Annotated in this window: 23 protein-coding genes (1 of these 23 only partly in view); 16 read left to right on the top strand and 7 right to left on the bottom strand. The window is 57.3% G+C overall.

The features are described from left to right. Positions 1-77: 77 nt before the first annotated feature. Complete coding sequence (locus tag HMPREF1207_RS08945; protein ID WP_231392028.1) at positions 78-6,740, top strand: non-ribosomal peptide synthetase; 6,663 nt, start codon at positions 78-80, stop codon at positions 6,738-6,740. 220 nt (positions 6,741-6,960) lie between these two features. Here HMPREF1207_RS08945 and HMPREF1207_RS08940 read toward each other — a convergent pair whose 3' ends face one another. Further along, positions 6,961-8,049: a polysaccharide deacetylase family protein gene (locus HMPREF1207_RS08940; protein WP_016423596.1), complete on the bottom strand. Its 1,089-nt coding sequence runs from the start codon at positions 8,047-8,049 to the stop codon at positions 6,961-6,963. Positions 8,050-8,339: 290 nt separating this feature from the next. Between HMPREF1207_RS08940 and HMPREF1207_RS08935 the strand changes: the two genes are divergently transcribed. Further along, complete coding sequence (locus HMPREF1207_RS08935) at positions 8,340-11,501, top strand: FG-GAP-like repeat-containing protein (protein WP_009675078.1); 3,162 nt, start codon at positions 8,340-8,342, stop codon at positions 11,499-11,501. 229 nt (positions 11,502-11,730) lie between these two features. Here HMPREF1207_RS08935 and HMPREF1207_RS08930 read toward each other — a convergent pair whose 3' ends face one another. Then, positions 11,731-12,531: an endonuclease/exonuclease/phosphatase family protein gene (locus HMPREF1207_RS08930; protein ID WP_009675122.1), complete on the bottom strand. Its 801-nt coding sequence runs from the start codon at positions 12,529-12,531 to the stop codon at positions 11,731-11,733. Between the two features lie 830 nt (positions 12,532-13,361). Between HMPREF1207_RS08930 and HMPREF1207_RS08920 the strand changes: the two genes are divergently transcribed. Further along, positions 13,362-13,814, top strand: a complete 453-nt coding sequence (locus tag HMPREF1207_RS08920; protein ID WP_009675123.1) for a hypothetical protein — start codon at positions 13,362-13,364, stop codon at positions 13,812-13,814. Between the two features lie 572 nt (positions 13,815-14,386). On the opposite strand, the gene HMPREF1207_RS08915 is transcribed toward HMPREF1207_RS08920, so the two are convergent. Then, positions 14,387-15,649 (bottom strand): hypothetical protein, encoded by a 1,263-nt coding sequence (locus tag HMPREF1207_RS08915; protein WP_009675081.1) that lies wholly within the window; start codon positions 15,647-15,649, stop codon positions 14,387-14,389. A gap of 434 nt (positions 15,650-16,083) precedes the next feature. Further along, positions 16,084-22,284, bottom strand: a complete 6,201-nt coding sequence (locus HMPREF1207_RS08910) for an OmpL47-type beta-barrel domain-containing protein (protein ID WP_009675084.1) — start codon at positions 22,282-22,284, stop codon at positions 16,084-16,086. A gap of 461 nt (positions 22,285-22,745) precedes the next feature. On the opposite strand from HMPREF1207_RS08910, the gene HMPREF1207_RS08905 reads away from it, so the two are divergent. After that, positions 22,746-23,561 carry a GNAT family N-acetyltransferase gene (locus tag HMPREF1207_RS08905; protein ID WP_009675129.1) on the top strand — a complete coding sequence of 272 codons (816 nt, stop codon included), beginning with the start codon at positions 22,746-22,748 and terminating at the stop codon, positions 23,559-23,561. Positions 23,562-23,796: 235 nt separating this feature from the next. Then, the gene (locus HMPREF1207_RS08900) at positions 23,797-24,180 is read left to right on the top strand and encodes a response regulator (protein WP_009675073.1); all 384 of its coding nucleotides are present in this window, start codon (positions 23,797-23,799) and stop codon (positions 24,178-24,180) included. A gap of 156 nt (positions 24,181-24,336) precedes the next feature. Here the strand turns inward: HMPREF1207_RS08900 and HMPREF1207_RS08895 are convergent, their stop codons facing one another. After that, the gene (locus HMPREF1207_RS08895; protein ID WP_009675105.1) at positions 24,337-25,221 is read right to left on the bottom strand and encodes a LysR family transcriptional regulator; all 885 of its coding nucleotides are present in this window, start codon (positions 25,219-25,221) and stop codon (positions 24,337-24,339) included. Positions 25,222-25,431: 210 nt separating this feature from the next. Between HMPREF1207_RS08895 and HMPREF1207_RS08890 the strand changes: the two genes are divergently transcribed. From HMPREF1207_RS08890 to htpG, 9 genes are all read left to right on the top strand, one after another. Beyond that, positions 25,432-26,811, top strand: a complete 1,380-nt coding sequence (locus HMPREF1207_RS08890; protein ID WP_036739873.1) for a GntP family permease — start codon at positions 25,432-25,434, stop codon at positions 26,809-26,811. 142 nt (positions 26,812-26,953) lie between these two features. After that, positions 26,954-27,739 carry a 3-hydroxybutyrate dehydrogenase gene (locus tag HMPREF1207_RS08885; RefSeq protein WP_009675136.1) on the top strand — a complete coding sequence of 262 codons (786 nt, stop codon included), beginning with the start codon at positions 26,954-26,956 and terminating at the stop codon, positions 27,737-27,739. 37 nt (positions 27,740-27,776) lie between these two features. Continuing rightward, the gene (locus HMPREF1207_RS08880; RefSeq protein ID WP_009675121.1) at positions 27,777-28,487 is read left to right on the top strand and encodes a CoA transferase subunit A; all 711 of its coding nucleotides are present in this window, start codon (positions 27,777-27,779) and stop codon (positions 28,485-28,487) included. Further along, entirely contained in the window at positions 28,484-29,158 is a 675-nt protein-coding gene (locus HMPREF1207_RS08875; RefSeq protein WP_009675076.1) for a 3-oxoacid CoA-transferase subunit B, read from the top strand. Before HMPREF1207_RS08880 ends, HMPREF1207_RS08875 begins: the two co-directional genes overlap by 4 nt. 6 nt (positions 29,159-29,164) lie before the next feature. Further along, entirely contained in the window at positions 29,165-30,349 is a 1,185-nt protein-coding gene (locus HMPREF1207_RS08870) for an acetyl-CoA C-acetyltransferase (RefSeq protein ID WP_009675090.1), read from the top strand. A gap of 397 nt (positions 30,350-30,746) precedes the next feature. Continuing rightward, positions 30,747-33,869: a hybrid sensor histidine kinase/response regulator gene (locus tag HMPREF1207_RS08865; RefSeq protein ID WP_009675124.1), complete on the top strand. Its 3,123-nt coding sequence runs from the start codon at positions 30,747-30,749 to the stop codon at positions 33,867-33,869. Further along, positions 33,866-34,999 carry a response regulator gene (locus HMPREF1207_RS08860; protein ID WP_009675098.1) on the top strand — a complete coding sequence of 378 codons (1,134 nt, stop codon included), beginning with the start codon at positions 33,866-33,868 and terminating at the stop codon, positions 34,997-34,999. The genes HMPREF1207_RS08865 and HMPREF1207_RS08860 overlap by 4 nt, the downstream gene beginning before the upstream one ends. A 298-nt stretch (positions 35,000-35,297) precedes the next feature. Next, entirely contained in the window at positions 35,298-39,200 is a 3,903-nt protein-coding gene (locus HMPREF1207_RS08855; protein WP_009675091.1) for an S-layer homology domain-containing protein, read from the top strand. 198 nt (positions 39,201-39,398) lie between these two features. Next, positions 39,399-41,279 (top strand): molecular chaperone HtpG, encoded by a 1,881-nt coding sequence (htpG, locus tag HMPREF1207_RS08850; RefSeq protein ID WP_009675109.1) that lies wholly within the window; start codon positions 39,399-39,401, stop codon positions 41,277-41,279. Between the two features lie 78 nt (positions 41,280-41,357). Here the strand turns inward: htpG and HMPREF1207_RS08845 are convergent, their stop codons facing one another. Next, positions 41,358-41,891, bottom strand: coding sequence for a hypothetical protein (locus tag HMPREF1207_RS08845; RefSeq protein WP_009675117.1), 534 nt, complete (start codon positions 41,889-41,891; stop codon positions 41,358-41,360). A gap of 212 nt (positions 41,892-42,103) precedes the next feature. Here HMPREF1207_RS08845 and HMPREF1207_RS08840 point away from each other — a divergent pair, with 212 nt between their 5' ends. Next, a complete protein-coding gene (locus HMPREF1207_RS08840; RefSeq protein ID WP_009675102.1) occupies positions 42,104-50,869 on the top strand; it encodes a GH36-type glycosyl hydrolase domain-containing protein in 8,766 nt (2,921 codons plus the stop codon). A 96-nt stretch (positions 50,870-50,965) separates the two neighbouring features. After that, the gene (locus HMPREF1207_RS08835; RefSeq protein ID WP_009675100.1) at positions 50,966-51,622 is read left to right on the top strand and encodes a spore coat protein; all 657 of its coding nucleotides are present in this window, start codon (positions 50,966-50,968) and stop codon (positions 51,620-51,622) included. 55 nt (positions 51,623-51,677) lie between these two features. On the opposite strand, the gene HMPREF1207_RS08830 is transcribed toward HMPREF1207_RS08835, so the two are convergent. Then, positions 51,678-51,942, bottom strand: the 3' end of a protein-coding gene (locus tag HMPREF1207_RS08830) for a YqcI/YcgG family protein (protein WP_009675085.1). Its footprint extends 506 nt past the window's final position; the window shows 265 of its 771 coding nt (coding positions 507-771); its start codon lies off the right edge, out of view; its stop codon occupies positions 51,678-51,680.

Raw genomic sequence — 51,942 nt, 5'->3', positions numbered from 1 at the left:
TGATCGATGCGGCGCTGGCTGATCCGCAGGCCAAGCTATCGGCGTTAAGCATGCTGACGCCGGAGGAGAGGACGCAGGTGCTGGAATCGTTTAACGACACGACCCGCGCCTATTCATCGGATGACATGCTGACAATTCATGGGCTCCTTGAACGTCAGGCGGCGCGCACGCCGGACCGCCCGGCCGTGGTGTCGGGAAAGCGGCAATGGAGCTACCGCGAACTGAATGAACGGGCGAACCGGCTGGCGCGCACGCTTCAGGCCAAAGGTGTGGGCCGGGAGTCCCTGGTTGGCATATTGGCCGAGCGTTCACCGGAGATGATTGCCGCGGCGCTGGCAGTCATGAAGGCTGGGGGCGCCTATGTGCCGATTGATCCCGATTACCCGGAAGCGCGTATCCGCTATATGTTGGAGGACGCCGGTGTTTCGCTGCTTCTCGCACAGTCGCGGCTTCGGAACCGTGTGGCGTTTGGCGGCGAATGGCTGCTGCTGGATGATCCGCAAAGCTTCAGCGGCGACGGGTCAAATCTCGCGGACTCCGTAAAAGCCGGCGACTTGGCTTACGTCATTTATACGTCGGGTACGACGGGGCAGCCCAAAGGGGTGCTGGTTGAACATGCGGGGGTATGCAATTACAAATTGTTTTACGATGAAGCGCTTAAGGTGTGCGAACAGGACCGCGTGCTGCAGTTTGCCAGTTTTTCATTCGATGCGGCCTGCTCGGAAATGACAATGAGTTTATTTGGCGGGGCGGCACTTTATGTGCCGGACGCTTCGGTGATCGCCGATTACCGGCTGCTGGAACAATACGTGCGGGACAACGGCATTACGGTCGCCACACTTCCGCCGACTTATGCCGCTTACTTGAATCCGGCGCACATGCCGAGCCTGACGCGGCTCATTACCGCAGGCTCCGCGTCTTCCCCCGAGCTGGCGCGCCGTTGGAGCGGGTTTGTGCGCTATTTTAACAATTACGGACCGACGGAGGATTCCATCTGCTCGACGGCATGGCCGTACTCGACTTTGGACGATACAGCTAAAACGGTGCCGATCGGGCGTCCCATCGCCAATCATCAAGTATATATTTTGGGCGCGGATCAATCCATCATGCCGGTCGGCATACCCGGCGAATTGTGTGTCAGCGGAATCGGCTTGGCCCGGGGGTATTTAAACCGTCCCGAACTGACTGCGGAAAAATTCGTTCCCGTTCCGTTTGCGCCCGAACGCCGGATGTACCGGACCGGGGACTTGGCCCGGTGGCTGCCCGACGGCAATTTGGAATATATGGGGCGCATCGACGACCAAGTTAAAATCCGCGGCTACCGCATCGAGCTTGGCGATGTTTTGACGCAGTTGAACCGGCTCCCTTCCGTGCGGGAGGCGCTGATCGTTGCCCATGCGGACAAGGCTGGCGCTGTGGAACTGTGCGCCTATTTCACTGCCGAAAAGACATGGAGCGTAGGTGAACTGCGCCAAGCGCTGCTGCAAGAGCTGCCGGCCTACATGGTGCCGACTTATGCCGTGCAGCTCGCCGCGTTTCCGCTGACGCCGAACGGAAAAATCGACCGGAGCGCGCTGCCCGCGCCGGACGTTGATCTCGCGGAGCGGTCGGGCGAAGGAACGGAAGCGCCGCGCACGGCGCTGGAGGCGAGGCTGACGGAGCTGTGGCGGGAAGTGCTTGGCGCGGAAGCCGTCGGTATCCGCGATCATTTCTTCGAAATCGGCGGGCATTCGCTGCGGGCGGCGGCGCTGACGGCGCGTATTCACCAAGCGCTGCAGGTGGAAGTGCCGATGCGGATGGTGTTCGAGCATCCGACCGTCGAATCGCTGGCGCAGGCGATGGAAGGGCTGCAGCCCAATCCGTACGCGGGCATTCCGGCTGCCGGCGAGCAGGAAAGCTACCCCGTTTCGTCGGCGCAGAAACGGCTGTATGTGCTCAGCCAATTGGAGACGGACGGCTTCGGGTACAACATGCCGGGCGTCCTGCGGCTGGACGGCGAGCCGGATGTGGCGCGGCTGGAGCAGGCGTTCCGCGCGCTGATCCGGCGTCATGAAGCGCTGCGGACGGCTTTTACGCTGCGTGATGGCGTGCCGGTGCAGCGGATTGCCCCGAAGGAAGCGCCGCCGGAGTTTACGCTGCCGCGCATCCGTGTCCGAGGCGAAGCGGAAGCGCGGCAGGCGGCCCGGGCGTTTATCCGCCCGTTTGATCTGGAGCAGGCGCCGCTGCTGCGCGCCGCGCTGGTGGATGAAGGCGCTAATCGCCACCGGTTGCTGGTCGACATGCATCACATCGTATCCGATGGGGTATCGACGGCGATTTTGCTGGAGGAGCTGTCCCGGCTGTACAACGGCGAAGGCGAAAGCGAAGTGCTGCCGGAGCTGCGCATCCAGTACAAGGACTATGCGGTGTGGCAGCAGTCGGAGGCGGGAAACGAGCGTGTCCGAGCGCAGGAAGCTTACTGGCTGGAGCGGCTGAAGGGTGAGCTGCCGGTGCTGGATTTGCCGGCGGACCGGACCCGGCCGGCCGTGTTCTCCTACACGGGAGGCGTTGTCCGCTTCACCCTGGGAGCGGAACGGACAAGCGGGCTGAAGCGGCTGGCTTTGCGCACGGGAGCGACGCTGTACATGGTGCTGCTGGCGGCCTATTCCACGCTGCTGTCGAAGTACAGCGGACAAGAAGAAGTGATCGTGGGGACGCCGGTAGCGGGAAGGCCGCACGCGGAGCTGGAGCGGGTGATGGGCATGTTTGTGAACACGCTGGCGCTGCGCACGTATCCGTCGGCGGACAAGCCGTTTGAAGCGTACGTGAGGGAAGTGAAGGAGCTGGCGCTGGAAGCGTACGCGCATCAGGATTACCCGTTCGAAGAACTGGTGGAGAAGCTGAACGTGCGGCGGGATATGAGCCGCAATCCGCTGTTTGACACGATGTTCGCGTGGCAGGGCGAAGGCGGAGCCGTGCCGGAGCTGGCGGGGCTGAAGGCGAGCGCGGAGGAAGCGGATTACCGCTCGGCGAAATTCGATCTGACGCTGGATGCAGAGGAGCAGGGGGATGAACTCCTATTCCGACTGGAATACTGCGACGCGCTGTACGAGCGGGAGACGGCCGAACGGATGGCCGGCCATTTCGTGCAGTTGATCGATGCGGCGCTGGCTGATCCGCAGGCCAAGCTATCGGCGTTAAGCATGCTGACGCCGGAGGAACGCAGCGGGTTGTTGGATCATTTTGCTAATGCAGGGCTTGAGGCAGGACGAGGAATGGCGGGAGTTTTCCATGAGGCGTTTACTGCGCAGGCGGCACGTATTCCTGCCCAGACAGCCGTTGTTTACCGGGATGAACGGCTAAGTTACCGCGAGCTGGACGAACGGTCCAACCGGCTTGCCCGTAAACTGCAAGCATGCGGTGTAGGCCGAGAGACGCTTGTCGGTATTTTGGCGGGGCGATCGCCGCTGCTGCTTGTCGCCGTGCTGGCGGTCTGGAAGGCCGGGGGCGCGTATGTGCCGCTTGACCCCGATTACCCGCCGGAACGTATCCGTTTTATGCTGGAGGATAGCGGAGCATCCGTCCTGCTGACGGAAGCGGCGCTTGAACCGCGGCTGGAAGTGATTTTGGCTGATAACGAAGCCGGAACCGCGGTGCTCGCATTGGATGATGAAGCGATTTACGACGACCAGGGTTCGGCCGTTGCTGTCATCAATCGGCCCGGTGATCTTGCTTACCTGATCTACACATCGGGAACGACAGGGCGTCCGAAGGGTGTGATGATCGAGCACCAAAGCTTGATGAATACGGCGGAAGGCTACCGCCGGGAGTACCGGCTTGACCAATTTCCGGTGCGGCTTTTGCAGTTGGCCAGCTTTTCGTTCGACGTTTTTGTCGGTGATCTCGCGAGGACACTGTATAACGGCGGCATGATGGTCATTTGTCCCAAGGACGACCGACTGGACCCAACTCGCTTGCATCACTGGATTCAAGCTTACGATGTGAACGTGTTCGAATCGACGCCTGCGCTAATCGTGCCTTTTATGCAATATGTGACGGACAGGGGGCTGGACATAGGCGCGATGAAGCTGCTGATCACCAGCTCGGACAGTTGCAATGTTGCGGATTATCGCGCGCTGCAGGAACGATTCGGCGCACAAATCCGCATCATCAATGCGTATGGCGTGACAGAGGCGGCTATCGATTCCAGCTACTATGACCAGCCGCTGAAACGGCTGCCGGACGCAGGGCATGTTCCTATCGGACGACCGCTGCTGAATGCGCGATTTTATATTTTGGATTCGCAGCTTCGGCCGGTTCCCGTCGGTGTGCTGGGCGAGCTTTGCATCGGCGGAGCGGGCGTCGCGCGCGGATATTGGAACCGTCCTGACCTGACGGGCGAAAAGTTTGTGCCCAATCCCTTTGTTCCCGGAGAAAGGCTGTACCGTACGGGAGATTCGGCCCGCTGGCTGCCGGACGGCGATGTGGATTTTATAGGACGTTTGGATGACCAGGTGAAAATTAGAGGACACCGGATCGAACTTGGCGAAGTGGAGGCGCGCCTCATGAAACAGAGTTTCATTCTGGAAGCTGTTGTTGCGGGGAAGGAAAGCATCCACGGGCAAAAACAGCTTTGCGCCTATATTGTCGCCAACCGGATCATCTCCCCGGGCGAGCTTCGGAAAGAGCTCGCCGAAGAGCTGCCGGATTATATGATTCCGTCGGCTTGGGTGCAATTGGACCGTCTGCCGCTCACCCCGAACGGAAAAGTCGACCGCAAGGCGCTGCCTGCGCCAAATCGGGAGGAGAACCCGGACGCGGCCTACGCCGCTCCGCATACAAAACTGCAGCAAACGTTGACGGAGCTCTGGCAAAAGCTGCTGGGCGCCGAAACGATCGGGATAGATGATAATTTCTTTGAACGGGGCGGTCATTCGTTAACCGCCATTCAATTGATCGCTCAAGCGCAAACGGCAGGAATACCGATAGGTATTCATCATATTTTCCAAGGGCAGACGATTCGCAAGCTGTCGGCCCTGCTGGAGCAGCCTGCCGAAGTAAACATTCAGCCTGCCGAAACGGTTCAAGAAAGCGAACGGCGATTGAAGAAGGCATTTGGCCTTCGCTCCCGGTTTGTGACGGAGGAAAGCGAAGACGGTCTTCGCGTGACGCTGAATATGGAGCCGTGCCACGGAGTAAAGGTGAGTGAACTGCTCGCTTTTATTCGTGCCGAGCTTGCTTCGAATCTGCACCCGCACTATTTGACGACAGGCGAGTCTGCAGCCGATTCGGTTGCGGAGGGGAGGGACGCCGCAATAGAGCAGCTCGTGCCGCTTGCTATCTCCGAAAAATCCCCAGCCGAAATAAAACGGCGTGTTAAAAGGGAGCTTTCGCGGATACAGGTTCTCCATGAAGCTTTGCAGTCCGATATCATTGTGGGAGCAGTGGAATGCCGGTATGCGCTTGCTCCGGCTCAGGAGTACCACCTGGAGCGGCCGCAGTGCTCGGGCACCGTGATAAGGCTTGATGTGCTTGGTCTCGACGCCGATCTGTTATCCGAAGCTGTCCGCAGCCTGCTTGCTCGCCATAGCCTGCTGCGGAGTGTGCTGGTGCGCGACGGGCAGGACTGGGTGTGGGAACAGCGCGCGGTCCCGGAACAGTTGACGCTGCCTGCCGTAGACCTATCCGATTACAGCAAAGCCGATCAACAGGAACTACTCGTCCGTCTGCTGCCCAAGCTGTTTACTGAGCCCTACAGGTTAAGCGGTCGTCTGCTATATCGCATGGCGCTTGTCCGTCTGAATTGGCGGGAGCATCGGCTGCTGCTTCCCTGCTCGCATTTGATCTATGATGAGACAAGCGGGTCAATTCTCGAAAGCGAGCTGCTTGAAGCTTATCGCCGTTTGGCTAGCCGCTCGGAGGAGGACCTTACAGCTTGGCCTCAGCTTAGAACGTCGGGCGCAGAGGCCGGTACAGCCGGCATGCCGGCGGACGGTTACCCGGCTTATGTAGCGCAAGTGAGGAAGGGCCCGCAGCATATCGGGGACCATGAATTGGTTCGGCTTTTTCACCTTGAAGATTTTGACGCCGGATTGGAATTGGTGAACGAGTCAATCCAAGCTCTGCTTGGTCAAGGTTACACCAAGGCCGAGTTACGCTTCGATATGTCGGGATTCAAGGAACTTGCGTCGGTTAACTGGGGAGTGTGGTCGCTGCAGCTTGCCGGACGTTTTTTCCGCCGTTATTTGCAAGTGGCCGCGGTTCCCGTGTGGATGACGCATTACGGCAGACATTACGAAAATAATGCGTTTTTCAAAACCGTCGGCGAGTGTATCGATCAGATCCCGCTGCTGTTGACCGGCACGGAGGCCGACTCCGAATCCGTTCGGGACAAGCTCCAAACGGCCGCAGCGCGCAATATCAACTTTTTGAATCTCGTTTATAATGAACAGACCGCCTCAAACTATCCAAAGTCCCGGCGTTTGCTGCAAAAAGGATTAGACAGCACAGCGATCGTATACAACTATTTGGGCGAGTCGGAGGATGCGGCCTACTTATTTGAAGAAGCGGAAGCGGCCGGCGGCGAATCCCATGCTCAGCAACCGCCCGTACTCCATTTTACGTCACAGCATCAAGGCAGCGTATGGCAAATTTCTGTGACACTGCCTTACCGTGAAGAGAAGGAGACGATCATGGAGATGCTGGAAAAAGAGCTTCAAACTTTGGCAGCCTCCTTGCGCAGCGTTAAGGCGCACGTATAAAGTGAGCGGTCTGCAAGCCAGCTTAGGGGACAATCGAATCGACCTGGGTGTCAGCACGCCGAGTGTGGGGGTGTCTGCAGTGCGGATTAACCAACCAAAGTCTGCCCGGTAGGGTAGTAGACAACTTTATCAGGAACCTAAAGAACCCGCGTTATCTTGTGTAACGCGGGTTTCCGTTTGTTTTGGGCAGATTCGGACGCTTATCCGTCCATTTAGCCGCCTATCCTTCTTGCCAAACAATCTCCGCTTCGAAGCCCAGCTGTTCACACAGCTTGTGAATACGGCGCATGTCCTGTGTGCTGGTAATCCACTCGCAACCTAAGGTTGATGCCTCGTGAGCGGCCCATTGCAGGACATATACCAAGGCATCCGCATGGGCTTCCTTCGTGGCGAAGTCCTCCAGCACCAGCGCGCCGCCGCGGACCGAAGCACGCGCGTATGCCCAGTGCTGGCCGGCAAAGCTGCGGACGACAAAACGCGTTTCGTCATCCGACTGGACCTGCATGGAGAGCGTTTGCAGCCATTTGCTATAGGCGCCGGGCCCTGTCGGGGCTTTCGGATTCCCCCATTCAAGTGAATCGGCGGCCAGCTTCCGCAATTCATCTTCCCCAGCTACGCGCTTCCACTGCTCACTATGGAAAGAACCTTGAAGAGTCGGTTTGAAGCGGACTTGCCAACTGCGCTCGCCAGCCCTGATGCCGTCCGCATGAAGCAGTTCGGATACGGGAACCACGGCAAGACCTTTGGCGTGAGTATGGTGTACGAGCGACTTAACGGCCTGTGGCGTCTCTTTGGCGATTTCATTGGCATGAAACATAAAAATCGACCCATTGACCAGCTTAGGTATCACTCGCTCCACAAGCTGCGCGCTTGGCGGTCCCGACCAGTCGACGGTATCCTCCCCCTCGACGACCAGATAGTTCCACTCCCGGAGCCATTCCAAATTCTCCTCCCGATAAGAGGCGTAAGGAAAACGCATGAAGGTCGGAACCGGCCTTCCCGTTGCTTCTTGATAAGAAAGCTCAGCCAGCTTCAGCTCTTCGAAGAATACGGCTTTGGTCACATCCGCCATTCTGCGGTGATGGTAGGTATGCGTTGTGAGCTCATGGCCCCTTGCCAGCATTTCTCTTGCTTTCGCCGGATACCGATCAAACCACTCGCCCGTTAAAAAAAACGTCCCGCGCGCGCCTCCCTGCTCCAAGGCATCCAGCCATGCGTCAACAGGAATCCGCATCGGACCGTCATCGAACGTAAAGGCACAGTGAGAAACCGCTGGGTTGCCGCGAGTAATTACCGAGTTTGTCATCATAAATCCCCCTTCTGTGGTATCCTTCCACCAACCACTAACCACTTGACCCTATTGTAAAATTTGGGGAATATTTTGTAAAATTGAATAATATGAATAAATGATTCATTTAACTTAAACAAAGGTGAGAATTATAACCCATAAAATAACCCGGTTTAAAGGGATGAGAATCACAGGGTACTGACGACAATGTAGGCGGTGCCGTCAACCGATTTCACCCGCAAGGGTGATTTTTTTATGCCAGAAATCCGATATAATTAGTTAGTTAGTAGTTACGAGGGAGCGTGAGAGAGTTGGTTCGATCTGTAAAAAAAGGTCAAGCGCAGAAATGGCTGGCGCTGGTATTGGGCGCGTCGTTAGTCGCTGTACCGGTTGGGCCGGTAAAAGCGAATGCGGCGAATCCGGTTTTTGAAAATGCGGTCGCTTATGAGGTGGGCGGCTGGGCTTACGACGTGACGACCGGAGATGTGAACGGGGACGGACTGGATGATCTGGTGTCGCTGAATTTTCAGAACGACCAGGTAGCCGTGCTTCTCGGCAGGGGGGACGGAACGTTTGGAGCGCCGGCAAGTTTTGCGGTAGGAAGCAATCCGCGAGCGGTTGCTATTGCGGATTTGGATGGGGATCATCGCCCGGATTTGGCGGTTGCCAATTTTATGGACAACACGGTAAGTATCCTGAAAGGCAACGGGGACGGGACGTTCCGGACATGGGGTAGCGTTGCGGGTGTCGGCCCGGAAGCCTCCGGGATTGCGGCGGCGGATTTGAACGGAGACGGTTTTCCGGATTTGGCCGTAGTCAATAATGTATCCGGCTCGGTTTCGATTCTGTTTAACATCGGTGGGAGCGGGAATTTTGTGCCCGGAGCTTCCATTCCTGTCGGTGCATACCCGAGAAGTCTTGCGGCTTGGGATATGGATGGCGATGGGAAAACGGACCTTGCCGTCGCGAATTCCGGAAGCAACACGGTCAGTATTTTGAAAAATGACGGAACCGGCACTCAATTCAGCCGGGTTGATTATGCGGCGGGCTCGTCCCCCAACAGAATGAAAGCAGCCGATCTCAATGGAGACGGCCTGAAGGATCTGGTTTTTGCCGCCAACGGAGATCATGGGATTGCGGTGCTGCTCGGTTCGGCAGGCGGAGGATTCGGACAAGCGGTTGTGTATCCGGCGGGGAACTACCCGCTCAAAGTCGCGCTTGGGGATTTCGACGGCGACGGACACCTAGATATTCTTGGCCAAACGCAAGCCCAAGATTTTGCCGTATTAATGGGCAACGGAGACGGAACGTTTCGATCACCGATAAGTTATCCGTATCCGCCTTATGCTTTTTACCTGGAGACGGGAGAGTTTAACGGGGACGGCCGGTCGGATATTGTTCTGGCGAGCAGCACTTCTTCGCATACGTCGATATACGTTATGAATAGTAAAGCAGAAGGGACTTTCTCTCTGGCTTCGGACACGTCCGAAACGGCTGAGAACGGCGGAACGGCCAACGTGACGATAAAACGGGCAGGTTCCTCGACGGGCCAAACTTCAGTCCGAATCCGGACGACGGATGGAACAGCCGTGGCGGGTAAAGATTATGCGGTGGTTGATGAGGTTGTTGTGCTGCAGGACGGTGAAACGAGCCGGAACTACCCGATCACGGTTATGGACAACCAGGTCTACGAAGGGGACAAAACCTTCACCGTCAAGCTGAGCAATCCGGCGAACGGCTACGTAATCGGGTCACCGGACGAAGCGGTCGTGACGATCCGGGAGGACGAGGCGGTGCCGGATACGACGCCACCTGTGGTGGATGTAGCTAAATTCGGCGTCATGGATAACTATGCGGGAACGCCGGATCGCCTGTATGGAGCGGCCGGGGCTGTAGGTGAAGCGGGAGCGATTGTAAAAGCGTATCCGTGGACAGATACCGATAAGGACGGCATCGTGGGCGCGGGTGAGCTGGGGACTGCCGTGGCCCTGGGGACCAGCAGCGCGGACGGTTCCGTGCCTGCAGCCGATATCGGGGACCTTGCCCCGGGAAGCTACGTTTACGTGATTACGGCGACGGATGCGGCAGGGAACGAATCGGCGAAAGATGCCGGTGCCGCCCTGACGGTGACGCTGACGAAGGGAGTGTCGCCGGATGCGGAAGCGCCGGTCTGGCCTGCGGGCGGAGTGCTGGCTCTCTCGAGCGTTACGTCTTCCAGCGTGAACGTAGGCTGGCCGGAGGCGGCGGACAACAGAGCCGTTACGGGATATGAGCTGTATAGGAACGGTGCGCTGCTGACGACGGTCAGCGCGGATACGTACAGCTACCGGGCGACCGGTTTGACGGGCGACACGCTGTACTCATTTGCCGTGAAGGCCAAGGACGAAGCGGGGAACGGCAGCACCGAGCTTGCCGGAACGGTCCGAACTCTCGCTGTGCCTGCTTCGGGAGGTTCGTCGGGGTCTTCACCGTCGCTGTCGGCGGAGAGCAGGCTGCAGGAGCTGCGTTTTACGGCGGGAGAGAAGGAAGCTGCGCTGACGCCGGGCTTCCAGCCGGGAGTGAGTGATTATGCAGCCGAGTCGGAGACGGACCGTGGCGTTATCCGGTATAAGACGATGGATTCCGCAGCTAGAGCCGCCGTCAACGGACAGAATGTGGGATCGGCCAGCGGGGAATATGCGGCTTCTTTGAGTGAGGGCGTCAACGTATTTAAAATTGCCGTTCAGGCGGAAGACGGCTCCACCCGGGAGTATAAGCTGAAGGTTACACGGAAGGCTGCCGGGCAGGGCGGAGCCGGTCCCGGAACGAAGCCGGATTCCGGGTCCGGGACTGGCACGGGCACACCACCGGATCCGGGTACCAAACCGGATCCGGGCGCCGAGCCTGGAGCGGGCGGCGGGAGCCGGTTTGCCGATATTTCCGGGCACTGGGCGGAAGCGGATATCGGCCGGGCCGTTGTTCTCGGTCTCGTAGACGGCTACGAGGACGGTACGTTTCATCCGGACGCGACAATCAACCGGGCCGAATGGATCGTGATGCTGGAGCGGCTGTTGAAGGATGCGGAGACGGCGGGTAAGACGTCAACAGATGCGGCGGCAAAAACGCCGCTCCCCTTCGCCGATGGAGGCGCCATCCCCGCCTGGGCTGTCCGGGCGGTAGCGGATGCAGCCGCCAACGGCATCGTGAGCGGCTACGACGACGGAACGTTCCGTCCTGGAGCGTCCGTCACGCGTGCGGAGCTGGCCGTGATGCTGGCCAAAGCCGTGAACGGCTCTGCGGCCGGAGGTGGAAAAGCCGCTGCTTTCGCGGATGAGGCCGATATCCCGGCATGGGCCCGGCCTTACGTGCAGATGTCTGCAGAACGCGGCCTGATCGACGGCCGGAGCGGGAACCGCTTCGCTCCGAACGAGAAGGCGACACGGGCCGAAGCGGCCGTTCTGCTGGTACGCCTGGCGAAGCTGCTGAGCTCATAGGCGGGCTGATGCAGCAGCTTGGCGCGTAGGCAGTCCGTCTAGCTGATGAGGCTGCCAGACATGCAGCCAAGTCGTTCAACAAAGGAAAAAATGCTAAAGCTAAAATGAACACAACAAACACAAAAAAAGCAGCCTGTCCGATTACCGGATAGGCTGCTTTTTTAACGATCATGCCCATAGTATTCCCTGCACACGAGAACCAAGATACCAACCTTCCAGCCGCAACGGCCTAGCCCTCAACTCCCAAAATGAGCGCAACCGGATAATGGTCGGAAGGATAAGCTCCGCCACGCTGTTCGCGATCCACAGTGGTCCGGATCCTCTCTATATCCTGCGTGGCGAAAATATAATCGATAGGCTCGCCATCGGTACCGCCCTCAAAATCATGGAAGGTCCGGCCGACCGGCTCTTCCAGAAGCGTGTAGGCATCCTGCAACTGCTCTCGCAGCAGCCCGATAGCGCGATTGTCCGGTTCGGCGTTGAGATCGCCCATAAGCAGCGCCGGGGCGTTCTCTTCCTCACGGCATGCCCGGATACGCTCTAGAAGGAGCTTTGCGCTTTCTTCCCGCGCCATTTGTCCCAAATGATCGAAATGCGTGTTAAACGCATAAAACCGAGAGCCCGGATGCTCCTTGCTCTCAAAGCAGCCCCACGTGCAGATACGCGGATAGCTGCTGTCCCAGCCCAGGCTTCCCTGTTCATCAGGCGTCTCCGACAGCCAAAATTGTCCGTGCTTAATCAGCGTCAGCGCTTCGTGTTGGTAATAGATCGCGCAGTATTCGTCATTGTGCAGTTTGGCTTCCGCTTCTCCAAGGCGTCCGTTCCCGATCCGGCTGTAGCCGGGCAGGCGCACATCCAAATCCTCCAGCATAGCGGCCGTCCCTTCCTGGGTCCCGACCAGATGAGCATTGGAACGAAGAATCGCGTCCGCTGCGAGATGTTCGCGGTGTGGCCAGGCGTTGCTGCCGTCGGAGAGCACATTTACGCGTAAATTGAATGTCATGGCAGTCAAGTTTTTGCTATTCGTCATCTATTCAGGTAACAACTCCTTTCGTCAATCCACCCATAATATACCTTTGGGCAAACTATACACAAGGACGTTTAAAGTATGGACAATGTAAAAAAGCGGCGTAAGGCAGATTGAAGGCGAAGCTGACGATGATCTAACAAAGAAATGAACTGCTAAATTGAAAGAGGCCGTTCTCGATGAGACCGCATGTAGTTGATTTATTAATCCGGCTTGGACCTTAAAAATCCAATTAAACATAAAATGGCCGCGAGGGCGAATACATGAGAATAAATAGAAGCATTTGATAAACTGAGACCCCAAAAAGTAGTCTCATCTTTTACATATAGCATCATCAAGGTAATCTCTTCACGAAGGAGCATAAATATAACGGTTAATGTTAGAAATAGTTTTCTAATTATCTTCACCTCCTGCAAAACTAATAGAAAAGGGGCACACATGGATTTACTGGATCCTTGCGCCCCCGTTTAGCAAAATTCTTAATTATAAGAATACCACAAATCGTAATAAATTGATTTTTGTGTAAGCTTAGTATTATAGGCACCAAAGCCATTCCTTGAATTTCAATTGTATAAGTATTACCAACCGAACCCATACGAAGTTCATCAAGTCTTGCAGAAGAGGCTTTGTTATCGTCAAAAGATCCATCATAGATAACTGTTTGTTTTACAAATAAAGTAAATAGTATCTATTTACTCGAAATGATTTGATAGCTTTAAAATGTATTCTGTGTTCATAATATTTTTCGAATAATTATGGGACTATTAATTTAACCTGATTTTAAACAAAGATTGTCCGAATGTGCCTATTTCATATAGGGGAGAGGGAAAATAATGAAAAGAATACTTCTAATTTTCATGTGTTTTTCGTTAACAGGTCTCAATCTGATAGGATGTTCTAGCGGCAAAGACCCTATTGATGTCGGCGAAATATTATTTTTATCAACCGTAGCCACAATCGAGCAAGACGCCAACTATAACAACCAATTTACCGGTGTGAGCTATAGCAAAGAAACTTTAGAAGCAATAAGTGAAACAGAAAGGAAAAAATTGTTCGAGCGTGTGGCTCAAAGGTACAATGCGTCGGTTCAGCAACTCCCCGAAGATTTTATCTATGGGAGAAACGATCTGGCACTTGGCATTCGCCTTAGTAAAACAACCTCAGATAAAGTTACCGTGAATTCGACCAAAAGGATGGGTACCGGTATTTCGTACACGATTGAGCTAGTAAAAAATGAAGATACTTGGAAAGTAGAGAAAGTGACAAAAACAAGTACAGGCAAGTAAAACAGGGTGCCGAATTATGTTAATCTTATGTTCCTACCATTATTAAAAAAGGAGCTCTACAATCCCAGACAAATTGAAACTCCGGAGCCCTTCCTTCCTTTTTATGCGTATCGCTTATTTAAGAATCAGGGCTATCCTGAGGGGCGCAGAATCTAAAGTTTTTTTGATTGGACAATCAGTATAAAACCAAGGTAGAGCGTATCATCGGCATTAAGGTATCGCTTGATCTCGAAGTTCTGCTCTTTCTCTAGTGCGAAGGGGAAGTGAACATGATTTACTAGGATGATTCGAATTTTATCTATAAAAAGGGATTTAAACATAATAAGGTATTTTTTTGTTCGGGATAGAAGAGTTAAACTCTATATTATTTTTGGTAGTAAATCGTTTTGGGCCATTTTTTGGTTAAAAAACGGAGTCCACCCCTTACAGGTGCGTGGATTGAAATGCAGGCTACGAAGAACGGATGTCGATGGTGGAGGCCTGTCTTATCGAGAAGTTCCTTTAACAAAAAAAGAGCTTCAGAGTCTCAGATAAACTGAAACTCCGAAGCTCCTTTTTTTGTGCAGATTCGTTCATTTCTGAATCAGGCTAATGCGTGCGGTTTTGGCGCTGCGCGGAGGCGGGGGAGCGTCGGGATTGTCAGTTGTGACTTGAGTCTCGACGTAAAGCTCCTTGTTCCCGCTAAACTGGTAAACCAACATGTAAGAGTCATCCATCGGGTCCCATCCTTCCTGCCAAGGTTTGCCGAGCCGGTCGATGACTTTTTGCAGGGTCATGGGCGTATTGAGCTCAATGGCTGAAATTTTATTTTGCTTCCCGACAAAAATAGAACAATTGCAAGGTTTGTACAGGTAGCCTGCGCCGCCTTCCCGATGCTGGTCTTGTTTGACTTTGCCCCACTTGGCCACGACGTCTTTGAAGTCCGTGCCGAGTCCGAATTCGATGCCGCCGAAATAGCCTTTTTTCATGCCGGCTATGGAAAGCGGCTCTTGGGCCTGCGCGGCCGGAGCTGCGGAACTTGGAGCCTGCGACGGTTTCGGCGCTGCCGATGGTGACGGTACGGGCTTAGCGGCTGCTGCGGGTGACGATGTCGACTTGTCTGTCGATGGCGATGCCGGCTTCGCTGACGCGGAACCGTCCTTGCTTGAGGATGCTTCGGAGGAGCCCGCCGACGGACTCGACACAGGTTCCTGCGCGGCCGTTTGGGTCTTCTGAGCGGGCGTCTCTTTTTTGGAAAAGTCGACTCCGAGCTTTTGCTGCATGGCGATGACGGTACCGACGGAGTCAAACAGCAGGGCGTCCGCTTGCTTAATATGATCCCCGTAGGTTACGGCAGATCCGGCTTTGGTCGTGTTGATATAGTCCATCAGCGAATACATGCCTTGGGCTTTGTGGTCGTAAGCCTGGGCGTACTTCTCTTTGGCGGCTTCCAGCTCGGTTGTCATGGCAGGGTTGAGTCCTGCCGGAACGGGAATCTTCCGGACTTTTTCCGCTACGTTCGAAAATTGATCATAGGCTTTCAAAATGACCGCCGAATCCGGCATCACATTCTGGTTCATCTTGCCGATTTCCCGATCGGCTTCTTTTTTGGCTTCGCCTGCCGAACGTTCCGCCGCATACAAGGCTTGCTCGAACGCAAGCACAAGGCTGGCCTGCTCTTCCTGTTTGCCGCCGGCCTGAGCCGGAGTTTGGGCCTCTACGGGCGGGTTGGAAGCAGCCGGTTTCACGCTGGCTTTCAGGCCTTGAGATTTCTGATAAAGCTGGTACCCCAGCACGCCGATGGCGATGAGCAGGCTCATAATAATGAGGGTACCCAGAGCTGCGTTTTTTTTCATGAAAGATCTCTCCCAAAGAATGTAAGGTATATTCCTTATTTATCGGCAGAGGCAGGTGCAAGGTTGAGGTTTTGCGGGATATTTATTAGGTCTTAGGAACTATGTGTATAAAAAAAGGCTGCCGGGTTTACTCGGCAGCCTTTGCTTTTGAACGCGCGAAGCAGGTCGGGCCTCGCTTCGAAAATGCGAGCCGGCAGCGGAGAATGCCTTCTGCGGCTCCGCGTACCTCTGTCCGCGTATTTCTATGTGCGCGAATTCCAGGCGCGCGTTGCGGTACTGCACGGCGGTCGAATCCCACGTTGTCGTGACGGGTGACGACCTTCATGCCTGCGAGCTTGTGCACAGCCGTCCGCGTTCTCGCCGTCTTCGACAGGCGCGGCTGCGGCCGGCAGTTCCTCAAAGCGTCACGTCGGTCGCCGGACGAGCCCCGTCGCTTACTTCGACTCAAGCATGCGCAGAAGCAGGGCGACCGCTTCCGCCCGGGTCGTGTAGCCCAGCGGGTCGAACGTGCGGGGACCGCGTCCCTGCACGAGCCCTTTCTGCTGGGCGGCGGCGACGTAGCCTGCGGCCCAGCCGGGGATCTCGTCCGCGTCGGCGTACAGCTCGTGCAGCGCACCGACCGGAACCGGCTGCAGCTGGGCGGCTTTGGCCGCCAAGGTGAGCATCTCGGCGCGGGTGACCGGCGCATCGGGCCGGAACGTGCCGTCCCCGTAGCCGGTGGCGATGCCTGCGCGCTGCGCGAGCGCGACGGCCTCGGCGGCCCAGGCCGGGATGCTGGCGCTGTCCGCAAAGCCGGAGGCGGGAGCCGGCTTCTCCGGCTGGCGCAGAGCCTCCGCGTAAGCTTGCGTCAGCATCACGGTAAACTGGGCGCGCGTGACCTGCTCCTGCGGCCGGAACGTTCCGTTCTCGAAGCCGCTGACGATGCCGCAGTCCGCCGCGCTGGCGACTTCTTTCTCCGCCCAGTGACCCTGCATATCCTTGAAGGCCACGGGGTGCGGGGGAGGAGAAGGACAGCTCAGTCCTCCCGGAACTTCCGGCAAGCCGGGTATCCCGGGATCGCCCGGCTTGCCGGTGTCGCCGGGTTCTCCCGGATGCTGCGGCTGCCCCGGATCTACGGGCGGCTTAGGCTCTTCCGTCGGAGGAGTTCCTCCGGGTGAAGTGCCTGGCGAATCGCCGCCGGAATCTTGCCGGGACTGGCGGGTGATCAGGACGTCATACGTCCGTACCGTCTGCCGGTCCGGCGCCGTGACGGTGACCTGTACCGGGTTGGCTCCGACACGCAGCGCGAGCGGTGCCGAAGGTTTTCCGCTGAGGAGCGGAACTCCGTTGACCGTCACTAGCGCATCGGGATCGTAAACGGAAGCCGTTACGGTCGTCCGATCGTTTTCGTAATCAACGGTCAGTGCGTAATTCGATGTGTCTCCGTCGAAAGCGGGACTCAGCCGACCCGCCGACAGTTCAAGTCCGGTCAAACCGGCATTCGAGCTAAGCTGACGGGTCACGTCCACTACATAGGACTGGGTCGTGATCCCGTCTTGAGCCGTCACGACAACCGTGATAGGATTCACGCCGGGCTTGAGCGCAAGCGGCACAGAAGGCAGTCCGCTGACAACCGACAGGCCGTTAACGACGAGAGTCGCATTCGGTTCGTAGACGGAAGCCGTCACGGATAGGCTTGCCGTTTCCGGACTGACAGCCGACCGGTAATGAACCATGCCGCTGTCGAAAGCGGGTTCCAGGCTGCCTTCCGAAAGAATCAGTCCGCTGAGCAAGACGTTGCTGCTCGGAGCGCGGCTCACTTCCAGCTGATAGCTTTGCGTCGTGACGCCATCTTGAGCGGTTACCGTAACGGTGACCGGATTGGAGCCGACCTTCAATTGAAGGGGAAGGCTGCCGGCATTTCCGCCGAACGCCGTGCCGTTGATCGTCACGGTCGCCACGGAACTGGAAGCTTTGGCTCCGACGGTAACGGCATACACATCGTTGGTAACCGTGGTCGAGTAAACGGTCGTTGCGCCGTCAAAACGGGGAGTGAGCTCACCCGACGTCACCGTCAATTCACTCAAGGTCACTTCACTGGAAGCCGCCCTCGTTACGGTGACCGTATAGGGAGTTACCGTCACTCCGTCCTGGGCCGTGATTTCGACCGTAAAAGTCTGGTCGCCCACTTCCAGGGCAACCGGATTGGTCACCGGCTGCCCGTTTTTCAGCAAGCGTACGGCTGCCTGCGCATCTTCCGCCGTGGCCTGTATGGAGGTGACCGTTACCGAATGAGGCACTTGAGCCGTGTACCGGTAAGTGGAGCCGGTCACCGTTTCATTCAGAGCGGCTCCGCCGAGGCTCAGCGAATGAAGTGCGGCATTGGACGAAACAACGGTAAATGCCGTTTCGGGCGATAAAGGACTTTCATTGCCTGCGGCATCAACCGCAATAGCTGTGAGCCGATGTGTCCCTGCGGATAAAGCGGCCCCAGGGCTGAAGCTCCAGCTATCGCCCGTACCGGTTGTCGTGATTCCGGAGTGGGTGCCGTCCACATATACATTCACGGTCACGCTTGCCTCGGCCGTTCCCCGGATGAGGGGCCGGTTCACATTCGTGACGGTTCCTGGCGCAGGCTCCGTGATGACCGGTGCGGCTGGTGCCGTAGCGTCGATGCGGAAGGTCGTTTCGGCCGAATACGCGCTTCTGTTGCCTGCGGCGTCGGCCGCCGATGCTTTCACGGTGTGCGATCCGTCCGCAAGTGCGGAAGCCGGAATGTACACCCAGCTGCCATCCGGACCGGAGGTAACGGTATGAATGATACTGCCGTCCAGCACTACGCTGATGAACGCGCCCGCTTCGGCATGACCTTCCACCTTGGGCGTCTTCGTATTTAAGAGCGCGTCCGCAAGCGGCTTCAGAATGACGGGCGCCGCAGGCGCCTGCGTATCTACGGTAAACCGCAGAAGTCCGGAATACGGACCGGCGTTGCCTGCTTTGTCCTCAGCCCATGTCCGGAGGGAGTGGGTTCCGTCGGCAAGCGGCGCAGCCGAGGTAAGGGACCATTTCCCGGTTCCGTCGGCCGTCGCCGATCCCGCTGATGTGGTGCCGTCCAGCTCAACCCGGACGAGGGAGCCGGGTTCGCTTGTGCCGCTGATCACCGGCTGGTTCCGGTTTGTGCTAGATCCGTCCGCGGGGGTAAGCACGACTGGAGCGGGTGGCGGCGTCGCGTCGACCGTCCATGTTACCGCCTTCGTCGAGGGGCTGTTGTTGCCGGCCTTATCGGATGCATATACACGAACGGTGTGCATACCGTCTTTTAACGAATCGGCTCCGGCATAGTTCCAGATCCCCGCGCTATCCGCTTGGACGTCGGCTTTAAGCGATCCGTCCATATAAATATGAACGAACGAACGGGCTTCCGCCGTTCCGGAAATGACCGGTTTGGCGTCTTTAGTCAGAGTCCCGTCCACAGGGAACAAGATTACAGGCACGGCGGGGGCCGCCGTATCCAGGGTAAAGCTTACCGTACCGCTTGCCGGGCTCGTATTGCCTGCCGCATCAGACGCGGCTGCCGTAACGGTATGCGTTCCGTCCGCCAGTTGAGCGGGCAGGGTGTAGGTGAACTTGCCCGCGGTGTCTGCTTGCACGGCAGGATACGCTTTTCCGTCGATGGTAAGCACGACGAAAGAAGAAGGCTCGGCCGTTCCGGTAATGACGGAAATGTTTCTCAGCAGCGCCTGATCCGCGGGTGCCGTAATAGCGGGAGCGCCCGGAGGAGTCCGGTCGATCTTGACGACTATCGAGGACACCAAGCTGACGTTGCCCGCTTTATCGACCGTCCTGGCCGTAACGGTGGTCTGTCCTTCGGCCTTGACGGACAGCGGCCCGATATAGGCGGTCCAGCCGAGCGTCTCCGCGCCGGATAAGCTGAACTCCGTCCGGCTCACGCCGGCCCCGCCGGTATCCGCGCCGTGCGTGATCGCTACGGATACGCCGGACGCGGAGGTCCAGCCCGTCTCGGACGGCGTGATTCCCGGAGCGGCGGGAGGAGTCCGGTCGATGGAGACGGTGGCTGTCCCTTCTCCGCTGACGTTCCCGGCCCCATCCGTCGTTCTTGCGATGACGGTGGTCTGGCCCGGAGCCGTAACGGTGAGGGGCCCCGTATAAGCCGTCCAGCCTTTGGTCACGGCGCCGGACAGGCTGTACTCCGTTATTTTGACTCCCGAGCCTCCTGTATCGGTTCCGGCATTAACCGTGACCGGCACGCTTGCCGCCGCTGTCCACCCTGTTGTTCCGGGGGTGACCGCCGGAACGGTTGGGGCTGTTTTATCGATTCGCATAACAGCCGTCGCCGTCTGGCTTACGTTGCCGGCATTGTCGAAACTTCTGGCTGTGAGCGTAGTCTGGCCCTCGGCCGTTACGGTCACGGGCCCGGTGTATGTTTTCCAGCCGGAAGTGACGGCGCCGGACAAGCTGTACTCCAACCGATTCAGACCGGAGACTGAGTCCCCTCCCGTCAGCGTCACGAGAACATCCGATGACACCCAGGATGTTCCGGCGGGAGAGATGGAGGGCGCTCCGGGTGCCGTCCGGTCAATTTTGACGTCGGCCGTCGTTATCGTACTGATATTCCCGGCCTGATCGATGACGCGGGCGTGAACGGTCGTAATTCCTTCCGCGGTGACGGTGACCGGTCCCGTATACGTCACCCAGCTGAGCGTCGTCGCGCCGGAGAGGCTGTATTCGGTGCGGTACACACCCGATCCCGCGTCAGTTCCGGGCTTAACGGTGACTTGAACACCGGAAGCTGTCCAGGAAGTGAAGGCGGGAGTGACAGTAGCCGCTCCGGGAGCCGTCTTGTCAATGCTCACGGAAGCGGTAGCGAGCTGGCTGATATTGCCGGCCTCGTCCACGCTGCGCGCGCTGACGGTCGTCTGACCTTCGGCGCTTACCGTGACGGGACCCGTGTAAGCCGTCCAGCCGAGCGTGCTTGCACCGGACAGGCTGTACTCGGTGCGCTTCACGCCGGACCGGGCGTCGGTGCCGGGCGTGATCGTTACAGCCACGTTGTCCTTGCTCCAGCCGGACACCGCTGGCTGAACGGAAGGAGTGGTCGGCGGAGCTTTATCGATGGATACGTCGGCCGTGCTTTCGGCGCTGACGTTGCCCACGTTGTCGATTGTCCGCGCGTGTACCGTCGTAATTCCTTCGGTGCCGATCGGAACAGCTCCCGTATAAGGCGCCCAGTCCTGGGTGGTGCCGCCTGAAAGCTTGTATTCCGATCGCTGTACGCCCGATCCGCCTTTGTCCGTACCGGGTGTGAGGGTGATCGACGCGTTTTGGTTGGTCCAGGCGGAGCTGGCTCCTTTTATAACGGGCGCCGTCGGCGCCGTCTTATCTACCTTCACCACGGCGGTCGTCACGCTGCTTGCGTTGCCCGCTTTGTCGATTGTTCGGGCGCTGATCGTGGTTTCTCCCGAATTCGAAACGGTGATCACATCTCCGTTCGCATAAGGCGTCCAGTCAAGCACGGTGACCCCGGACAAGCTGTATTCCGTCTGCTTCACGCCCGAATCCGCATCCGTACCGGCCGTCAGGGTCGCGGTGACATCCGCAAGAGACCAGTCCGCCGAGGACGTTGTGATAACGGGAGCCGTAGGCGCCGTGAAATCAAACGACAGCTTGTATACGGTCGTGTTGAGGCCGTAGTTCTCGTCGTACCCGCCCATGACATACACGCTGCCGCCGGTCAGCGACATTTTGGCGTTTTGCAATCTTTTAAGGGAAGGAGTGTCTTGGGCCCATGTGTTGCTGATCGGATCATACAAATAGAAATTGTAATTGCCCATGACGAGCACTTTGCCGTTAGGCAGAGTCACCTGGGCATGCCGGAAGAAAAGGTCGTTATATTGATAAGGCAGACCGGCTGCTTTGGTCCAGGTATCGGCGGCCGGGTCGTAAATATAGGAAGCAAACGAATAAACGTATCCGCTCAAGCCCCCCGTTAACAGGATACGGCCGTCCGCCAGAGTACTTTGCGCTGCTCCGTAAATGCCGATCGGAAGGGGTGCTTTTTCCGTCCAGGTGTTGGCGGCGGGATCGTAGATGTACGTGTTGTTGTAAAGCGTACTGCTTCCCGGTGAGAAAATGGAGTCCGCTCCGCCCACACTGACGATTCTGCCGTCGGGCAGTGTGCTCTGCGAGTTGCCGAGCATATTTTTGGGCAAATTGGACGCTTGGGTCCAGGCGTTTGTATACGGGCTATAAATCCGCGTCAAATTGTTGTACACGTACCCGGTGCCGCTGAGAAAGGCGTTGCCGCCCGTGATGATGACTCTTCCGTCCTTCATCTCCGATTGGGTGTGGTAGGCCAAGTTCAGCGCGGGAGCATAAGTGGACCAGGTTTGAGTCGAGGGCGAGAAGGTGTACGAGTTTTTGGCGAACGAATTGTTCCGGCTATATTGACCGCCGGTTACAAGGATGCTGCCGTTCAGCACACCGCTTGCCGAAACTCCCGCCAGGTCTGAGGGCAAATCGGCAGAAGCGGGAAGAGCTTCCATCATGACGGCCGCATTCGCCGTTTGGCACCATCCGGCCAGTATCCCTCCTATGAGGACAGTCGTCCCCCATATTTTGCGCAGCCTGTTAGACATGAAGATGTCATCACTCCTTTGAGAAATGCGGTTGCCGCCGCCGAAAGAAATATTTCTCAGACGGCCGCAAATAAGTAGCAGGGTCCAGTCTAGCAAAAACGATAGGACTTGAGAATTAACTTTGGTTAATTGCATAAAATTTCGATGAGCGGGCAGGAAGAAAGGCCAGTGGCAGGTTCGGTAAGGGAAGTTGCAGGTACGATAGGGGGGCGGCAGCGCGATACTTTTTTTCTTTCATACAATCGGATGCCCTTGGAGAGCCGGGGATTTTCGAGAAAAATTCGGGTAGTAGGCGGGGAGAGCAAAGGGGATAGGTGTGCTAGAATGGAAGAATAAAAGGAAGGAATGAGTGAGGCGGGAGGGAAGTTCGCTTTCTCTCATTCCTTAATTAGGTGTCATTAATAAACGTCACGCTCACGAACCGGCTGCGGCTGCAGCACGGGAGCAAGGAGGACATCGGCATGAACACAGCGCAGGGCCAATCAGCCCGTTTAATCCGGGATAATTTCATTGCGAAGGCCGCCTATTTCGCCGGCCGGGCAGAAGGCTATACTCTTAAACAAACGTCTGAATACATAAGAGCGGACTGCGGCCTCCCTTCGGATACGTTTAACGTGGCGGTTTTGCTTCAACCCCGCCTGTCCGCGGAGAACGAAGCTATCCTCGAAGAGACGGTTCATTATTTTACGGACAAAAAATACCCGATGGCGTTATGGTCATGGGAAAGCAAAGACAGCGTCACGTTCGAGACGTTAAGACAGGCGGGTTTAAAAGAAGCGGAAACGAACATCGCGATGTATGCGGACTTGGATGCTCTTCATCCCATAACTGAATGCCCGGCGGAATTCCGGGTAAAAGAAATTGCATCCCCTGCGGAAGCGGAGCAATTCGGAGACGTGTTGGCTTCGTTGTTCGGAGAGTCGGAGGAGGGGGCTAACGTGAAGGCTTTTTACCGGAAAATATCCCGTCTGCCGCTGTGGGGGGCTTCTCTTATGAAGCTGTATATCGGCTTGTACCGCGGTCGGCCGGTCAGTACCGGTACGCTTGTGTTCACGGATGACAGCGTCGGCATCTACGATATCGCAACTCTCTCGGACTTCCGGGGACAAGGCTTCGGCTCCGCCATGTTTCGGTTCCTTATCGGTGAAGCAAAGAAAGGAAAGCCCCGGCTTTGCGTCCTGCAGGCTTCGCCCGACGGAATCGGGATCTACAAACGGGCGGGATTTGAACCGGCCTGCGAGGTTACGGTATACGAGAACAGGCACTTGGTTGAATAATACGAGGAGCACCCAAAAGACAAGCGGTTGAACACCGTCATCCGGCGCCGTACTACACGCTTGTGCCGGGTGGTTGATCCGCCGTCGGCCTAAGAATACGGCGATGATGCATTGCCGGTTTTTGGAGCCGGCTTTTTTTGTGTCTTTTCAGATCAATAAATGACCCTTTCGGGGCATGTTTAGTTTTTGTTCAGTTTGTTTTGATACATTGGAACAGACAGAAGGAGGGAGCGTTTTGAACGTACTGGTTGTGGACGACGCCGCATTTATGAGAACGCTGGTCCGTATGTTTTTGGAGCAGATGGGGCACACCGTAATCGGCGAAGCCCAAAACGGGAAGGAAGCGGTCGATCTTTACGGCCGATTGAAGCCGGATCTCGTGACGATGGATATTACGATGCCCGAAATGGACGGACTGGAAGCCGTTAAGCGCATCAAATCCGCCAATCCGGGCGCCAAAATCATCATGTGCTCCGCCATGGGGCAGCAGCGGGTTGTCATGGAGGCCATCCGCAGCGGGGCCAGCGATTTCGTGGTCAAGCCGATCCAGAAGGAACGCTTGCAGGAGGCCGTCGAGAAGCTGTTTGCCGGACAAGGAACGAAGGTCGGCGTTTTGTAGGTTTAATTTTCTCCACCAACAGAACCGGAATGATTATAGTAAAAGCTCAGTTATGCGACAAAATGAAAAAGATACCCGCACCGGCAGGTATCCTTTTTTTGTCTTTTTTCATACCTTCGTTTCGCAGGTAGCGCACGTAGATTCCTGTACCCCGGCTTAAACCTCCGCTTTCTCCCCGATGAATTCCAGAAGCTCCCGCATCGCGTAAGAAATATACCTTTCTTTGTTCCACAGTACGTACAGGTTCCACGGAACGCCCGGCGAGGTTTTGGGGATAACCCGGACATCGGGGTTCGCTATTTTGGAAGTGATCGGTTCCGGGATAAAAGAGACCCCGAGACCTCCGGCGACCATCTCCACCAGGAGGTCCCACTGCGAGCTTTCGTGGGCGATGGCCGGGTGAAAACCCGCGCTGTGGCAGGCGTCGAGGACGTGATGCCGCACGGCGAAACCTTTGGCGAACAGCAGAAACGGCTCCCGGCTCAAATCGGCGAGAGAGACCGTTTCACGTTCGGCCAGCGGATGCGCGCGATGCAGCACGAGGGAGACGTGCTGGCGGATGAACGGCAGCCGCCCCAGGCTGGAATCCTCGTCCGGCGAGATGACGACGCCCATGTCGATCGATCCGTCCAGGACGCGCTGCTCGACGGTTTTGGCGCCCTCCTCGATCATGACGAACTGAATCGCGGGATATTTCCGCTGGAAAGGCGCGATCACGCGCGGAAAGAAGACGGTGCTGATCACCGGCGGCAGTCCGATGCGGATGGTGCCCGTTTTGAGCTGGGACACGTCGTCCAGCGTGGTGTAGAGGTCGTTCACGGACTGGATGATGACCTGCATCCGCTGGATGGCGGCGATACCCGAGTCGGTGAGCTTGACGGTTTTGCCGCTGCGGTCGAACAGGGTGACGCCGAGCTCGTCCTCCATGCTTTTGACCAGCTTGCTTAAGGTCGGTTGAGTCATATGTAAAATTTCGGCGGCCTTCGTGAAATTCTGCTGTTTGGCGACCTCCAGAACGGAGGCGAGATTCCTTACATCCACGGTCGTTCATCCCCAGCCATAAAATTTTGGAATGGTAGCTATTCGATGTCTGAATTTTACCTTGCCTCACCTGCCGTGTAAACTAGAAGCGGACACAGAACGTTCAAATTTCAGGGGACGCCCCGGAATTTCATGGAAAGCGGCACGCAACTTAAAAGAATGTAAGGGCTTACAAGAGATCTTCTAACAGAAAAGAGGAGAAGGCGCATGGTGTTTGTTCAGGTCGTGGCGATTGTACTCGCCTTGGGGCTGCTGATGTTTTTCGCTTACCGGGGGTATCCGGTGATCGTGTTCGCCCCGATCTTTACGCTGCTGGCCGTGGTCATTTCCGGGCTCGCGCTTATGCCGAGCTATACGGAGACCTATATGGCGAATGCGGCGAACTATATTAAAACGTACTTCCCGATTTTCCTGCTCGGGGCGATTTTCGGCAAGGTGATGGAGCTGAACGGAGCGGCTTCCTCGATTGCCCGGTCCATCGTCAAAGTGCTCGGTTCCAAACGCGCCATGCTGTCGGTCGTTCTGGCCTGCGCGGTGCTGACTTACGGCGGCGTTTCACTGTTCGTGGTCGCTTTCGCCGTCTATCCTTTCGCGGTGGCGGTTTTCCGCGAAGCGGATATTCCGAAGCGGCTCATTCCCGGCACGATCGCGCTCGGCGCCTTCACCTTCACGATGGATGCGCTCCCCGGAACGCCGCAGGTGCAGAACATTATTCCGACCACGTATTTCGGAACGGATGCCTACGCGGCCCCGGTCGTGGGAATTGTGGGCGGAATCATGGTGCTGGCGGCGGGCATGTTCTGGCTGGAAAGACGCCGTAAGCAGGCGGCGGCCGCAGGCGAAGGCTACGGAACCGGACACAAGAACGAGCCGGAAACCGCCGAAGGCCAGCGTTACCCGAACCTGTGGGTGTCGCTCATACCGCTCGTGCTGGTGCTGGTGTTCAACTACTTGCTGAGCCGGGGATTTTTGACGGTCAACACCTGGTACAGCCCGGAGCTTCTCAAAACGTTTAACATCGCGAATGTGAAAACGGTTGCATCTTCATGGGCGCTTATTATCGCCCTGTTCATCGGCATCGCGGCGGCGCTCTGTATCAACGTCCGGCACGTTCAGAGCAAGCTCGCGGCAGGGCTTACGGCGGCCGCGATGGGATCGCTTCTGGCGATTTTCAACACCGCTTCCGAGGTCGGCTTCGGCAACGTGGTCAAGACGCTGCCCGGCTTCAAAGCGATCCAGAACTTCATCCTCAACATCAGCTCTCAGCCGCTGATTAACGAAGCGGTGTCGGTCAATATTTTGTCCGGGGTCACCGGTTCCGCATCGGGGGGGCTGTCCATCGCGCTCGAAGTGATGGGCAAACAGTACCTGGCCGCGGGCCAGGCGGCGGGCATCAGCCCGGAATGGCTGCACCGGATCGCCTCGATGGCGTCCGGGGGGATGGATACGCTGCCGCACAACGGCGCGGTCATTACGCTGCTGGCCATCACGGGACTGACGCACCGGCAGTCTTATAAGGATATTTTTGCGATAACCGTCGTCAAAACGCTCACGGTGCTTATTCTCGCCGCTGTCTTGTCTTTCTTGTAAACAGGAAGAGGCCGGAATGCAGCGGAGGCGTCCGTTCGATATTTTAAACCGTTAACAGTTAAGTTCATAGGTAATTTAGATGCTTCTTGTTTCAGTATTCATTTTAGTCAGGTCTGTAAAACTCACGGAAGGAGTGGCGGTCATGACCCCATTTTTGGCTCATAAAACAGCTCTGATCACCGGAGCGGCCAGCGGCATCGGCCTTGAAATCGCCCGCACATTCGCCCGCGAGGGGGCCAAGGTCGTTATTTCCGACATTCAGGAGGAAAAGGCTAAAGCGGCGGCTCGGCGGCTGGCGGACGAAGGATACGAAGCCATCGGTCTCGCCTGCAATGTAACCGACGAAAGCCAGTTCGCCGGAGCGATCCGGACAACGCACGAAACCTACGGCCGGTTCGATATTCTGGTGAACAACGCGGGTCTGCAGCATGTCGCGCCTATCGAAGAATTCCCGGTGGAAAAGTTTGAATTTATGATCAAAGTGATGCTGACGGGGGCTTTTATCGGGATCAAGCATGCTCTGCCCATTATGAAGGAACAGCAGTACGGGCGGATTATCAACATGGCTTCGATCAACGGCGTCATCGGTTTCGCGGGCAAAGCCGCTTACAACAGCGCGAAGCACGGACTCATCGGGCTGACGAAGGTAGCGGCTCTGGAAAGCGCGGCGCACGGCATCACGGTTAACGCGCTGTGCCCGGGCTACGTGGATACGCCGCTCGTACGCGGCCAGCTCGAAGATCTGGCAAGAACGCGGGGCGTTCCCCTGGAAAGCGTGCTGGAGGAGGTCATCTACCCGCTGGTGCCGCAAAAAAGGCTCCTGTCGGTCGATGAAATCGCCGAATTCGCCATGCTCATCGCCAGCGACAAGCTGAAGGGCGTGACGGGAACGTCCATGCTGATCGACGGCGGTTATACGGCACAGTAGAGAGAGAAATTTATCACGCGAGAGGAGAGGGGCAGACATGAGCAAGGTTCTGAAATCAGCGGAGGAAGCCGTACGTGTAATCGGCGAAGGAGCGACCCTGATCGTGGGAGGTTTCGGCCTGTGCGGCATACCGGAGCATCTGATCGCGGCCCTGCAGCGGCAGGGCACCGGCGAGCTTACGGTCGTCAGCAATAACTGCGGAGTCGACGATTGGGGCCTGGGGCTGCTGCTGGCTAACAAGCAGATCAAGAAGATGGTGTCCTCCTACGTCGGAGAAAATAAAACGTTCGAGAAGCAGTACTTAAGCGGCGAACTGGAGGTTGAGCTGGTGCCGCAGGGCACGCTGGCGGAACGCATCCGGGCAGGCGGAGCGGGCATTCCCGCTTTTTACACGGCGACGGGCGTCGGGACGCTGGTAGCGGAAGGCAAAGAGGAGAAACATTTCGGGGGCCGGCCGTATATTCTGGAAAAAGCGATCACCGGCGACTTTGCGCTGGTGAAAGCCTGGAAAGCCGACACGGCGGGGAACCTCGTGTTCCGCAAAACGTCCCGCAATTTCAATCCGCTGGCTGCGGCAGCCGGCAAAATCACGCTCGCGGAAGCCGAGGAGATTGTGGAGGCGGGAGAGCTGGACCCCGATGACATTCATACGCCGGGCATTTTTGTGCAGCATGTCGTGCAGGGCGGGAGCTATCAGAAACGGATCGAGCGTCTGACGGTCCGCGAAGCGAAGGAGGAGACAGCATGAGCCATCCGCGCCAAAGAATCGTGGAGCGCGCCGTACGGGAAATCCGGGACGGCATGTACGTCAACCTGGGGATCGGCATGCCGACGCTCGTAGCCGATGAAATTCCCGCCGGTATTACAGTGATGCTTCAATCCGAGAACGGTCTGCTGGGCATCGGTCCTTATCCGAAACGGGGAGAGGAAGACCCGGATTTGATCAACGCGGGCAAGGAAACCGTCACGGCGGTACCGGGCGCTTCCTATTTCGACAGTGCGGAATCGTTCGCCATGATCCGGGGCGGCCATATCGACTTGGCTATTCTGGGCGGTATGGAGGTATCCGGCGAAGGTGACCTTGCAAATTGGATGATTCCGGGCAAAATGGTCAAAGGCATGGGCGGCGCGATGGATCTGGTGAGCGGAGCCAAGCGCATCGTCGTCATCATGGAACACGTGAACAAATACGGGGAATCCAAGGTGAAAAAAGCCTGCACCCTTCCTTTGACAGGCAGAGGAGTGGTGGACCGGCTCATTACGGATCTGGCCGTATTCGATTTTACGCCGGAGGGTATGGTGCTGGCCGAACTGCTCGGAGAAGCGGAGCTGGACGAAGTCCGGGCCAAGACCGAAGCGGCGTTCACGCTCGGCCCTCTTTTAAAAGAGCGGCTCGAAGCCTGCGGACAGGAAGGGTGATCCGAAATGACCAGAGAAGCGGTTATCGTCAGCGCCGTGCGTACGGCGATCGGCAGTTTTCAGGGCTCCCTGGCCGGCGTGCCCGCGACGGAGCTCGGAAGCATCGTTATCCGGGGAGCGCTGGAGCGCGCGGGAGTGGAGCAGGAGCGGGTCCATGAGGTAATCATGGGCAATGTGCTCCAGGCGGGACTGGGGCAGAACCCGGCGAGACAGGCTTGGCTGAAAAGCGGGTTTTCCGACGGCGTTCCTGCCCTTACGGTGAACAAAGTATGCGGCTCCGGGCTCAAAGCCGTCATGCTGGCGGCCCAGTCGGTCATGCTCGGCGATGCCGACATTGCGGTGGCCGGAGGCATGGAAAATATGAGCGCGGCGCCGTACCTGCTGGAAGGCGCCCGCTCGGGCCTGCGCATGGGCGACGGCAAGCTTGTCGATTCCATGATCCGCGACGGCCTCTGGTGCGCCATGTGCGACATTCACATGGGCGAAACCGCGGAGAATGTAGCGGACCGGTACGGCCTCTCCCGCGAGGAGCAGGACGAGTTCGCGGCTCACAGCCAGCAGAAGGCGGAGCAGGCGGCCGCGGCCGGACGCTTCCGGAGCGAGATCGTGCCGGTCCCCGTCTCGCGGAAGAAGCAGGACCCGCTGCCGTTCGACCGCGACGAGTTCCCGCGCGCGGGCACGACCGCGGAGACGCTCTCGCGGCTGCGTCCGGCGTTCCGCTCCGGCGGGACCGTGACCGCCGGCAACGCCTCCGGCATCAACGACGGGGCGGCCGCCGTTGTCGTCATGTCGGCCGAAGAAGCCGGCCGGCGGGGGCTGAAACCCCTTGCCCGGATCAAGGGCTACGCCTCGGCGGCGCTGGATCCGGCCGTGATGGGCCTCGGGCCCGTAAGCGCCGTGCGGCGGCTGTTGAACCGGACGGGCGTGCCGATAGACGGCATCGACCTGTTCGAGTTCAACGAGGCCTTTGCGGCGCAGTCGCTTGCCGTGGGGCGCGAGCTCGGCGTACCGCCGGAGAAGCTCAACGTCAACGGCGGCGCGATCGCCCTCGGGCACCCCATCGGCGCCAGCGGCGCGCGCGTGCTCGTGACGCTGCTGCACGAGCTGGAGCGGCGCGGCGGCAAGCGCGGTCTGGCCTCGCTGTGCATCGGCGGCGGCCAGGGCGTGGCGCTGCTGGTGGAGCGCGATTAGGGCGGCGAATCGTACCGGTAACGATCGTTCATACGGGTATTCGGGCAGATGAGTCTCTAATGTAATTAGAGGCTCATTTTTTTTTTGGAAATGGAGACCTCACATGGATTGTCAATTAGCTGCCGCCTAGCCCGTGCGGGAGAATGGGTACGATTTATTTCTTAACTTTGATTTAATCCGAACCCAAAGAAACCTGGCGCGGCCTGTGGTACAATACAACAGCATCGCTACTTTTTTCCGGCAGGTGAAAGACAATGGGGACTTTATATTATAGAAGTGTACGAGAGCGCAATTTGTCTATGGTGCCGCACATGTGTGGTGGCCAGAAGCGGTACAGGAGCTGCAGGGATGGCTTACAGGGTTTTTGCAAGCGATTTCATGAGCTGTGGATTAACCTATGAAAAAACAAGCGTTGTTTTTTATACTCGGAGCCGCGCTTATTCTGCTGCTGCCGGTGTATTCCGTTCTTCAGCACGTCGTGTCGATCGAGCGGAATCCCGATGCGGTCCGCGGGGTGTTGGATCTCAGAGCCTGGAACTTTGCGGACAAAGGGACGGTAAGGCTGAGCGGCGAGTGGGAATTTTACAGGGGGAAGCTGCTCGTTCCCGGAGATTTTCATCCTTCCGCGGAAACGGGAAGGACGCCTCCCGTGCCGACCGGCATGGCGCAAATTCCGGGGAAATGGAATGCGTATATGGGCACGGAAGAGGATTCCGCCGCCGAAGGGTATGCCACGTTTCGGCTTAAAGTGCGGCTTAACGAGACCGACGGGGCCCTTTACGGCATCCGCACCGGCAATATCCGCATGGCTAACCGGGTGTTCGTGAACGGCCGGGAAGTGGGAGCGAGCGGAACGCCGGGCCGTACGGCCGCCGAAGAAAGTCCCGACAACGTCCCGTACACGGGGTTTTCCTACCTGCAGGGCAGTGAAGCCGAGATCGTGGTTCAGATCTCCAACCACAGCTATTCCTCCGGCGGTATGTTCACTCCGATTTTGTTCGGAGACGAAAAGTCCGTCATGAAAAGCCGGGAAGCGGCATTATTTTCCGAGTGGATGACGATGGCGGGCTTCCTGATTCCGGGACTTTATTTTCTGGTTTTGTACAGGATGCGGAGGAAAGATCCGGCCTCGCTTTATTTGGGGCTGTTCTGTCTGGTCGGGCTGTTGTTTGTGCTTACGCACGGGGAGAAGCTGCTTGCCGCCGCCTGGCCGGGGTTTTCCTACACCTGGCTGCTCAAGGTGCAGCTTATGGTGTCTTCATTCGTGTACTTTTTCTTACTCCGCTATGTAGCCGTTGCCGTACCGGGCGGCGTTCATCCGCTTGCGATGCGGCTGAGCTCCGCCGTGACTGTGACCGGTCTGCTGGCGGGTCTACTGCTGCCGCCTGTTGTTTTCTCGCGGCTCGAGGTGCTGATCCTGGCGGTTTCCTTCCTCAGCATGTGCTATATAGCGTTCGTTCTGCTTCGGGACGTGCGCAAGCGCTCCGAGGACACCTTGCTCATGATCGCCGGTGTGATGAGCATTCTGATGGTCATAGCGGCGTACGTGCTCAACCTGGTCGGCTTGTACGAAGGGCTGCTGCTCATTCCGGCCGAAATGCTGCTGTTCGTGATGACCCAGGCCGTCCTGCTTGCGCAGCGGTTTAACCGGACTTTCGTGGAGGTGGACCAGCTGTCGCGCAGGCTGCTTTCCTTGGACGGGTTGAAGGATGAATTCATGGCGAATACGTCCCATGAACTCCGTACGCCTCTGCACGGAATGGTCAACATGGCCCAGTCTATGCTGGAAGGCGCATCGGGCGCTTTGAACGATAAGCAGAGGAACGATCTGGCGATGATTGTATCGACGGGTCGGAGGCTTACTCTTCTCATTAACGATATTTTGGATTTCAGCAAGCTTAAAAACGGCGAAATTGTGCTGAAGAGGCAGCCGGTAGATCTCAAAGCCGCAACGAACGCCGTACTCGAGGTTATGACGCATGTCGCCCGGCACAAAGACATCCGTTTCGAGCAAGAATGGCCTGACCGGCTGCCCTGGCTTCTGACGGATGAAGACCGTCTGCAGCAAATTTTGTACAATCTGATCGGAAATGCCGTGAAATTCACTCCTGCGGGAACCGTCACGATCGGGGCGGTAACGAAGAGCGGCCATGTGCTCATCTTCGTTAAAGACACGGGGATCGGAATCGCGGAGAACCGCATGGAAGAAATCTTCCATGCCTATGATCAGGGTGTGGGTCCCGGGGATCGCGATTACGAAGGAACCGGCCTCGGACTGAGTATTACGAAGAAGCTGGTCGAACTGGGTGAAGGAAAAATCGAAGCGGAATCCCGGCTCGGAGAAGGCTCCGTATTCCGGTTTACCGTTCCGTCGACTACGGCCGCACCGGAAGCGGCACGGTCTTCCGATGCGGGCTTCAGGGCTTCGGCGGCAAGGGACGAAACGGCCGCCGCCGTCCTGCCCGAAGGCCGGGAGGACCGGCGGGCCCGCCAAATCGACGCGACTGTCCTGCTGGTCGACGACGATCCGGTCAACCTGCAGGTGCTGTACAACCTGCTGTCGGTTGAAGGTTACCGGCTGATCGCGGTGGACGGCGGGGCCAAAGCGATGGCGCATATCGGCTCCGGGCAATCCATCGACCTGGTCATTGCCGACTGGATGATGCCGGGCATGTCCGGTCTGGAATTGTGCCGGGCGATCCGCGCCCGTCTTTCGCTGGCCGAGCTCCCGGTCTTGCTGCTGACCGCACGGAGTCTGCCGGAGGATGTGCGTACCGGTTTCCAGGCGGGTGCCAACGATTTCCTGCGCAAGCCGGTCGATGCCGACGAACTGAGAGCCCGGGTGCGGACCCTGCTTGAGATGCGCAAGTCTGTCCGGAACGCGGTCTCGGCGGAGATGGCGTTTTTGCAGGCGCAGATCAAGCCGCATTTTTTGTACAATGCGCTGAATACGATCATCGCGCTGCTGCCTTCGGACCCGGACAAAACGACGAAGCTCCTCCTGGAGCTCAGCCGTTATCTTCGGGGCAGCTTCGATTTTCAGAATCGCGACCAGTTGGTACCTTTACAGAAGGAAATGGCTCTCGTTCAGTCGTATTTAGTTCTGGAGAAGGCACGTTTCGAAGAACGGCTGCAGGTGACATACGACATCCGGTCCGAGCCGAACCGTCTGATCCCCCCGCTCAGCATCCAGCCTATCGTTGAAAATGCGGTTCGCCACGGCATCATGAGGCGTGCGGAAGGCGGAACGATCGGAATTTCCGTCGAGGAGAAGGAAGATGTTCTGCTCGTGGAAATTACGGATAACGGAGTCGGGATGGAACCCGGACGCGCGGCATCCCTCTTGTCGGCAGAGGCCGGGGGAGGGGTAGGCCTGATCAACATCCATACCCGGCTGCTGACGATGTTCGGCGAAGGGCTCGACATCCGGACCGAGGCGGGACGAGGAACGATTGTCCGATTCCGGGTGCCGAATAACGGGGGAACCCGGGGGAATGCGGGAGGAGGTCAAAAACAGTGAAGGCCATTCTGATTGACGACGAAAAGCCCGCCCTGATCCAGATGGAGCGTCTGCTCCAGTCGGATGGGCGCATGGAGGTCGCGGGCATGTATACGCAGGCCCGGCACGGGCTTGAACATATGACTGCCGAGAAGGCGGACATCGTCTTCTTGGACATCGAGATGCCCGAGATGAACGGCCTTGAAGCGGCGGAGCATCTGTACCGGCTGAACCCGGAGGCGCAGATCGTCTACGTAACCGCCTATAACGACTACGCAATCGAAGCGTTCGAGCTTGGCGCGATCGACTATCTGCTCAAGCCGGTCGATCCGGAACGGTTCGCCAAGACCGTCAGCCGCCTGGAGTCGCGTCTTAGCCAGCTTCAGGCCGTCCGCCGGGAGGCGGCGCCGGCCGGCGCACCGGCCGTGCTGTGCTTTAAGCAGCTGTCCCTGGCGGGAAGCGCCGGTACAGGCGGCAGCTTGAGATGGCGCACGCAAAAAGCGCAGGAGCTGTTCGCTTTCCTCGTTCATCACGGGAGCAAGCGGGTGGCCAAGGATGTCATTCTGGAGACGCTATGGCCGGAGCTTTCTCTGGATAAAGCGGTCACCCAGCTACACACCTCCGTATACCAGGTGCGCAAAATGCTCAAAGCCTGGGGAATCGGAGCGGGCATCGATTATTCCCACGACAGCTATCGCTTCACGGGGGACGATTTCCGCACCGATGTGGACCTGTTCCTGGCCGGAGCCTCTGTCGGCGAGATTACGTCGCGGGAGCAGTGGCGGCGGCTGGACCAGGCGCTTCAGCTATACCGTGGAGATTATTTGGAAGAGCACGATTATTTCTGGGCCAAATCGTACCGGGCGCAGCTGCTCGGACAGTATATCCAGGCCAGTCTTCTGGCCTCGGCTTACGAAGTATCCGCAGGTCAGACTCAATCCGCTCTCCGGCGGCTGGAGCTGCTCCAAAAAAAGGAGCCGTTCTCGGAAGAAATTTGCCGGGCGGGGATGGAAGTCCATGCCGGGCTGGGTGATATGCTGTCGCTGAAAAAGCATTATGAAGCGTTCGCAAGCGCCCTCCGCGAAGAGCTGGGATCAGAGCCCGGCCGCGAAACAACCAACCTGTATAAACACTTGATGCAGAGCATCTGAGCGATTCCGGTTATCCCGGACGAAGCCTTTGCCCCTATTGAGCGGCTGGGCTTTTTTTTATGGGGCTGAAATCCTATGGAGAGCAGGTTTGCGGCTGCCGATATCCGAAACGGAACGGTTTTGGCGAAAAATGACGAATTTTGTCCAGAATCCGTTCAGTGATACTTGATACAATTTTCCATGTTAAAAACAGGGGGAAGGAGCTGGCCGAAGCTCAGATAAAGAGAGAAAAAATTTTCATTGATAGCCGTTGTGTCAGTACGTTAACAAGATTTTCTACAAATTATGAGGTGAATGTATGCATCAGAGAAAATCCTCTTTCCGATGGATTTCGGTTATGTTGATGAGCGTGATTGTGCTTAACGCCGTTTTGTTCGGCGGAGCGGGTCCGGTTAAGGCGACGCCTCCCGGCGGACTTTCAGCTTATAACGCGGCGGTCATTGCTGCGGAAATGTATCAAGCCATTCTGGATTATCCTAACGATATTTTTGAAACCGTGCAGCAGAAGGATATTTTTGACTCAAACAGAAAAGCGGATAACGACGCTATCGTGGATGAACTGATCAGCAAGCGTCCTTTTGCGACGGTTACGGATCTGCGCGATGCTTACGGCATCGCCTTAGATAACAGAAATTTCTTTTTGTTTCTCCATGAAGCTACCGATAATTCCGGAGTAAGCGCCGCTTTGAGCTGGGTTAATGACGGAACTTTCGTTAATCCCGGCTTGGATTTGAGCAAGTATTCCGCTTTGGATTACACGGAGCAATCGGTTGTAGACAAAGCTGTACTCGACGGCATTCCTGCCGACGGATATACGGCTGCGGCCGAGATTCAAACCATCATAGACACGACGATCGGCCAGATTGTGTCCGGAGCTCTTCAAGATGACAAGACGGCTCTGGAGATCGGTTATGCGACGGGAGACAGTGCCGCACATGTTACCCAGAACGTAACCCTTCCGGCTGCGGGTACACATTTCACGCAAATCACTTGGACCGGAGGAAACGGGGTCATCGATCCCGCGACGGGAACAGTGACGCCATCGACCGGAGGAGATGTAACGGCCGTTCTTCAGGCGAAAATCAGCAGAAATAATGAAAATGTGACCAAGGACTTTACCTTGACGGTCAAAAGCTCGGCGCCGCCTGCCGCGCCTCCGGTGATCACGGCACATCCTCAAAGCACTCCGCCGGTGCTTGAAGGAATGCCTGCTTCCTTTAGCGTTACGGCTACGGGCACGGGATTGACGTACCAGTGGCAAGTAAACATCGGGTCAGGTTTCCTAAACCTGCCGGGCGATACGAACGCCACGCTGAGCATTCCGGCCGTTTCGCCGGTCATGAACGGCTACACCTACCGCGTTGTCGTGTCGGGTACGGGCGGCCAGTCGGTGACGTCGAATGCGGCGGTGCTGAACGTGGTGCCGATGATTCCCAATCCGACGTTTCCGCCGATGATCACGGCACAGCCGCAAAACACCCCGCCGTTGCTTGAAGGAACGCCTGCTTCCTTTAGCGTTACGGCTACGGGAACGGGATTGACTTACCAGTGGCAGGAAGACAGCGGCATGGGCTTCCTAAACCTGCAGGGCGATACGAACGCCACGCTGAGCATTCCGGCCGCCACGGCGAACATGAACGGGTACACCTACCGCGTTGTCGTGTCGGGAACGGGCGGGCCGCCGGTGACGTCGACCCCGGCGGTGCTGAACGTGGTGCCGATGCTTCCGACGTTCCCGCCGGTAATTATGATTCATCCGCAAAGCCCGTCGCCGGTGCTTGAAGGAGCGCCCGCTGCTTTTAGCGTTTTGGCCTCGGGAATGGGATTGACCTACCAGTGGCAGGTGAATACGGGACAAGGATTCCAAAACCTGCCGGGCGAGTTGAGCGTCGTGCTGGACCTTCCGGCCGTCACGATGAACATGAACGGGTACACCTACCGGGTCGTCGTCTCGGGTACGGGCGGGCAGTCGGTAACGTCGAACGCGGCGATGCTGACGGTGCTGCCGAGTATTCCCAATCCGACTTTGCCGCCGGTAATTGTAGTCCATCCGCAAAGTCCGCCGCCGGTGCTGGAAGGTGCCCCCGCCAGCTTTAGCGTAACCGCAACGGGATCGAAGCTGATTTACCAGTGGCAGGAAGACAGCGGCAATGGCTTCCAGGACATGCCGGGCGAGACGAACGCGACGCTGAACATTGCGGCCGTTTCGCAGGGAATGGACGGCTATAGGTACCGTGTTGTCGTAACGGGCAAGGGAGGGCTGCAAGCCATTTCGAACGACGCGACTTTGACTGTGACACAGCCCATCGTGCCGCCGGTTATCAAGAACCAGCCGCCGGAGGATCTGTCGGTTCCCAAGGGAGCTCGCATTAATCTTTCCCTGAAAGCGGACGGACGTGATCTGAGCTTTCAGTGGCAGGTGAACACGGGAACGGGTTTTCACGATTTACCGGGTGAAACGGGAGCTCTCCTTAGCATTTTCCCTGTGACCCAGGAAATGAACGGGAACAAATACCGCGTCATCGTCTCGGCGTCAGGACTGTACCCGACCACTTCTGACGAAACGCTTCTGACGGTATATACCGTTCCGTCCGCGCCTACAAACGTTACCGCCACGGCCGGCGACGGCCAAGCGGTCGTCTCCTTTACGGCGCCGTCTGACGGCGGCAACGCGATCACGGGCTACGAAGTCACCGTTTCGCCAGGCAATAAAGTCGTGAGCGGCATGGCCAGCCCGATCACGGTAACCGGGCTTACGAACGGAACCGCGTACACGTTCACCGTTAAAGCTTTTAACGCGGCAGGCGATGGCGCGGCTTCGGCTTCATCAAATGCCGTCACGCCATATGTCTCTTCGAGCGGTGGCGGAGGAGGTGGCGGGGGCTCCTCGGAACCGAGCACGCCAACGCCGACAACACCTTCCGTTCCGGAAGTACCGGCTAACGACGGAGCCGATATCCTCGTTAACGGGAAGACGGAACGTGCCGGAACCTTGAAGTCGACCGAAGTAAACGGCCAGTCGGTACTGACGGTTGTGGTGGACCCGAAGAAGCTGGACGAGAAACTGGCGTCCGAAGGCCAGCATGCCGTCGTGACCATTCCGCTTGCGAAAGACAAGAAAGCGGATGTGCTCGTCGGCGAACTGACGGGCCAAATGGTGAAAGCCATGGAGCAGAAGCAGGCCGTCGTTAAAATCTCCTTCGGAGATATCACGTATACGATCCCTGCGGAGCAAATCAACGTTTCCGCTTTGTCGGATCAGCTCGGCAAGCCGGCCGCACTGGACGATATCAAAGTGCGCATCGAAGTTGCCACCCCGTCCAAGGAAACGCTGAAAGTCGTCGAAAATTCGGCGGCCGACGGGAATTTCACGCTGGTAGCTCCGGCGCTCAACTTTGCGGTGAAAGGGACTTACGGCGGTACAACGGTTGAAGTGTCCCGTTTCAACGCTTACGTGGAGCGTACGATCGCCATCCCGGATGGCGTAGATCCGAGCAAGATTACGACAGGTGTTGTCGTGGAAGCGGACGGTACCGTCCGTCACGTGCCGACCCGGATCGTAAACGTAGGCGGACGCTATTTTGCGAAAATCAACAGTTTAACGAACAGCACCTACTCCGTGATCTGGCATCCGGTTGAATTCCGGGACGTTGCCGGGCACTGGGCTCAGAATGCGGTCAACGATATGGGCTCTCGCATGGTCGTAAGCGGTGTCGAAAACGGCACGTTTAACCCCGATACGGCCATTACGCGTGCGGAGTTTGCGGCCATCATGGTGCGGGCACTGGGACTTAAACAGGAAAAAGCGTCCGCGCCTTTCTCGGACGTGAAAGCAACGGATTGGTACAGCGCTGCGGTGCAGACCGCTTACGCGTACAAGCTTATCGGCGGTTTTGAAGACGGAACGTTCCGTCCGTCCGACAAAATCACCCGTGAACAAGCTATGGTCATCATGGCAAAAGCGATGAAGACTACCGGCCTCCGGGACAAGCTGCCGTCCCAAGAAGCGGCGGAATCGCTGGCTCCTTATGCGGACGCCGCAGCGACTGCCGAATGGGCGAAAAGCGGCGTGGCCGATTGCCTGCAGGGCGCCATCTTTGCTGGTAGAACCGCCACGGAGCTGGCTCCGAAAGCGTCGATTACAAGAGCGGAAGTCGCCGCCATCGTGCAGAGACTTCTTCAGAAATCCGAACTGATTTAAGAAGAGAAGAGTTATTTTTCCAGCGGTCTTTCAGACGGCTGGGGAATAGCTCTTTTTTTATGCAAAAAGAGAGAAACGCGCGCATGTATTTTTAACGGAGCGGTTGACTTCAAAAAATGGAATAGGTACTATAAAACTAGGAATTAGCACTCATGACATCGGAGTGCTAACTATGATCTTTCGGAAGGAGATTCACTAATGGCCAAGAAGCAGTTTAAAGCGGAATCCAAGCGTTTGCTGGAAATGATGATTAACTCGATTTACACGCAGAGGGAAATCTTTTTAAGAGAGCTGATTTCGAATGCCAGCGATGCGATCGACAAAATTTACTACAAGGCTCTGACGGACGACAGCCTAGCGTTCAACTCCGACAATTACTTCATTAAATTGAAGGCCGACCGGGCTAGCCGTACGCTGACGCTTTCCGATACGGGAATCGGTATGACCAAAGAGGATCTTGAAAACAACCTGGGCGTAATCGCCAAGAGCGGTTCGCTCGCTTTCAAGAAGGAAAACGAAGCCAAAGACGGCCACAACATTATCGGGCAGTTCGGTGTCGGTTTTTATTCCGCTTTCATGGTGGCTGACGTCGTTACGGTCATCAGTCGGGCGCTGGGCAGCGAGGAAGCGTTCAAATGGGAGTCCAAAGGCGCGGACGGCTACACGATTGTGCCTGCCGACAAAGAAACGGTCGGAACCGAAATCATTTTAAAAATTAAAGAGAACACCGAGGACGACAACTACGACGAGTATTTGGAAGAGTACCGCCTCAAGGCGATCATCAAAAAATACTCCGATTTTATCCGCTATCCGATCAAGATGGACGTATCCGGACGCAGACCCAAGGAAGGCAGCGACGATGAATTCGAAGAATACCAGGAAGAACAGACGATCAACAGCATGGTTCCGATCTGGCGCAAAAACAAGAATGAGCTGACGACGGAAGACTATGAAAACTTTTATGCGGAAAAACGGTACGGGTTCGACAAGCCGCTCAAACATATTCATATCAGTGCGGACGGAGCTGTCGTATACAAGGCGATATTGTTTATTCCGGAAAGTACTCCGTTCGATTATTACACGAAGGAATACGAGAAAGGCCTCGAGCTGTATTCCAACGGTGTGCTGATCATGAACAAGTGCGGGGATTTGCTGCCGGATTACTTCGGTTTCGTAAAAGGGATGGTCGATTCGGAGGATCTGTCTCTGAACATTTCCAGGGAAATGCTCCAGCACGACCGCCAGCTGACGCTGATCGCCAAAAATATCAAAAACAAAATCAAGAGCCAACTGCAAAGCATGCTCAAGGACGAAAGAGAGAATTACGAGCAGTTCTACAATTCTTTCGGCCGTCAGCTTAAGTTCGGTGTCTATAACGACTACGGCACTCACAAGGACGATCTGCAAGACTTGCTCATGTTCACCTCTTCTAAAGAGAAGAAGCTCGTCACGCTTGATGAATACGTATCGGCCATGCCGGAAGACCAGAAGTACATTTACTACGCCTCCGGAGAGTCTATCGACCGCATCGAGAAACTTCCGCAAACCGAGATGGTCCTCGACAAAGGCTACGAGATTCTGTACTTCACCGACGATGTCGACGAATTCGCCATTAAAATGCTGATGGCCTACAAGGAAAAAGAATTCAAATCCGTGTCCAGCGGCGACCTCGGAATCGAGCCGGATGCGGCGGATAAGCAGACGGAAGAAGAGGAAAACGACAGCAAAGATCTGTTCGAGGCGATGAAAGCGATCCTGTCGGACAAAGTGAAGAACGTAAAAGCGTCTAAACGTCTGAAATCCCATCCGGTCTGCTTGTCCACCGAAGGCGAGCTGACGATCGAAATGGAGAAAATTTTGAAGGCCATGCCGAACGGACAGGAAGTCCAGGCCGACAAAGTGCTGGAAATCAACGTCAATCACGACGTGTTCCGCTCCCTTAAAGAAGCTTATGCGAACGATAAAGACAAACTGAGCCTGTACACGAATCTGCTGTACAATCAGGCTCTTCTGATCGAAGGTCTCCAAGTGAGCGACCCGGTCGAATTTACGAATAGTATTTGCAAAATCATGGTCTAAGCCGCCCGGCGGTTCAGACAAAAAGGCCCGTTCCTTCCGGAACGAGGCCTTTTTTTGCATGTATGCGCCAGGGAAAAGCTAAAATTGATTCGGCGTGTAAGTCTGGCTCTCTGTCGTGCTGCCCGTCATATGATTCCGTCGCTGAAGCTCGTGAACGCCCATTATGACGGCGATCAGCTCGAAGCTATCCAGCATGGGGGATTCGTTGCGCAGACGGAAGGCGCCGGATTGGAGCCAGCCGTTCACTTGGCGGAACTCGGCAGCGAGAGCGTCCGACGAGTCCCGGATCGTATAGTGTTTGGACAGGAGCGGCGATTCTATGTCGAAAATGCCGCGCCTGCCCGCATCGTATTCGTATTTCTTGGCCAGCAGCGTAAACCTGGGGCGCAGAACTCCGAGGATGTTTCCCCGTCCGTCCGTAATGTCCCATTTGCGTCCCAGCGACAAGAGACGGGATGAATCGGAACATACTTTGCGCCCGCTGGAATCCAGGACGGATAAAGAGGAGCTCAACATGTGTTTCATATCCAGCGTTCCAGCCTGAATGCCACTTGCTTCCAGAATGGGGCTCTTTCCCGTACTGAAAAAGTTTTCTTTAAAGTAAAGTTCCATTTCCCGTTCACTCCTTCCAAAAACAAGCACTTCCCTTTATTTACTGCATACGGCATGAAGGCGAAACGGTTTCGTTCATGGCCCGTTCCTTCGGAGGATGCTTTCCGGCTCATAAAACCAGCCAAAGCTGGGAATAATTTAGTTGTCCCGGACTGTTTAGTTACACCGGACGAACAGTACACCCTTTGACTAACTGATCTCCGGAGGAACCGATGACCTATACGAACGAACAACTCAGCCAAAAAGCGCGGGAACTTGCGCTGCAGCACGTAACGACCTTGCCGCGTACAAGGCCTGCTTATATCGAACAACATTTTAAGAAGGACATAGAAAGCTTAAGGGATTTTGTGCTTTCCCTCCAGACGGTTCATGCCGGCTGTACCCAACCGGCCGAGCAGTGGCTGCTGGACAATGCCGAATTTGTCGAAGAGCAGGCCCAGGAAGTCAGGGCTCTGCTCCTTCAGGATGCACTGGGCCGCATGCCGAGACTGCGCGGCAACGGGCTTCTCCGCATTCAGTCTATGATGGAAGACTATTTGACGCATGTCGAGGGGATTTTGAGTGAGGAAACGATACTCGCTTATATTCAGGCCTACCAGGAAGTGAGCGCCTTAACGCTGACCGAAGCCCGTTCGGTGCCGCTCATTCTGCGTGTGGTCCTGGTGAAGAAGCTGGCGGAAACGATGGCTTTCGTCCGGGAGCGCCGTGAAGTCTGCATAGACGTCGGACGCATCCTTTCTTTGATCGAGCCTGCCGCGTTAAGCCCCGAAACGGTCCATCTCCAGGTGGAAAAAGCGGGCCTGACGATTCCTTTGCCGGGCCCGTGGATCGTCCATTTAATCAGCCATCTGCGGGAATGGGCCGGGGATACGGCTTCCGTCCGGGAATGGCTGATTTGCAGTTATGAGAACGGCGCGGAGGACCTCGACCGCATCGTTTCTTACGAGCATCAGCTCCAGGCGGCTTATCAGGTCCGGGCGGGGAGCGTAATCACCAGCTTGCGCAAAAACGAGCGCTGGGACTGGAACGATCTCTTCGAGCAGATCAGTCTGCCGGACCGGACGCTACGCCTAGAGTATACGGGCATGTACCCGCTGCTCGACGCATACAGCCGGAACCAGATTCTCGCTGAAGTGGAGCGGCTTGCCCGCCGTCTGCGGGTGCCCGAGAATCTGGTTGCCGGACAGGCGGCGGCGCTGGCCAGGGAAGCGGCGGAGAGGGCGGAAGCCGCCCGCGCCGGTTCCGGCAGCCTGGGTGCAGCCGCCGCGCACGCGGACGGCCGGAGCGGCTCTTCGCTTGCGGCGGATCTGCCAGCCGCGGATACAGGCGAGTCTCTCCGCCAGCCGCAAACCCCGGCAACTGCGGCCGCTTCCCCGCAAAGCGATGTCCTTATTCTCCACGAGAATGGAGAAGTCACAGCGTCTTTGGCGGCGGGAGACCGCACCCGGCAGCAGTTTCCTTCCTATTATCTGTTTGAATCGGAAGGTGTACAAAAGCTGATCGCCTCGCTGCGGAAGTGCAGCTCTCCCCGGACGATGCCGGAGAACGCTATAACCAAGCGCCGGACCGGCACCTATTTCGCCTCGATGCTCGGCTTGTTCGCCGTGCTCTGGCTTATCGCGACCGTATGGATCGGAAGCGGGTACGGTTTGTCCGCTCTCGCCTGGGCAGCCGTCCTCGCAGCTTTGCTATTGCCCGTGAGCGAATGGGGAATGACCTGGCTGCATTTCGCCATTGAGCGGATTTGCCGTCCGCGTCCTCTGCTCCGGTATGATTTCTCCGCCGGTGTTCCGGCGGAAGCCGGCACGATGGTGGTTATACCGGCGATCTGGTCTTCGCCCGACGAGGTGGCGGAGCTTGCGGACCGCCTGGAGGTTCACTATCTGGCCAACCGCGATTCCAACATCCACTATGCGCTTTTAGGCGATTTTACGGATGCATCGGAAGAAACGCTTCCGGAAGATGATCGGCTGGTCCGTCTTGCGGGGGACAAAATTCGTGCGCTTAACGCGAAGTATTCCATGGCAGGCGGAACGACGTTTCATTTTTACCAGCGGCGCAGGCTGTGGAATCCACGTGAGGGCGTGTATATGGGCTGGGAGCGCAAACGCGGCAAGCTGGTCGAATTCGTGGAGCTGCTGAAAGGCAGCGGCGAGACCAGCTACGCGGTAAAACTCGGCGATGCCTCCGTTCTTCCGCGCATCCGCTATCTAATTACGCTGGATGCGGATACGCAGCTTCCGATGGGCAGCGCGCAGCGGATGATCGGAACCCTGCATCTGCCGTACAACCGCCCCCGCTTGAACAAAGCCCGGACACGGGTCGTGGAGGGCTACGGGGTGCTTCAGCCGCGCATCGGGATCAGCCACGATTCGGCGATGCGCTCGCGGCTGGCGTATTTCTGGTCCGAGCCGGGCATGGACCCGTATGCGTTCGCGGCTTCGGACCCTTACCAGGATGCGCTGGGCCAGGGTATTTTTACGGGGAAGGGCATCTTCGATGTCGATGTGTTTGCCGAACTTCTGTGCGAGCGGATTCCCGATAATACCGTACTCAGCCACGATTTGCTGGAAGGCGGTTTTATGCGCGCCGCGCTGTTGTCCGATATCGAGCTGATCGACGATCATCCGGCCAAGTTTGTTTCCTACCAGAAACGACTGCACCGGTGGGTGCGTGGAGACTGGCAGCTCGTGTGCTGGCTTTTTTCCCGTATCTGCGACCGACGGGGTGTGCTCCGGCCCATTGATTTATCTTTTCTGACCCGCTGGCAGATGCTGGATAACCTGAGGCGGAGTCTGCTTCCGCCTGCGGTGTTCGTCCTGCTCGTTCTCGCCTGGACCGTTCTTCCGGGATCGCCGTGGCGCTGGGCCGCTGTGCTGCTGGCGACGATGTTTCTGCCGCTGCTGCGGCAACTGTTTATGCTCCACCGGATTTACAGGCAGCCTAAACGGCTGCTGGCGACGGCCCTGCACGTCGTTATCCAGATCTGGACGCTGCCTTTTCAAACGGCTGTGCTGCTGGATGCGATCGGCAGAACGCTATACCGGGTGTTCGTCAGCAAGCGCCGGCTGCTGGAATGGACGAGCTCGTCGCATATCGAGCGAAGCAGCCGGGAACAGCGGCGCACACCGCTTCTTCAAGCGGGATGGGGGTATGTGCTCATTCTCGTGTTTGCGCTCGCTTCGGCTGTGCAGGCCTCGGCGTCCCTGTTGTGGGCGGGCCTTGCGCTAAGCTTGTTCTGGGCTCTGGCCCCTCTGGCTGTCTCCTGGCTGGACCGGCCTGTGGAGCGGGAGGAAGCACCGCTTGGAGCGGAGGAACAGGAGAAGCTCCGGATGCTGGCGAGACAAATCTGGTCTTTTTATGAAGACTATGCCGGTCCAAAGGATCATTACCTGCCCCCGGATAACATCCAGGTAGACCCGCCGAACGGAGTGGCTCACAGGACGTCTCCGACCAATATCGGCTTTTTGCTGACTTCGGCGCTTGCGGCACGCGAATTCGGTTTTATCGACACTCCATCGCTGGTTGAAAAGCTGGAAAATACGATCGGGACGGTCGAAAACCTGGAGAAATGGCACGGTCATTTATACAACTGGTACGATACGCTGACCTTGGGAGTTCTTCCGCCCGCCTATGTGTCCACAGTCGATTCGGGCAACTTCGTTGCAAGTCTGATGACGGTCAAACAGGGCCTGGCAAGCCGGCTGCGGCAAGAAGGGGAAACGCAAGGCCGCTTTACGGGAATTAGCCCGGCAGAAGCAGGGGCCTACGGGGTGGAATTTGCTGTCGATTTGGATCAGACTCCGCGCGGAGAATCCGCGTTGAACGGGATTGACGGAAAGGCCGGAAAAGGCAGGGAAGACGGCAAAAACGGCATAGATGGCAGAGGCCAGAAGGGTCAAAACCTCGGAAACGGCGGCTACCGCCCGGCAGTCCTGACGGCCGAAGGAAGCAGGTTGGAGCAAGCGGATCGTGAGGACCCGTCGAACCTTCCGGATTGGCTGATCCGCGGGCAGCAGCTTGTACAGCGGCTCGAAGCGCTTATCGGGGCGACCGATTTTACGCAGCTTTACGATCATAAGGCCAAGCTCTTTGTTCTCGGGTATCATGGCGCGACAGGGGAACGGGACAGCATTTTGTACGATCTGCTGGCGTCCGAGGCGAGGCAGACCAGCTTCGTCGCGATCGCGCTGGGCCAGGTGTCGGTATCCCACTGGATGGCGCTGGGCCGCACGGTCAAACTCCAGGGGAACAAGACCACGCTGATTTCGTGGTCGGGCACGATGTTTGAGTATATGATGCCGTGGCTTATCATGAGGACTTACCGCAATACGCTCTGGGACAGCACTTACCGGGGCGTCGTCAAGCGCCAGATGGAATACGCGCATGAACGGGGCGTCCCGTTCGGCATCTCGGAATCGGGCTATTACGCGTTCGATTACCAGATGAACTATCAGTACCGGGCATTCGGTGTGCCGGGCCTCGGATTCAAGCGGGGACTGGAAGAGGATCTTGTGATCGCGCCTTATGCGGCGGTTATGGCGCTTCCGTTTGCCCTCCGGGAAGGGCTGGAGGACCTGAACCGGATGGAGGAGCTTGGAGCAAGGGGAAAATACGGCTTCTACGAAGCGATTGATTTTACGGCGGACCGAATGCCGCAGGGGGAAGACTGCAAAATCATCCGCAGCTTTATGGCCCACCACCAGGGCATGAGTTTGCTGACAATCGCGAACCTGCTTCTCCCCGTTAAAATGTACGATTATTTTCACAGCGACAAACGCGTCCAGGCGGCCGAACTGCTCCTGATCGAACGTATTCCGCCGCGCGAGTCGATGCTGACCCGGGAATTGACGGGAAAGTCGCGTATTCAGAAGCCGGCGGCGGAACGCGCTTATTCCGCGCCGGAAAACATAGGGGCCGACACGCCGGCCCCGGAAGTGGGCGTCCACTCCAACGGGACGTTCACGACGGCCGTTACTAACAGCGGAAGCGGGTTTATCCGCTGGAACGGACTGGCCGTTTCCCGATGGAGGGAAGATCCGGTCGGAGACCCGTGGGGCGTGTACCTGTACATCCGCGATGTTACCCGGGAGAAGGTATGGTCCCCCACCTTCCAGCCCTGCCGCGTTCCTTCGGACTCTCAGAGCGTACGCTTCTCCCAGGAGCGGACAACTTTCCGCCGGGAGGATGACGGCATACAGACCGTGCTTGAAATTACGGTCTCGCCCGAGATGAACGCGGAAGTCCGGCGGCTGACGCTGGAGAACAAAAACAGAGAGGCCCGCATCGTCGAAGTAACGACGTTTCTGGAAATCGCTCTGGCGCTGCCCGATGCGGACAAGGCTCATCCGGCTTTCACGAAGTTGTTTGTCGAAACGCAGTTCGAGGAGGAGACGGGCTGCCTGCTTGCCCGCAAGCGTCCGCGGAATGCGGGAGAGAAGTCGATTTGGGCTTTTCACAACTTGTCGGTCTTCGGCGCTGTTCTCGGACCTGCCGAATTCGAGACCGACCGGGCCGCTTTCATCGGCCGCGGTCATTCCCTTGCGAGGCCGAAAGGACTCGCTTCCCGCCTCGAGGGTACGGTCGGTTCCGTCGCCGATCCGGCTTTCGTCATGCGCCGCCGCATCAGCCTCAAGCCGGGCGAGAGCGTCCGGCTCTGCGCGGTTACGGGCATCGCGGATTCGAAGGAGCAGAGCTTGAACATGGTCCGGCAGCTTTTTCAGGCGCAGCAGGTGGACAGAACCTTCCGGCTCGCCTGGACCCGCAGCCAGATCGATTTGCAGCATCTGCATATCACGTCGGCGGAGGCCGCCGTTTACCGGGCGTTGGCGGGCCGCGTGCTTTATAGGGGGCCGTTCAAGCCAGAACAGGCGGAAAGCATCGCCGCCAACAGCAAAGGGCAGCAGGGCCTCTGGGCTTACGGAGTTTCCGGCGACAGGCCCATCGTGCTGGCGAGAGTTGCCGACAGCGCAGATCTGCCGTTCGTGCAGAAGCTGCTGGGGGGCTTCGAGTATTTGCGGCGGCACGGGCTGTTTTTCGATCTCGTGCTGTTTAACGAATCTCCGGGCGGGTATCAGCAGGAGCTGAGGGATGCGCTCGTCCGCTTGTCGGAGCAGGCAGCCGGAAATGCGGGTGCCGCCGGTCAGGGAGGCATCCATGTCGTTCCCGCTTCCGCAATGCCCGAAGAGGACCACACGCTGCTGCTTGCGGCGGCGCGGGTCGTTCTGCGTGCGGACGGGCCAAGCCTGCGGGCGCAGCTGAAGATCTGGCCCCGGAAGGATGCCTACGATGTGCCGCTGCCGGTTACGTCGGGGGAAGCGCCGGCTCCGTTCCGGCCGGATGCGTCCCCAGTCTTCGGCACGGCCGGGGATACGGGTGGGGCCACGGATACTGCCGCGGGCATATCCGCAGTCCCCGGCACAGCCGAGGATGCGACCGCAGCAACCGATATCGCCACAGGCACAACGGCCGCTTCCGACACAACCGCCCCGGCGCAGGCGAAGGACACGACCGCTGCCCAGGTCACGGGAATGGGGCAAGATTCCCCCGGTTCCTTATTTTTCAACGGGTGGGGAGGCTTTTCCCCGGACGGCCGGGAGTACCGGATCACGCTCAAAAACGGGGAGCATCTCCCGGCTCCATGGATTAACGTGATGGCGAATCCAAGATTCGGCTGTCTGGCCTCCGAACTGTACACGGGATACACGTGGTGGGGCAACAGCCGGGAATGCAAGCTGACCCCGTGGTCGAACGATCCCGCCTTGGACCCGCCGGGCGAAGTCTTCTATATCCGCGATGAACAAAACGGGGATTTTTGGCAGATGGCGCCTTCCCGGCGGCAAGATGATCCGTCCGTTTACCGGGTGGCTCACGGCAGGGGATATTCACGCTACGAGCATGAAAGCCGGGGAATACGGCAGAAAATGACGGTATTCGTTCCGCTGGAGGACCCCGTCAAGATTATCGAAGTGAAGCTGCGAAATACAACATCGCATAGTAAATCCTTGTCCACTACCTACTATGCGGAATGGGTGCTGGGCGTCCAGCGGGAAGGGAACGCCTCCTTCATTATGACCGACTGGGATGACGAAGCGGACAGTCTGATCGCCCGAAATGTGTATCAGGAAAACTTCCGGAATGCCACCGCCTTCTTAACGGTGCATGCCGGCGAAAGCAGCCTGTCCTGGACGGGCGACAGGCTTGAATTTATCGGCCGCAACCGGACGATTGAAGATCCGGCCGCGATGAGGCGGCTCGATCTGTCGGGCGTGACCGGTCCCGTTTATGACGGATGCGGGGCCGTGCGGACGAAATTCGAACTGGAACCGGGCGCCGAGCGAACGGTCTATATTCTTCTGGGCTGCGGGGATTCCCGCGAAGAAGCGGTGCGGATAGCCCGCAAGTACAGGGAGCCTGATGCTTGCACGGCCGCTTATGAGGCTGTCCGTACGTTCTGGGAGGACTTGCTTGGAACCGTGACCGTGTCCACTCCTGTGCTGGAAATGGATATGATGCTGAACCACTGGCTCCTCTACCAGACATTGGCTTGCCGTATGTGGGCCCGTACCGCATTCTATCAGGCGGGGGGAGCCTACGGGTTCCGGGATCAGCTCCAGGATTCGCTGGCACTGCTGAACAGCCGTCCGGACCTCACCCGTGGGCAGATTCTGCTTCACGCTTCTCATCAGTACGAAGAAGGGGATGTCCAGCACTGGTGGCACGAGGAGACGCACCGCGGTATCCGTACCCGTTTTTCGGATGACCTGCTGTGGCTCCCTTACGCCGTGTCCCGGTATATCGATCATACGGAAGACGGGAGCATCCTTGACGATACTGTGCCGTTCCTGACCAGTAAACCGCTGGAAGCGGATGAACACGAACGCTACGAGGAAACGGTCCTGTCCGGCAATAGCGGCACGATCTTCGATCACTGTCTGCGGGCGGTAGACCGCGCTCTGAAATTCGGGGAGCACGGGCTGCCTCTGATCGGCATCGGCGACTGGAACGACGGCATGAGTATGATCGGCCCCGAGGGGCGGGGAGAGAGCGTCTGGCTGGGATGGTTCCTTGGAGATGTCCTCCAGGGAATGGCCGATCTTTGCGAAATCCGAGGAAAACAAGAACTCGCCGAGCGATTCCGGAGCCAGCGTGAGAAGCTGGCCGCGGCGCTGAACGAAAGCGCCTGGGACGGCCAGTGGTACCGCCGCGCCTTCACGGATGCCGGTCAATGGCTCGGATCGATTCACAATGCGGAGTGCCGCATCGATTCCATCGCCCAGTCATGGTCGGTCATCTCCGGCATGGCTCCGGACGATAGAGCCCGGCAGGCCATGAAATCATTCGACCGGGAACTTGTCGACCGCAGCTTGTCCGTCGCCCATATTCTGACGCCTCCGTTCGACAAGACCGACCCGAGCCCGGGATATATCCAGGGGTACCCTCCAGGTATCCGGGAAAACGGCGGTCAGTATACGCACGGTGTGATCTGGAGTATTGTGGCCTGGTGCGGTCTCGGCAATGGGGAAAAGGCGCTTGAACTGTTCCAGATGTTCAACCCTATCATGCATACCAAAACAGCGGCGGAGGTCCGAAAGTATGTCGGTGAGCCTTATGCCATGGCTGCCGATGTGTACACGGAGCCGCCGCACAGGGGACATGCGGGCTGGACCTGGTATACCGGTGCCTCCGGATGGATGTACCAGGCGGGGCTGGAGTGGATTCTCGGCATTAGACGCCGAGGGGCGAAGCTGTACATCCGCCCTTGTATTCCTCCGGAATGGCCGGAATTCTCGGCGGTATACCGCTTTGGGGAATCCGAATACCGGATCACGGTCCTTAATCCGTCGCGGAAATCAAGCGGTTGTACGCGGCTGATGATCGACGGACAGGAGACGGACGGAGATTTCTCCTCCGGTGAAGGTCCGTTCGTTCCGCTGACAGACGATAACCGGCTTCACGAGATTGTTGTGACTTTGTAATCCGGAGAGGGAGAAAGAAAGTCCTCCTCATAAAAAGAGGATTCAAAACCTAAACTATTCAAGTTGTTAACCACCAACTAAGCGGAGGGATTCCACATGCAGCAGCAAAATTATTTCAACAATCAGAATCAGCAAGGAGCACCTAACTTTAACCATGGGGGCCACGAATTTTTTGACATGCACGAGGTGCTTTCCGGTACCATTAATGTGCTCGACCAGTTTATGCTGTTCCGGACTTTCGTCAAAGACCCGGAGCTTCTGAACATCCTGGACCGCCAGTACAGCTTTATCCTTTCCCAGTACAACCTCACCGCGGAGTGCTTCGCGACAGGCCAGAAACCAAGTCACGAGACGGCCACGTACATGATGCAGCAGCCGACCAACATTCAGTACGGCATCAAGCCGAGCCAGCCCAAGAAGCCGAACCAGTCCCTGGCGGACGTGAAGGACGCGGGAATCAGCGGCCATATGCTCGGACTGATCAAAACGCACGCGTCTCTTCTGACGATGTCCGCCGTGGAAGTCACCAATCCGGTCGTCCGCCGCGTTCTTGCTTCCCAGGTTCAGAATTTCATCGAACTGGCCTATGAGATTTTCCTGTACCAAAACAAACATGCGTACTATCAGGTGCCTCAGCTTCAACAAAACGACATGCAGAGCATGCTGAATACGTTTATTCCGGCGCCCGGCTACCCGCAAACACCTGTCGGCCATCAAGCCAACCAGGCGAATTTCGCTCCGCGCTACCAGTAAACATACAAGAAACCCGGTTATGGTTTGCGTTAAAACCATACCGGGTTGTTTTTTTTTATTTATGAAAAGGTTCGTTATTTTTCAACTGATTTTTCATCGCCATGAACGGGCATCGGGAAGGGGACGTTTCATCGTTCCGCAGGAAATACTGTTTCCACTCCTGATTGTCCTGCTGTCCGTACCATTTTAAGGAGGCATGCACCGGCACGTCATCATAGTCCGCGAGTTTTTTGCGGATCAATTTGCTGATATTCCGTCCGAACGCAGTCGTTTCATTAATCTCATTGAAGACCCAGCGGGGCTGGAATGCTACAAGGAAC

The sequence above is a fragment of the Paenibacillus sp. HGH0039 genome, from assembly GCF_000411255.1.
In the GTDB taxonomy this organism is placed as follows: domain Bacteria; phylum Bacillota; class Bacilli; order Paenibacillales; family NBRC-103111; genus Paenibacillus_F.
The sequence above is the reverse complement of the archived record's forward strand: the minus strand, read 5'-3'. Positions and strand labels throughout refer to the sequence as shown.

What these genes read in the sequence shown, in the direction of transcription:
- HMPREF1207_RS08940 (WP_016423596.1), bottom strand. Translation starts at nt 8,049, where the DNA reads ATGATGACAAACTCGGTAATTACTCGCGGCAACCCAGCGGTTTCTCAC.
- HMPREF1207_RS08930 (WP_009675122.1), bottom strand. Translation starts at nt 12,531, where the DNA reads ATGACGAATAGCAAAAACTTGACTGCCATGACATTCAATTTACGCGTA.
- HMPREF1207_RS08920 (WP_009675123.1), top strand. Translation starts at nt 13,362, where the DNA reads ATGAAAAGAATACTTCTAATTTTCATGTGTTTTTCGTTAACAGGTCTC.
- HMPREF1207_RS08915 (WP_009675081.1), bottom strand. Translation starts at nt 15,649, where the DNA reads ATGAAAAAAAACGCAGCTCTGGGTACCCTCATTATTATGAGCCTGCTC.
- HMPREF1207_RS08910 (WP_009675084.1), bottom strand. Translation starts at nt 22,284, where the DNA reads ATGTCTAACAGGCTGCGCAAAATATGGGGGACGACTGTCCTCATAGGA.
- HMPREF1207_RS08905 (WP_009675129.1), top strand. Translation starts at nt 22,746, where the DNA reads ATGAACACAGCGCAGGGCCAATCAGCCCGTTTAATCCGGGATAATTTC.
- HMPREF1207_RS08885 (WP_009675136.1), top strand. Translation starts at nt 26,954, where the DNA reads ATGACCCCATTTTTGGCTCATAAAACAGCTCTGATCACCGGAGCGGCC.
- HMPREF1207_RS08880 (WP_009675121.1), top strand. Translation starts at nt 27,777, where the DNA reads ATGAGCAAGGTTCTGAAATCAGCGGAGGAAGCCGTACGTGTAATCGGC.
- HMPREF1207_RS08875 (WP_009675076.1), top strand. Translation starts at nt 28,484, where the DNA reads ATGAGCCATCCGCGCCAAAGAATCGTGGAGCGCGCCGTACGGGAAATC.
- HMPREF1207_RS08870 (WP_009675090.1), top strand. Translation starts at nt 29,165, where the DNA reads ATGACCAGAGAAGCGGTTATCGTCAGCGCCGTGCGTACGGCGATCGGC.
- HMPREF1207_RS08865 (WP_009675124.1), top strand. Translation starts at nt 30,747, where the DNA reads ATGAAAAAACAAGCGTTGTTTTTTATACTCGGAGCCGCGCTTATTCTG.
- HMPREF1207_RS08855 (WP_009675091.1), top strand. Translation starts at nt 35,298, where the DNA reads ATGCATCAGAGAAAATCCTCTTTCCGATGGATTTCGGTTATGTTGATG.
- htpG (WP_009675109.1), top strand. Translation starts at nt 39,399, where the DNA reads ATGGCCAAGAAGCAGTTTAAAGCGGAATCCAAGCGTTTGCTGGAAATG.
- HMPREF1207_RS08845 (WP_009675117.1), bottom strand. Translation starts at nt 41,891, where the DNA reads ATGGAACTTTACTTTAAAGAAAACTTTTTCAGTACGGGAAAGAGCCCC.
- HMPREF1207_RS08840 (WP_009675102.1), top strand. Translation starts at nt 42,104, where the DNA reads ATGACCTATACGAACGAACAACTCAGCCAAAAAGCGCGGGAACTTGCG.
- HMPREF1207_RS08835 (WP_009675100.1), top strand. Translation starts at nt 50,966, where the DNA reads ATGCAGCAGCAAAATTATTTCAACAATCAGAATCAGCAAGGAGCACCT.